Below are 57,671 nucleotides of genomic sequence, written 5' to 3'. Positions count from 1 at the left end.
GAGCACCACGGAGCCTAAATCACACTCGATACCAATGATGTTCAGGTTTTCAATGATCCCCCCTTTACCATTCTCACCTTTCTTACCAATAAGTATTTCTCTTGTTTGTCGAAATACATCTTCACTATAAGGCAGTTGGCGACGAATAGAGATATTATGTAGTTTTTTGTCAATCTCTATTTTTTGAGATAATAGCGTGTTAAAAAATGATTCTAACGGATCACTTTTTTTGGAGTTTGAAAAATTTTCGATGAAAACGGCTAAACTCAGATGGTTTAGATATACATCACCATTTTCCGGCGGGTAAATATGTAAAAACCGACCAGATTCCTCTACTTTTACATTCATATAATAGAGGGGAAAGCTGAAGCTTTTCAGCTTTCCATTTTTCTTGAATATGGCGGTGAATATTTCAAACCCTAGCAAATGCTCAGCATCTCGATCAGCAAGCACACCTTTCCTAAGTGCAGAGGCATCTTCTGAGGTTAATTCACATTTATAAACCTTTGCAGTATGAGACTTAATATTACCTGCCAGCAAAGGTAATGGACAACTTGTATTGGTTATTTTGGCAGAAGGCCCAGCTGATTTAGGTTTAACCGGGCGCTTGGCTTTTTTGCTGGATGATGACCCGAATAAAGTGTCGTAATCTATCGTGAGGTTCTGTTCCGTGTTACGCTCACCCAGCTTTCTTTTAAACTCAAGATTTTTAGCATCAGTCGTTTTTTTACTGGCGCTACCTTTAACACTTTTGTCGAATGAATCAGGATCAGTTGTAATAGCAATAACATGCTGTTGCGCATTTTTTTCCAGAGGAATGTAATCCCCCATTTCAATCAGTGTATTGCGACGAACTGATAATCCGCTGGTGATACTTTCACTGCCTTCATTAAATGTAAACTGGAATAGCTTGTGATAATCAATAATCCGGTCAAAAACCCCATTGGGGTGGTCCAACCAAGGGTCGTAAAGTAGCTCAATAACCGTATTAACCGCTTCCCGATAAATATTAAAACGACCTGCATTATTCAGGTCAACAATGGTTAAATGCTCCAGCGTATTTGTAGAATATTCAAATCGATAATATTCAGCATCCTTAAAGGCTAATTTATCATCAATTTCAATATCTTGAACGGGCATTCCTTCCATTCGTTCAAGCACTTTCACAAGAAAGGCTCGAAAACGATCCATTAAATGATGCGGAATAACTAAACGATCATTATTACTGCTATTTGTAAGCAAGTAGATAAAGAAACCAGCTTTGGTCTTATAGCGTTTTACTACAAAGCGATTTTTACGATCATACTTTGCAGAAACACCCTGCTCTATATTTTTGTTAGTTAAAAACCGCATTGATTAATACACACTTTATTTAATAAGTAATGATACCCGGCGATTATTCGCTCTAGCGGCCTCTAATGCAGTGCCACTTTTTCCAATAGTGCTATTAATCGGACGGGTGCTAGCATACCCCACTAGTCTTAACCGTTCGTCAGTAAAACCAAACTGCAATAAAAAGTGAATAACACTACTAGCACGCCTACCACTTAAAGACCAGTTAGTCTCCAACATAAATTCGTTATTCATCCGATAGTAATGATGTAAAGGCGCATCATCCGTGTGCCCTTCAACATCAATCGTGTATTTGGTTGCTAATATACTAAGGAGTATTGGCTCTAGTGACTCCAATGCTTGCGGCTTTAAATTGGCACTTCCTGTTTCAAAAAGTGCCCGCGTATCTAAAACCAACCGAATACCATCTTCAGCCATACGTACAGACACGCCCGAGACACCAGCATTATTTTCAACAATACTGGCTAACTGATTGCTCAGCTCAACCAATGTGCCTGCTGTATTTCCAGTAACACTCGTTTTTACTTTTTCAAACGAGCCAACATCTACTTTACTAATTGAAAGCAACATGACAAAAAATACCCCCAACATCACCATCAAATCACTGAAACTGATGTAGAAAGCCGTCTTGCTTTCGCTATCATCCTGTTGCTCAAGGTTAAGGTCTAATTCAGACATTCTCATTGAGTCTGACCCCTATATGCTATCTTCAGAATAGGTTTCAGCTTGCGAGTCAAACGCTGTGTTGTACTCTGCATCTTGATTAAACTCAGTTTCTGATAAAAACTGAGAGTCTATACTGTTTTCTTCCCGTTTTATTAAAATACCAATTTTATTTAAAAGCTGCTCATGTGCAGCCAAATAAATAATATTATGATGCTCTAAACGTCCGGATAACGGCGTAAATACAATAGAGCCTAAACCTGCACCATAGGCAGTAGTCATTAACGCCAACGACATTGAGGGACCTATTTCACTGGGGTCATTCAGTGACCTTAATACGCCGATAAGTCCGATCACCGTTCCAAAAAGCCCCAGTGCGGGAGCAATAATTGCCGCCCGGCGCAGTATATCAACGGAAACTTTACGCTTTAAAATTTCATCACGTATCCTTGAGGTGACAAACTCATCAATCTCCTCAAAAAATAACCCCTGCTTGTGCATGTAAATAATGTCATTTAAAAGTTCACCGTTGATATTTTCACCTTCACGCAGTTCGGTTAATTTTCCATTACCGATAATCGCCCGATCGAGTTCAATCAACGTATTGTTAACTTTCCTGCCAGGGGTGCCAAAAAATGAGCCAAGTACCAGCTTGACACTGGAAGCACAAGACCTAAAGTCAAACTGAAATAAAATACTGGCAAAAGTACCACAAATTACAATCAATAAAGACCGTAAATCCAAAAAGGTATTAATATCTTCTTTCAGGCCCAAGGCATAACCCACAGCAACAAATCCCCCAAAGCCAATGATCAACGCAAAGGGGTCAAACTTTTTATTTGTGGTATGCAAATATTTTTTTAGCTTTAGTCCTTCCATTACTCTTAGCCTTAGTTATCTTCACCCATTTGGTCTTTATCCCCACTTTGTGGTGGCATCTTTTCTGACCGTTCTATTTGAAACTTTTGTATCGATTCTTGAACGCTATCTGCGTAAGACTTAATATTTGGGCGTAATAATGATTCAAATCGTAATGGCTTACCATCCAACAAATAAATCAATAGATGATCGCCATTTTTAAGGGTTCTAAAAAAATTATATTCAACAGGATTTTTTGCCTGTATCAGCCAGGTATTTCTATTTTCATCACGAATTTTACACAAGTTATTTTTTACTAAAATAACTTTAGCCAACTGCGGCTGCAAAGGTCTTCGTTGTTTATTGAAAAAGAAACAACCTAAGGTATTTCCTTGTTCTACATGAACCAAACAACAATCACCAGGTTCAGGTAATATATCACACATAAACAAGGGTAAGTTTATTGTCGTCTTGCCAGACTTAACTATAACCATACGGTCTTCAATATTAATTTCACGCACTTCCGCCCGTAGGACATTGGAAGGCAGATAATTCTGACTTTCCAGTGTTTTGTTCGCTTTTTCAACTAACTTAACTGCATTATCTAGCTGGCTTTGCAGCAAACTCAGTTGCATTTTTAGCGATCTATTTTCCGCTTCAAGCGCCTGAATTTTTTGCCTGCTTTCATCCTCTCGTTTTGCAAAAGTTCCCTTACTTGTCTGGCTATCTTTTAAGTCAGCAATTATTGACTCATAGGACTCAATTTCTTCATAGAACTTACTAAGGGTTGGTCCTACTGATGATTTCTGCGGTAGCCGAAACTGAATACAGTGGATAAAGCTGACAGGTTCCCCTTTTTTTGAAAACTCATTATCCAGCTGCACCGATGTACCAATTTTAAAATCATCCATACATGCCAAAATGTTTTCCAAATTTAAGGAAAACCCATTGGCATGCAAAACTTTCTCTATTACTTCTACAGGGTGCTGATATAAAACTTTATCAATGGTGATATAAAACAGCTGTGTTTCATCATCTATAGAAGCAGATGATAAACTCGTTGAATAAATTGCTTTTGAAAGATCTACTTCGTGGTTTCGGGTAATAAGGAGATTAGATTTTTTTAAAGAGTGCTCTATCAAAGGATCATTTACCTTTATACCGCCTTTTTGGGATGTGTATCATGCTATACTGCAAACCTATTTGCTGTGAAGTGGCACACAGAAACACTCTTATAGAATTAACACTACCGGTTGTGTATATACTTTAGATTACTAAAGCCAGTATCACTTTAATCAACAATAAAACTAAATCTGCTTATCTAGCCTTCAATAATTAATTTATCAAATTAATTAAAGGGCACTTCTAATAACAATTTTTAATTTTTCAACAACATGCAATAATTATTGCATATTTTTCCACTTGAATGATTTAACTAGACTCTAAATGTCGCGTATGCCTAGACAAAGAATATACTTTATCTGATGAATAAGTATCAGCTTTCATTCGATTATGAATCCACACACCGTACACAAAAATAACCGTACATAAATAGCATACCAGTTAAAAGCCAAATCACACCAGCAGATAGACTAAAAGTACTTACCATTTCTGTAAAAAGGAAGGATAAGGGAATGGTGCTAACCCCTCGCAAAACACATAAAGCAGAAATACACATTAAGCCCAAATGAAGAAATGGTAGTTTTCTTATAATACCAGCACCTGATAAAGCAAAAAAACCACAAGCAATAAACAACAAAGAAACTACAATTGTACTTACTGGTGCTACCAAGGTACCATCAACTGTTGACTGTACAATTTCTGGCAGCACCATTTGAGTTCGATAACATGATGGTCCAATAAAGATACATGATAAATGAGCAACTGCAGTTGCTACAGATATGATTGCAGCAGCAACCAAAGCCCACACTCCCTTTCTATTCATCACTTGATTCTCGATTACCCATAACGACTAATGAATGAAGTCAACTGACACTGAACCTATACAACCTAAGATACCAATAGGAAGTAATAATACCCACTGTGGAAGTTTGATGAGTCCGTGATACCTAAAAAAGTACCACCCTACAAAGATAAAAACAGCAGCAAAAGTTACGTAGGTTATTGAAAGGCCTAATACTACCATTACCATATAATCAGCATTCATCCACCCAACGTAAGTAAATACGCCTGAAGAAATAACTAAAATCAAAGACACCATATGCCAACAAGCTAATAGCGTTGCTTTGGGGATATCAGCTAGTTCTGAATTAAGAAAAGGTCTTACAGGGTCGATCTGGCCAGCAAAAATATGCACCAATGAAGTCAAAATTCCCAAGATACCTGCACTTAAAATCCAAATATTCATTCAATATCTCCATGTAAATATTACCATCAAATAAATAGCACTCTAACTCCACTAACTCATTGCCAATTTAACATGAATGGGATTTAAATCCATATAAACACCAAATGAGTAGTATTTTCTAACCACCAGGCTTAGGTTTTCAATTCCCATCAATTTACGGACTCACAGCAGGGTTTGAAATGTCTAGATCAGGATTCCAGTTATAAATCTCGTGCACTATATCCGTCCAGCGGTATTCGTATTCTCCCACAGCATCAAAGAGTTTATAGGTGGCCTGCCCATTTCCACCTGTACCAATGGGCATGTTAACAAAATGACAGTCACCAAAGCTCAAAGAACAAAGTGTGCCGTACACAAGCGCCTTTCCAACCCCTGCATCACTGTTCTCAGAAATACCATCAGCATCAGAGTCATAACGCACGGTGACAGTTACATTAAGTCCTCGCCCCTTCTGTTCAAACTTGACGTTTGCCATATACATTGAGTGAGCATTTCCACCCCCAATAGTAAGGGTAACAGTAGCTATTTCACTTTGATTGACACCATCTGATGCTTGATAAGTAAAGCTATCATTGGTGGTGACGCCACCATCGTGGGTGTAGCTGAAACTACCATCTGGGTTAAAAGTAAACGTTTGGGCATTAGCTGGTCCGCCTACCAATTGCGCTGTTAGCGGATCGCCATTTGGATCACTATCATTATTAAGCACACCTGGCACATTAATCGTGAGGGTGTCGCTAGCTGAAGCAAGATTATATGTGTCATCCTGGGCAACTGGGCTCTCGTTACCAGAGCTGGTGCAGCTTTTCTTACAAACCTCAATACGCACGGTATCTGAGTCCGTGGCATTATTATCATCCTTCACCGTCAGGGTCAGATCATGCATTCCAACACCAAGGGTGATTGTTGGTGTTTTACCGTTGGCAACAATAGCGCCATTTTCTTTCCACACATACTCAACAATAGTGCCATCAGGGTCTACAGAGTAACTTCCACTCAAAGTAACTTGCTCACCGGGTTTTCCTACATCAATCACCTGTTGATCAGGGCCTGCATTTGCTGTTGGTGACTGGTTTTCGCCACTTCCATCGCCACCACAGTTTCCCGTCCCCAGGTTGATTGGTACGACAAACTGCAGTCGGCCATACCCTGTATAATTATCATAACCAGTTGGTCCTACATCCAGGGCGTTATCTCTAATTGCCTGGCGCACCTCATTAGCTGATGCATCACAATTGGCTGAAAGCAATACTCCAATGTACCCGGCTACTAACGGTGTAGAAAAAGAGGTACCGTCTGATCGAGTATAAGCATCCTCCCCCGGAAACCAGGCACTCGGGGCTGGGTTATCAGCACAGCAAAACCAATCCCAACCATTAAGAAGAAACGCTTCATAAGCGCTAATAACTGTGCTGTTCCAGATAAACTCACCTGGCGCAACAACATCCACTACATCGTCAACCCAACCATTGCCATCGTTATCAACTCCATCATCCGGAATTTCGAGGGCATGCGCATAACTGGAAAATTGTGACTTATCATCCACCCAGTTAGAGGAGCCAATGGCGATAACCTCAGCCATCACCGCAGGAAAAGCAATTCCAGCGGCTCCTGAATTACCTGTTGCTGCAACAACAATGACGCCTTTTCCCACAGCATACTCGATAGCTTGACGAACAATCTCCACATCAGCAGGGTTAAGACCATTTGTATCGACACCCCAACTGGCGTTAATAACATCCGCCCCGTTATCAGCTGCATAGTAAATAGCCGCGGCAGCATTGGACATCAGCCCTCCACCCTCGGCATCGATCATACGCACGGCCATGAGTTTGCAATTCCAACAAGCACCTGCAAAACCTTCATAGGTATTGGTCGCCGGATTTATGTTATTGGTCGCCGCAGCAGCAACACCAGCCACTAACGTTCCGTGAAAAACACCCAGGTCGATATAAAAGTCACCGTTATTATCAAGGGCATCCCCTGAAGCAGGGTCTCCATCAAAACGCCACCACCAGGGGGCATTAAAATCCTGGACCCACATTCCACCATCGGGTATGTCAGGATTAGCATCCTGAGATGAAGGGTCATCAAAAAGGCTTCCTGTACCAGCCCCTACAAAGTCCATACCATACAGGTCATCCACGAAACCATTGCCATCATCATCTATTCCGTTCAACACTTCACCAGGGTTGTGCCAGATATTATCTGCCAGGTCGTCATGATCCAAATCAATGCCACTATCAATTATGGCAATAACAATCTCATTGCCTTTCCCATCAACACCACCTGTTTCAGTGTTCCAACCATTCTCCGCGTCAACCCGAAAAAGATTCCATTGGTCAATAAGCTCCTCAGCCGTGCATGGATTGCAAGGTTTTGTACTGGGGTTGTCGTCAAATATATAGTAGGGATCATCAACATAAGGTGGAGTCGCCGGCGAAAGGTGATGGTAGGCCTCCACCATCAAGTCAGGAGTTGATCTTACAACGCCAGGTAACCCTCTAGCAGCAGCCGCTGCTCCTCTAGGTGTCATAGCGACAGGAATAGCCATTGCCAACCAACGACTACCATATACCCGCCCTATTTTACGAAGCCCTTGGCCTCTAGCTCGCTCAAGAAACTTCGATTCATCAACCCCTTTTCCTAGCTCTATCAAAATATGGTTCTGCGACATGTGGGGTGTAGTGCTGGTACGGCGGGGGGTACCAAAAGAAGGATACTTGGCTATTTTACCCTGCTGGAAATAAGGAGGGGCACTCCAAGCAATATCAATTGACAATAATAAAAATAATGTGCAGATCAGAAGAGTTAACGGTCTACAGAGAAAATAAATTCTTTTCGCGACCATATGAGTACACCTCTGAATTTACAGCTTAACTTTACAACATAACAAAGTCCCTCATCTGCAACCTGCATCTTCAGAGTTACTGATACAAGCACTTCGCTCACTTAACAATATAGAATAGCCTGTCACCTTTTTCCAAAGCTGCTGTCGTCTAATGAAAACCGATTCTTAACTAAAAAAGACCCGTCGTATGAATCAACAGTGCTGACAGTTTGCTACTGCAAAACTAGTGACAGCAACTTTAATTGCGGTGGTTTTAAAGTAATTATAATACCCTCTTCCAGAGGGGGCTGTCGCAAAACTACTGCGTTTGCAAATGCTGTGTTAAAAATCAACTCAAAGTGCTCATTTATTGAGTATAAACTCCTCTTTTTCTCCGATTTTTGCCTTGTCTTTGCTTAGCTCATAACCTTTTGCGACAGCCTCTTGGGATAAAACGATGGCACAGTGAAAACCATCTCAAAGCAGAGCCTACCTCTATAAACCACAAGAACAACTTTAAACTCAGAATACCCCCCCAGGGAAAGGTTTATTGCTATACTTTTATAAACAACTAATCTTTGTTGAATATTTAGGGAGTTGGTTATTAATACTCCGTCCTTCCATGAAAAGCGCCAGTCTGTCAGGCGTGCAGTGAAATGGCAAGTAGCGATCAAAGATGACAAACAAGGTCGAACGATTCCTGCAACCACAGTCAACGTTTCAAAACATGGTGTATTGATAGCAACAGAAGGTTACTTTAAAAAGCCTCAGGTCATTTCGCTGACGATACAAGCACTAATCCAAAATAAAAAAACAGTGATCAATACAACAGCTGAGGTGCGCCATGTGATTGCAAAAGCAGATGCTTTTCAATTAGGGCTGCTGTTTATAGAGATTCAACCTGAAGACCAAACATTCCTAACCAGGTTTGCAGAAGGTTCACTTTAAGACACCTTTAATAAAAATCCCACCTAGCCCCCTTTATCAAAGGGGGGATTAAAACTGTGGCACAAGCTAACCTCCCCCTTAGGCTGTCGCAAAAGCTAGCGGATATGGGGTGACAGCGTCCCAGAGGAAGAGGGAGCTAAAAGCGACTTTCGCGAAGGTAGAAGGTATAGTTAATTATCCTCCTCGCTTTCCTTTAGTTGCTATTTTATAGCGATTTATTTTTTCCACTAATGTTCTCCTAGGCATGTTGAGAACTTCAGCTGTGCGGGTTTGGTTCCAGTTATTAGCTTGCAGATAACGTTCAATTAAAGCAATTTCATAATCCTGAACTGCTTCTTTTAATGATTTTTTGATGGGTAAATTTTCCAGTGAAAATTGTTCTATTACAGGCTGTTCTGGTTCGGGGTTACAGACTTGTTCGGGTAAATGTTCTGGTAAAATAGCCGTGCCGGTATCAGCCAATAATACCGCTCGTTCAATAATATTCTGCAATTGCCGAACATTACCAGGGAATGAATAGTTCTTTAATATTTCTACTGTAGAAGGTGCTAAGCGAGCAGTTGGGTTAGCATAGGTTTTAGCATACAGCTTGATAAAGTGCTTCGCCAAAACTAGCACATCATCCCCTCGCTCTCTTAATGCTGGCAGAAATATAGGAAAAACACTTAACCGATAGTATAAATCCTCTCTAAAACTGCCAGCTGTTATTTTTTCTTCTAAATTACAATGGGTAGCTGCAATAATTCTTACATCCACTTTATGAGATTTGGTTGCACCTAATGGTCTCACTTCCCCTTCTTGCAAAGCCCGCAATAATTTGGCTTGCAAATTTAACGGCATATCGCCAATTTCATCAAGAAATAAGGTACCACCATTGGCTTCATCAAATAAGCCTTTTTTATCAGTATTAGCTCCGGTAAAGCTACCTTTTTTATAGCCAAACAGCTCACTTTCCAATAATTGTTCTGGCACAGCAGCACAGTTTTGGGTAATAAAAGGTTTATCACTACGTTCACTATTATTATGAATTGCACGAGCAAATACTTCTTTCCCCGTGCCAGTTTCACCACGCAATAAGACATTGACTGGAGAAGTGACTACTTTATCCATCAAGGCATACACTTGTTGCATAGCCTTACTTTCACCAATAATTTGGTAACTATTTAGACGTTTACGGTTTTGTTTTAAGTTTTTGTTCTCCTCTTCCAACTGTTGATTGGTTTCGCCTAATAAATTGATCAGTTTTTTATTGGCATCAATCAAGTAAGCATTATTTAATGCCACAGCAGCATGAGCAGCAAAAGATAAGGCTAACGCTTTCATAGCAACAAACGAAGCAGACTCCCCTTGTTGATTGCTAGCATTGGCTAATAACAACACCCCCAAGGTTTTTTCTTCATGATCACGTAATGGCACCACCATTAATGAATGGGTTTTAGTGCCATAGCGTTTATCTTGATCATAAATCGCAGAAAAATCAAAACCCGTAAACCCTGTATAAACATCATCAATTAACTGAGGCTTGCCAGTTAATGCTGCAAATACACAAATATTCTCTGTATTAAACTGACCAACAGACTGTAGAGGAATACCTTCTGTTTCATTGACTTCTTGCAGCTTATCCTGCCATTTCGCTACTTTCAGGTTTAGGTAGGTTTTCGTGACATCCAACATAAAAATGGCTGCGCCTTCAGCAGAAATCACTTCACCAGCATGGATTACGATTTTCTTTAATAATACATTGATGTTTTGCTCGGTGGCAAAAGCGGCCGTTGAAGCAAGTAAGGCTTGAAGTTGAGTTTGATGGTACTGCACGGTCTCCATACCTCATAAATAAAATATTTGATTCTATACCCTTCTCGAATGATTTTTAGGGTTTGTTGTCGTCGCAACTCACCCCAATCATTTATAAAAACATAAACTCATGAAGTTTCATCGCTGGACGGCCGCCCCTAAAAACCATTCGCTTTGGCTACAACTACCCTGCTAATGCAGGGTAATTAGACTGAAGTAGAGGTAAAATTTATTGTGGGGTTACAACAAACTCCTTATTTTCACTAATGCTGACTTGTAATTGGCTATATTGTTCGTGCTCGCCAGCTAGGTTTAGCAGACAGTCTGATATTTTTGGTAAAAGGGCACCATTAATCAGTTGGTCAATATTTCTGGCCCCTGCCTCTACTTCTGTGCAACGGGAAGCCATTTGCTCAACAAAATCATCCCCATACACTAACTCAAGCTTCTGCTTTTCCTTCAACCGTTGACCTAGCTTCTTCAGCTTCAATACAACCAACTCTTCCATGACTTTCTGATCAATAGGGAAGAACGGCACTATTTTCATTCTGGCTAATAAGGCTGGTTTAAAGTGAGCACTTAAGGTTGGTCGAATTGCTTCTACCAACCCCTCCTGGGTTGGCTTTTTACCACCCTCACACAACTTACAAATAATGTCTGAAGCCAAGTTACTGGTCATAAAAACAAGCGTGTTTTTAAAGTCGATTTCGCGGCCTTCACCATCTGATAAACTGCCCTTGTCAAACACCTGATAAAACAGGTTCATCACCTCAAGATCGGCTTTTTCAACTTCGTCAAGCAACACTAAAGAATAAGGCCGTTGTCGTACAGCTTCGGTTAATACCCCACCTTCACCATACCCCACATAACCGGGAGGAGAGCCTACTAAACGCGATACGGTGTGTTTTTCCTGAAACTCAGACATATTAATGGTGGTCATGAATCGCTCACCACCAAAATTCAGATCAGCTACATTTAATGCGGTTTCAGTTTTACCCACTCCACTAGGTCCAACCAATAAAAACACGCCTGTGGGTGTATTTGGGTTATTCAAACCAACTTTGGCTGCTTTAAGCGCTTTGTCGATTTCAATAATGGCATGGCTCTGCCCTTTTACCCGCAGCTGCATTTGCTCCACAAAATTTAACGCACCTGCTGAGGTATCAGCCAACATTTTCCCAGCAGGGATGCCTGTCCAGGCAGCAATCACCTGGGCAATCACTAATGGGCTGACTTCATAGTTGACCAGCGGATATTCTTTTTGTAACTCGGCTAGCTCATCTTCTGCCTGTTGTAGTGACCGAGTAATTTCAACCACCGTTTCCTCAGGCTCTTCTTCACCTTCTTTTGCTGCTTTTTCGGCTTCCTGGGCTTGGTAAAGTTTATCCCGCCACTCTAGAATCTCATTGACCTTATCCCGCTGTTGCTGCCAAAGGTCTTTCAACATGGCTAAATGATCAGAAATTTTCGCTACTTCATCATTTAATTCACTTATCCTGTCTTCTTTTAAGCGAACGCCCATATGCTGGTCTCGTTCAATCCCTAAACGTTCTCGGTCTAAGGTGGCTAATTTAAATTCAGCATCTTCCACTTGCGCAGGTTTAGAAGCCAGACTAACTTTTATTCGAGCACAAGCCGTGTCCAACACATCAACGGCTTTATCCGGTAACTGGCGGCCAGAAACATAGCGATCAGACAACTGTGCTGCAGCGACGACTGCATCATCTCGCACATACACCCCATGGGTTTGTTCATAAATGCCTTTTAAACCTCGTAAAATAATTGCAGCTTGATGAGCATCCGGTTCATCTAATTTTACCAGCTGGAAACGACGAGCCAATGCAGGGTCTTTTTCAAAATATTTTTTATATTCAGACCAAGTGGTTGCTGCAACTGTGCGTAAATCCCCTCTGGCCAAGGCTGGCTTTAATAAGTTAGCAGCATCACCTCCTCCTGCCTGGTTACCAGCACCAATTAGAGTATGAGCTTCATCAATAAATAAAATAATCGGTTTAACTGAAGACTGAATTTCACTAATAACGGCTTTCAGCCTTTTTTCAAACTCCCCTTTAACACTAGCACCGGCTTGTAAAAGGCCCATATCCAAGCCTAATAAAGTGACATCCTGCAATACCGAAGGCACATCACCCTGAACAATTTTTAAAGCCAAACCTTCAACCACCGCTGTTTTACCAACACCAGGTTCGCCGACACAGATTGGGTTGTTTTTACGGCGACGAGACAAAATATCAACCATTTGCCGTATTTCCTGCTCGCGGCAAAATACCGGGTCGATTTTGCCCTGATGTGCTTGCTCAGTGAAATTAATGGTGTATTTATTTAACGCTCCCCCTTCACCTGTTTGACCAGCTGCTTGTGCACCAGCAGCCGTTTTATTTGCTACTTCCCAACGTCCTTGGATCAGCTGCTTTAATTCATCAACAGGGATTGCTCTTAACACGTCATAATAGGCGTGGCGGGAAAAGCGCAGTTCATTATCTAAAATGGTACAAATCAAGATACCAGGTGTTATAGCATCCATTTTCAGGGCCACATGGGCCAATATATATGCTTCTTGTAACCAATCCTGCAAAAATCGGGAAAGTACTGGTCGCCCATGGTGACCACCCCGCATATCCTGCTCTTGCTGAACAGATTTTTCCAACTGACTCAACTCAATTTCATAATGCTTGAGAATTTTCTGAACTTCGCCATCTTCTTCAACCATTAACTCAAGCAATACATCTTCAGCTGTGATCTCGTAACCTTCACGGGCCACACAGCGACTGGCTGCATTTTCCATTGCATGGCGACTCTCTGGCGAGAGTGCAGAAATGATAATGTTGAGATCCAGCTTCATAAGTTTAATACCTTACCTATATTCATTATTTCTATTTAATTTATCCTAGCAGAATTACTGAAATCCTATAAAACTAGGTAATACCACTTCATAATGGCTGTCATCATCCAAATGCTCTCCCAACCAGGTTGACCATCCCAGTTTACAGGTTGAGCTTTCTTTCAGTTCTAGTTTGGGTGCTTCATATTTTCGCAACCCAAGTTTAATGTCGTACTCTAATTGATCCCGCTGAATAAAACGGATCAACTCATGCAAAGGTTTGTAGTAGTCACCAGAAGGCAAAAAACGCTCAAACTTTTCCAAGGTTAAATCTTTAATCACTACCCGGAATTTGCCTGATCGGTCTCTCACTGAGGCCCCTAGTACCAGGTTCATCCCAACTTCACAGTTAGCTGCACCTAAACTGTTTAGCTGATCTTCACTGATTTTCACTACTCGCAATTTGCATTGTTCTATATAGACCGCCCGATGACGAAAATAGTGTCTTATGATACCTGACATAATGCCTGCCGAGTGGCTTTTCATACTCAACAAGCCTAAATACGGCAATAAACGATGCCAATGCAAGTGGGTTTGCCGCCGTAGTTCAATGTCTCCCAAGCCGATCAGGGAAAACATTTGCTGAGAAAAAGAATCCAGCGCCCCTTTTTCATAATTCAAGTAATAGCGGTATTTTTTCCAGCACTCATACAGCTGCTCGATAAAACGATGGTTAAAGACATCCATAAAATCCCGAATAGGATGATTTTCGGGATCATTCTGGACAATTTGCTCACTATAAAAAGCAGGTAAAGGTGAAGCCGGGCCGTAAAGCCCCATCATATTCACAGTCAATAGAAAATGCTCAAATTCACCATTATTATGTTTTATTTCTGCCAAATCACTAGGAGGAAAGGCTAAGGTAGCATTTGCCCGAAAACGAAGCTCAGGGGCTATGCCCGTTTGTTTTTCGGTTTTTGGCAAATAATGGCTATTTAATAAATGAACCACTTGAAAAAAAGCATAGTGTTTGCCTTTCGCCAGTAATTCATCCATTAAAGAATGGGTTGTTGGCCTATTCTCGCTTCCCACTCGTAAATCTCCCCATTCTCAATTCCAACGACTTCTAACATATGAAATGAATTCAATGACACATACAGGGCAAAAAATTCATTTAAAACCGAGGCAAACTGATACATATCTCCTTCATTGGCAAATTTACTTTCCCGTAAATGTAGGCGGGTTTTAATTCCCCTGATGGGTAAGCCTTTATAAAGCCGATCAATATTAAAGTGTTCAATTTCTTCAATACCTTCTAAGCGGCTTTTACTGACTTTGGCATATTGTCGGTCGTAATAGCTACGGTAATCATAGGTCGACAACACACTTCGCAATGCCGCCACATTCACCAACGACACATAATTTAAAGACATATTAGAAATCACCCGCCAGTGAAACCCTTTATCCAATGGTGGGGTGAACGAGTGAGTAACTTTGGTAATATTCGTAAAAGGCGCAAATTCCGGGGTTTCTCCCATAGTTTGTTTGATATCACCAATAGACAGCTTTTGTGGTAGATCACGATTACTGCAGGTTAAATCAACCGAAATAGTTTCAGCCTGTGGAGATAAATCTTCATCATTATGGGAAACAAACGACAGATAGGTATCCACTCCCTGTTGAGTCACAGAGCTTTTTAACCGGGTTCGATAATAAATATCCTGCTGATTACCCCCTAAACTAGTGGCATGGTCAAATGATTCAAATGGTTTATAATCGCGCCGTAAACGATCACTATGACCCCACCCCACTACTTTATCAACACTGTAAATTTCATAATGTAAAGGATTTTCACCTGCTGGTAGAATACGATACTCTGTACGCCGTTGATCCATCCGTAACGGCGTTGCATCATGGCTGAATAAATTAACAACCGGAGTACAAAATAGCTGAATATTTTCCTTTTTAGGCACATTCTGCCGTTCGATGCTCTGATCAAAATAAATATTAAGAGAAAACTGCTTTGCCTGTTGCAGCAAATCACTAATACTTTCATTTTGATACAGCTTACTTAGGCCACGAATATCTATAAACGAATATTTTTCAGGTAAACTGAAATATTCCTGAATTAATCGATAGCCTAAAAAAGTGTTATCTGAATAAGGCAATAGTGCTTCATTCTCAGCAAAACCCACCGGATAAACAGATGATTTATCTAACTGGAGGGCAATGGTTTCTTCACCATTTTTTAACACAAACTCGATTTTAGTTATATGCCTGACAAACAGATGATACAAGGTCAAACTAATATTGAAGTCGCCATGTAAAAACAACCTTAAATAATCCAGATCTATTTCACTTAAAACCGCATTACCGACTAACTGAAAGTCCAATTGAATGCTACTACCAACAGCCTGCTGACGGTAATTTAAACCGGTCAAATCAAAAGGATAAAGATCGACATCATAAGCTATTTTAAAGGTACAGCGGGTGCCATCCACTGGAGAGGAAGCGACTCTAGCTCCACGTTTAATTGGGTATTTATCAGAAATACTACTATCAGGCCGAAATTGGATAATACTCATCGATGGCACTGGTTTAAGAAAATTAGGCCATAATAAACTCATAACCGAGTGAGATAATTCCGGTAGTTCATCTTCCAGTTTTTGGCGAAGCCTTCCGGTTAGAAAAGCAAACCCTTCTATTAGTCGCTCAACATCAGGATCTTGCTCACGCACCGATAAAAATGGTGCCAAACGTGGATTTTTTTCCGCAAACTCTTTTCCCAGTTCCCGAACAGCAGCCAGTTCATCTTGGAAGTACTTATTAAAAGCCACAGCAACCTCTTAGCCCGTAACCCACTTTTACACTGTTATTTTTTTCAGTCATTTTTTATTTAAAAACATTTTTCAGGAAATCCTCAAAGTGAAGGACTTTTATGGTTCTTGCCACTACTGTGAGGCTAACGATAACAACATGAATTGAGCTAAAAATTGCTAGCCAGGCCGTCAAGTGATGAAGCCACAGGAGCCTATAACTAATAGGTGACTGGGGTGAAGAATGCAGACAACACCCCCTAAAAGTCATTCCCGAAGAGGATTTAGCCTTTAACCGTTGCATACCCTGTCCCTGCCAACTCCGTTTCAAAAGTAATTCGAGTTTTCTTCTCTTCAAGCTCGACATCAGCGACTATATGAAAACGTAGCACCAACGGGTTATCCGGGTCATCATAGTGTTTCACTCGAATTGACGACAAACGCGGCTCGTATTCAGTTAAAAATTCTTCAATTGCTTTTTTAATCTCGCTTATTGCATCTGGAAACTGGGATACCAAATCGTTAAAGTCTGGCATACCGTATTCAGGTAATGCCATCACACTGCCTTCCCGCACATTTAGCATTTCCTGGACATGAGCAAGAACAGAGCGATGTAACTTACGCTCATCAAATGCCATAGTGTAATGGCTTTTTGCTTCAGCATTTTGGATTCGCTCAAATAAGCGCAATTCTGAGGCCATAATACATTCCTGCAGATTTAGCAGTTGCCAGAAAGTAAGAACGGCCCTAAGGCCGATCTTACTTTCTGACTAAATAACGCTATATTTTTAGGTTTTATCCAATTTACCAACTAACGATAGGGTAAAATCAGCGCCCATATACTTAAAGTGTGGTCTAACGGATAAACCAACTCGATACCAGCCTGGCTCCCCCTCGACATCCGAGACAGTTACTTTAGCAGCCCGCAATGGTCGACGACTTCTGACTTCAGCAGATGGATTTTCCTGATCAGCAATATATTGACGAATCCAATTATTTAGCTCACGTTCTAGGTCAGTACGCTCTTTCCAGCTACCAATATGCTCCCGCTGTAGCACTTTTAGATAATGAGCCAAACGGTTAATAATAAACATATACGGCAACTGTGTACCCAACTTATAGTTAAGCTCAGCGGCTTTACCTTCTGGACTATTACCAAAATTTTTCGGTTTTTGTACGGAGTTTGCCGAGAAAAATGCAGCATTATCACTGCCTTTACGCATAGTGAGTGGGATAAAGCCTTCATCAGACAATTCAAACTCACGTCGGTCAGATATTAAAACCTCGGTGGGAATTTTCATTTCAATATCACCCATAGATTCATATAGGTGAACTGGTAAGTCTTCTACTGCACCACCACTGCGAGGGCCAATAATATTTGGACACCAGCGATACTTAGCAAAACTATCCGTTAGCCGGGTAGCAAACGTATAAGCGGTGTTACCCCATAGATAGTCTTCATGACTGGCTGATACGTCTTCCTTATATTCAAATGCCTTTATTGGATTGTCTTCTGGATCATAAGGTTGACGAAGCAGGAAACGAGGCATAGTTAAACCTACATAACGAGAGTCTTCTGACTCTCTAAAGCTATGCCATTTTGCGAATTGTGGACCTTCAAAAATAGATTTTAAATCCTTCAGGTTTGGTAACCCTTCAAAATTATCCAAGCCAAAGAATTTAGGGCCTGCTGCAGCAATAAACGGCGCATGGGACATAGCAGAAACGCTGGCAGCATTTTGTAATAGTTTTACATCAGCGGCACTTGGCGAAAACTCGTAATTGGCAATAATAGCGCCTACTGGCTGGCCACCAAAGGTACCGTATTCTGCAGTATAAGCCAGCTTATATAACCCAGACTTAGTGATTTCTGGTGCATCTTCAAAGTCATCATATAAATCCTGCTTTGAAGCATTCAGCACTTCAATTTTTACATTTTCACGAAAATCAGTGCGATCAACTAATAATTTCAAGCCCCGCCATGATGACTCTACGGACTGAAATTTGTCATGATGTAAAACCTGATCAACCTGCTTGCTTAGCTTGGCATCAATTTCAGCAATCATTCGGTCAACCAAGTTTTTATTGACCCGCTCTTCCTTATTCTGTGGCTTTAGCAGTTCAGAAATAAAGGCACTTACACCTTTTTTTGCCACATCATAGCCTTCATCATTAGGCTTCATCTTGGTTTGCTGAACAATGGAGTCCAGCAAAGAACCACCTTCTAATTCCTGGGCAGTCTGTTCCGGTTTTGTTTCTGGTGAATCAGCCATTGTACTCTCCTAGCCAATTAGTCACTTACTCTGCGATGCCTTCAATGCCCAACTCTTTTAAGATGGTTTCCCGTGAATCGGGATCAGCCAGCGCTCCTTGAATTGCCTTACGAAACGCAGGTACATTACCTAAAGGTCCTTTGAGCGCTACCAGTGCATTTCTTAATTCCAGCAACTGATTCAGTTCAGGCACTTGTCTGACAATACTTTCTGGCTCAAAGTCACGCATGTTCTCGAAGCGTAAATTAACCCCTAACTCGTCGTCTTCAGTTGGGTTGTCAACCAGGGTATTTTGCACAGCTAGATCAATCGTTACCCGCTGGCTTTTAAGCACATCATTGAAGTTGTCTTTATCCACATTGAAAGGCTTACGCTCTTCAATTAGACGATCGTCTTCACGGTGAGTGAAGTCACCTACCACCATGACTTTTAGGGGTAATTCGATTTCTTCTTGGGCATCACCAGTTTCAGGCTTGTAGGCGACATTAATTCGCTCTTTTGGTGCTACTGAACCCTCTTTAGCCATCTTTCATTTCCCTCTATTACTTACTATTACCTATAAATCACGCATACTTTGGGCTATAAATCAAAAGCCGCAGCCATATCCAAACAACACAAACGCGCTTGCAACTGGTCAACTCGGGCTTTATCCAAGTCTTTACTTGATAGTTTTTTATAACACTTTAGCAACATCACTGTGGTTTGTATGGTTAATTCACTATCCCAGTGATATAAATTGCTTTCACCTAGCTGCTGGTCAATTGCTTCTAATAAAGGACAGGCTAGCTCATATTTTTTTAAATCAAAGCAAAACTGTGCTTGCTGCAGTTGCCAGTAAACCCGTTCTCTGCCTGAGGCTGCTTGCTGAATACCGTGCTGAAACACCCCCAAGGCAGCAGGAATTTGCTTTTGCTTGGTCAATTCTTTTGCCTCTTTATAAGCAACTAGCCAAGGCTCTTTATCCTGCTCAGCACTACTAATAGTTCCAGTATTCACCCCACCACCACTTAAAGCTACAGCAACAGTTGATTTGATCCAGTCTTGAGTATCATCATCTGCAAAAGGTGTTTCATCTTTAAACTGCAGGTTGGTTAGCTCTGGATATTTTTCCAAAAACAAACCTAGCTGCATCACCACAGCTCGGCTAGCATCAATAAATCCCAACTGTTGTAATGCTTCAGCTACCAGCCGATGGCCATCTAACCAAAACGGAGCCTTTGAAATACTGGTTTCGACTTCAGGAATTAACTCCCGATATTCACCATTAACCAACATTTGGTCGTATTGTTCGCGCTTGTCTTTTGGCACTGGCATGAGCTGAGTTAAACCATTTTGATGATGGGGTAACTGCCAGATATTCATCCAGGTTGCTTGTCGATTTAACTCATAAGCTAATGGGCTATCCAACTTAGCCTGGCGAAGGTAATCGGCTATTATACGTGTTCTATCTTGCACCTGTCGGATAGCTTTTTGGCAATCACGCTCGTTAACAATATCACCTGTTATCGGTGCCAAAGCAGCAGTTGAACTGGTAGCAGAGGAAGGAGTTGACGCAGGCTTCGCTGGGGTAGATTGTGCGATAGCTGATGATGCAGGTGCTAGCTCCTCACTGGCCTTTACTTCTTCAGCTGGTGTGGACTGAGGCTCGGGGGCAGGTTCTGGTTCTGCTGGAAGAGATTCCAGCTTGGTGACCAATAACCTTCTTAATTCGCCCATTGCTGGGGCATGATCACCCATTTTATCGGGTAAGGAAGACTCCAGTTGTTGAATAATATCAACCAATTCATTTAACTGTGGCCTATCTGATGGTGTGGGCTGCCAGAGCTCAAACCCCGGAACCAAGTTATCCACGAGCCACTCAATGGCATTACCCCTGGCACGCATCCGCTTTTTTGGCGGAAACATCACATCCCACAAAGCGTCACACATAGTAGCCACTATTTTAAAACCAGTAATGGCTCCAGCTAAATTATGCTGCTCGAATAATGCTCGAGCTAAATAGCAACCAATTAAAATATCTTTGGATTGATTGGTTAAGTGCTCACTACAGGATTCAACAACTTTGCGCCAATTGGCTGAGCCTTGATCAGTGAGTGAACCAACTTTGCTAACTTCCTCTTCTGCAGTTTCATAGCTGGTTGCATAACGTGCTTCTGATGCGGGGGGAGCGGTATCAGGTAGTGACTTAGTAGCAATCGCCAACAACTTCTCTACATCCAATGTCATGCTCTACCAGCCTCTCTAGCCTTCCTAATCGTTCTTAGCGCTGCAGTTTTATCAACTAACGTACTTAAATTGCTGAGAGAGCTTAAATGTTCGTAAATCAACTGCATATAATTAGTTGCGATTAATTCTCTAAGTTGTGATTCAGCTAATGCTTGCAGCTTTTTCTTGCTCACAACCATAAAGCCAGTAAGGGATAAGTTATCCCCTTTGTACATACTTATTTGAGCGTTCATTGGCTCAAATAAATCTAGTGCCTTCAGTTTTTGACAAAATGTTTGGGTTGAAGCACTGGCTTGTTGAAAGTGCTTCAAAAAATCAACCTTACTTTGCAAGTACTCGCTATTTTCACCCTTTTCAGAAAACAATCCTTGAGCTTTAATCGCACTGGTATTTGCTGACTTAACTAACATCGGAGCTGCATCATCAATACAGACAATTAATTCATTAGCATTTTCAGGAGTGTCAGCCAAAATAAAAGGATATCGCCGTATATAAGCAGGGATATACTTAACAGTCCACACCCCTTTATCATTAACAAACAAATTCACTTCATGTTCTAAACCAAGCAGAGCACTGGGTTGGATCTGGTCTTCGTGCTGAACAAAAACTATTGGATAAAATTTACACGCCTGATTAAATTCTATATCAGCGAGATACACCGCATTAACTGATTTAGCAAAGCCATACTGATAGTTTTCAGCAATTTTCAGCACCTGATGCTCTGCTGCTCGTAACGGCACTATATGCTGATAAAAAGCGTAGTTTTTTTGGCTCATCCTCTGTCTTCTTTGCTTAATGGAGGTAAACGAACTTAAGCCTCAGACTAATAAGTAATCAGATAATCACTGCTTTGTGTTTGCTATATGAAATTAACCACTCAATTCTGTCACACAATTGACATATAACTATCAAATATTACCCCTTATAATCAACCAATAAATACAGCATGTTATTTATTAGTCAGATACAGCCTATCAATTATTAGCCATGCCTAAGCATTCTCTCCAAAGGTTAGACTAAAGACTGAAAAATTGAGCAATGTTGATAAGAGGCGTGTACATTTAATGCCGTACAGATTTAACCACCAATAAAAACATCGGCGCTGCCCATTGCCACTGATCCACCACAACTAATCGAATCTCCCACACGGCCGGCAGGTGAACCATTAATAACAACAGAAGATGAGCCCCCAGCTAAAGAACCTGGATGTGGAGGACAATTAGAGCAACCATGGGACATATACATATCACCCATTTTTACTGCTGGTTTACCATTAATGACAACATTTGCACTGCCAGTTACTGAGGGACGAGGAGGAAAGCAACCATGCCCTGTACAAATATCACCAAGTCGAGTTGCTGCTGGCATAAAATGACTCCCAGACCTATTACTATCTACTATCGCGAAATATTAAATCCTTCATGAAGGATTTACTGCTGATATACGAATATTAACAACAATGGAATCGCATTTTTATACTACTTACGTAGTACACTAGGGTAGCTTGGAATAGTAAAGAGGATTTTACAAGGAAAATGAAGCAAAGAGTTTTTAGAAGGTTCAGCTTAAAGTAGCTTTAATATAAGCCTAAAAAAAACAAAAGGGTCATGAGACCCTTTTATAATTTATATATTAGATTGAGCGACCCTTAGGCTGTCTCAAGATTCTTCATAGTCAACTTAATCCGACCACGATTATCAATATCCATTACTTTAACAGTAACTTCCTGCCCTTCACTCAAGTGATCACTCACTTTTTCTACTCGCTGGTTAGAAATTTGCGAGATATGTACTAGGCCTTCTTTACCTGGTAATACGCTAACAAAAGCACCGAAATCAACGACACGAGTCACCTTGCCTTGATAAATCTGTCCTATTTCAGCTTCAGAGGTAATTTCTATTACCCGATCTTCTGCTCTTTTGGCTGCTTCTTTATTATCAGCAAAAATTTTTATTTCACCGCTATCATCAATATCAACTGAAGCACCCGTTTCTTCACAAATTGAGCGAATGGTGGCACCACCTTTACCAATAACATCACGGATTTTATCTGAGTCAATTTTCATTGATAGCATTGTAGGTGCATGCTCAGATAGCTCAGTGCGGCCTTTGCTAATAACCTTATTCATTTCCTCAAGAATATGTAAGCGAGCATCTTTTGCTTGGTCTAATGCCACTTCCATAATTTCTTCAGTAATCCCCTGGATTTTAATATCCATTTGTAGTGCGGTAACCCCTTCAGAAGTACCAGCTACTTTAAAATCCATGTCCCCAAGGTGATCTTCATCCCCTAAAATATCAGTTAATACAGCAAACTTGTCGTCTTCTTTAACCAACCCCATGGCAATACCTGCTACCGGCGCCTTCAATGGTACCCCAGCATCCATTAACGCAAGGCTAGCACCACAAACAGAAGCCATGGAGCTTGAGCCATTTGACTCAGTAATTTCCGATACAACACGTACGGTATAAGGAAACTCATCGCCCTTTGGCAACATTGCTTGAATTCCACGACGGGCTAAACGGCCATGACCAATTTCACGACGTCCAGTACCTCCCATTCGCCCACACTCTCCAACAGAGTAAGGAGGGAAGTTATAGTGCATTAAGAAATTTTCTTTTCTCTCACCTTCAAGAAAATCGATAATTTGTGCATCTCTTGTGGTGCCAAGAGTTGTTACCACTAATGCCTGCGTTTCTCCACGGGTAAATAAAGCAGAGCCATGTGTTTTAGGTAATACACCTACTTCAACATTCAGTGGACGTACTGTTTTAGTGTCACGTCCATCAATTCTTGGTAAACCGTTTACCACACTTTGTCTTACCGACTTTTTCTCTATCGAAGCAAAGGCTGCAGTTACTGCATTCACTGTAACACCAGCTTCCTCATTAGCATGTTTTTCTACTGCTTGATCACGTAAATTAGTTAAGCGATCATAACGCTGCATTTTTTCGGTGATTTTATAAGCTTCTGCAATTGATTGTTCAAAGTCAGCTTTAATCGCTTCAATTAAAGCAGTATTTTCTTCAGCAGGCTGCCACTCCCATGGAGTTACTTGTGCTGCTTCTACAAACTCTTTAATTGCTTGAATAGCAGTTTGATATTCTTGATGGGCAAAAAGCACTGCTCCAAGCATTTCATCTTCGGTGAGTTCTTCAGCTTCAGACTCAACCATTAATACGGCTTCTGAAGTACCAGCCACTACCATGTCTAATTCTGATTGCTCAAGATCTTGATAAGTTGGGTTTAAAATATACCCACGCTCTTCAACAAAACCCACTCTAGCAGCACCAATTGGACCATTAAATGGCACTCCAGATAATGCTAAAGCAGCGGAAGTACCAATCAATGCAGCGATATCTGGATCTTGTTTTTTATCAGTTGAAACCACTGTACAAATAACTTGTACTTCATTCATAAAGCCTTTAGGAAATAAAGGACGAATAGGACGATCAATTAGTCGAGACGTTAAGGTTTCTTTTTCACTTGGACGACCTTCACGCTTATGAAAGCCACCAGGAATTCTGCCAGCTGCATACATTTTTTCCTGGTAATGAACAGATAGCGGAAAAAAATCCTGGCCATCTTGAGCCGTTTTTGCAGCAACAACAGTGGTAAGCACAGCTAGCTGACCAATTGTGACCATCACTGCACCACTAGCCTGTCTTGCTATACGACCAGTTTCCATAGTGACTGTCTGATCACCAAATTGAAATGTTTTCTTTATCGGATTCACAGGATTATCCTTCTATCTATAAATATCTATAAATGCTAACTAATAATTGTTATTAGCTCTGTCTATACCATTTGGCTAGACCTTTCTGCAATGGTGCTCATCATTCTGGCGGGGATGAAGAGGTTTTATTATAGCCAGCAGGGTTGGCCAGCGAGTAACAGTAGTCCAGCTTTATGCCCCTGCCATTGACAGCCAGGCTTTGGGTATGTCAGATAAATCTATTTTTTAATACGAAAACACCGCTAAAGCAGTAATGCTTTAGCGGTGTAGAATAACGACTGAGCCTCATATTATGAGCAGTCGATTGGCGCATAGCTTAGTCAGCGCCTGAATTACCGGCGCAGGCCTAAGCGCTGAATTAATGTACGATAACGCTCAACGTCTTTTCTTTTTAAGTAGTCAAGTAATTTACGACGCTGGTTAACCATCCGAATCAAGCCACGACGTGAGTGGTGATCATGAATGTGTGCTTTAAAGTGAGACTGTAAGCCTTCAATGTTAGCAGTCAGTAAAGCAACCTGAACTTCAGGTGAGCCAGTATCACCTTCTTTAACTTGGTAATCTTTAATTACTTGTGCTTTTTTTTCAGCAGACAATGCCATTGCAATTTCCTCAATATGCAGTAGTCAATTTATTAATGCTTTAATTAGCATCGTTAAGTGAAGCAGCCACGCATATTTACAGCTGCCCGTAACTTCGCCCGACGTTAAATAGTTATCAGGCGAGCGTATTCTAACAAAGTATCAAAACTTATACACTAGTATTTGAGTTATTGGTTTTTACCAGTCGCCTTGGTGCTACTCGACCTTCATCATCAATTTCGCCAATTCCAATAAACTGTCGTTGCTTCCCTAGGTAAAGGCGAACCCAACCTGCAGCAGGTGCTTTGGATACAGTAACCGGCTGGCCTTGCTGCACATAAAAGCCTGTCGTTTCAGTAAGAATAATTTCAGGCCAGTGCATTACTGCTGTATCAACCGGTAACAGCAGCTCATCTAACGCTTGATGACCACCTTCATCACGAACTTGTTGCAATTGTTCAAAAGTATACAGCTGCTCTTCATCATAAGGGCCAGCACTAAAACGACGTAGTTGGCTAACATAACCACCACAACCCAACTGCTCACCAATATCTTCAACCAATGAACGAATATAAGTGCCTTTACTACAAAGCACTTCTAGCTCCAATTGAGGAGTTGAGTACTGTAATTTTTTTAACGAATAAATGCGTACTGTACGAGCCTTACGCTCTATTTCCACACCTTGACGTGCCAGTTTGTAGAGTGGCTGACCATCAACTTTGATAGCAGAATACATGGACGGCACTTGCTGAATTTCCCCCATAAACTGAGGCAACACGTTATCAATGTCTGCTTCAGTTATGTGAGCAGCAGGCTTTTCTTCAATAATGTCGCCCTCTGCATCACCCGTCGTAGTTTTAGTGCCCAAAGTTGCAGTTGTGCGATAGCCTTTGTCAGCATCCAGCAAATATTGAGAATATTTAGTAGCCTCTCCCAAACAAATAGGCAAAACCCCTGTTGCTAGTGGATCTAAACTACCCGTATGGCCTGCTTTTGCAGCTCCATATAAACGCTTTACTTGTTGTAAAACTTGATTAGAGGTTAAACCCTGGGGTTTATCAATAAGAATAATACCACTAACAGGTCTGCCCCGTTGACGATGACGCCCCACTACTTACTCCGCTTCTTGGTTACTATTATCTTGATCAGACTCAGCTGAGTGATGCTGGTTATCAGAAGCCATGGCCTTATCTATCAAGTTGGATAGATACTGCCCTCGGCTGATGCTGTCATCATAATAAAAGCTTAGCTGGGGTATTGTTCTTAGCTTAATGGACTTCGCGAGCAATGAACGCAAGAAGCCTGCCGCATGATTTAATACCTCTAATTTTTCATCGACTGGTTGTTGGTCATTGATTGCTAAAAAGGTAACAAAGACTTTGGCATAAGCTAAATCCTTTGTCACTTCAACAGCACTGACCGTGACCATACCCAAACGAGGATCTTTAATTTCCAGCTGAATCAAGCTTGCCAATTCTCGCTGAAGTTGATCTGAAACACGCTGGGTTCGGCTATATTCTCTTGCCATTCAAATAATGCTCTCTAACTATAAAATATACCCGATATGCCGGGTATTATAAGGAACGCTCTACTTCGATAGATTTATAAACCTCTATCTTGTCGCCTTCTTTGACATCAGTGTAATTCTTCACACCGATACCACATTCCATACCATTTCGAACTTCATTCACGTCATCTTTAAAGCGACGTAATGACTCAAGCTCACCTTCATAAATAACCACGTTATCACGCAGTACCCTGATGCGCTCGTTACGGAAAACAGTACCTTCCACTACCATACAACCAGCAATTAAACCAAATTTAGGTGATCTAAAGATATCTCTAACTTCTGCCACACCTACAATTTGTTCTCTAAACTGGGCTTTTAACATGCCTGTTAGCGCTTTTTTCACATCATCAATGATGTCATAAATAACGCTGTAATAACGCATATCAAGTTCTTCAGTTTCAACAATTTTTCTCGCCGTGGCATCTGCACGAACATTAAAACCAAAGATAACTGCACTGGAAGCAAGTGCCAAGTTAGCGTCTGTTTCAGTAATTCCACCAACACCGCTAGATACAACTTTTACTTCAACTTCTTCATTACCTAACTCAGTAAGTGCAGAAGTTAAAGCTTCTAGAGAACCACGCACGTCTGCTTTAAGTACAATATTAAGTGTCTTCTTCTCATCGCTTCCCATGCTGGCAAACATGCTTTCGAGCTTAGCCGCCTGCTGACGTGCTAGCTTCACTTCACGATATTTGCCCTGTCTGAATAACGCAATTTCGCGGGCTTTTTTCTCGTCTTTTACAACAAGCAGCTCATCACCCGCATCCGGTGTGCCATCAAGACCTAAAATTTCTACAGGTATAGATGGCCCAGCCTCTTTAACTTGCACACCTACTTCATTCAGCATGGCACGTACCCGCCCATACTGTTGACCAACCAGAACATTGTCGCCCTGGCGTAGGGTACCATTTTGTACTAATACCGTGGCTACTGGCCCACGCCCTTTATCCAAGCGAGACTCAACAACAACACCACGCCCTGGAGACTCAGGAGAAGCTTTCAGCTCTAACAGTTCAGACTGTAAAAGCACTGCTTCGAGCAACTCATTAATACCCTCACCAGTATGTGCAGAAACTGGAATCATCTGAGTATCACCGCCCCAATCTTCAGGAATAACATCTCTGGCAGAGAGTTCGTTCTTAACTCGATCAGGGTCTGCTTCAGGCTTATCCATCTTGTTAACTGCAACAACGATTGGTACTTCGGCAGCTTTAGCGTGCTGAATTGCTTCTTCAGTTTGAGGCATAACACCATCATCAGCAGCAACAACCAGAATTACTACATCTGTTGCTTTTGCACCACGCGCCCGCATCGCAGTAAACGCAGCGTGACCAGGTGTATCCAGGAAGGTAATGAAATTATCACCTGATTTCACATGGTAGGCACCTATATGCTGGGTAATACCACCAGCTTCACCAGATTGCACTCGGCTTTTACGGATGTAGTCCAATAAAGAAGTTTTACCGTGGTCAACGTGCCCCATTACAGTGACTACTGGTGCACGGTTAGTTTCTTCACCGACCGTTTGTGTCAATTCATCTTCAAGGGTATCTTCAATGGCATCGGCTTTAACCAGCTTCACCTTGTGACCCATTTCTTCAACCACAATTGCTGCAGTATCTTGATCAACCACCTGATTAATAGTAACCATTGAACCCATTTTGAACATAGCCTTAATCACTTCTGCCGCTTTCACTGACATTTTTTGCGCCAGTTCAGCTACTGTGATAGTTTCAGGTAGGCTTACTTCATGAATAACAGGCTGTGTAGGTTTAGCAAAACCATGAATATTTGGCTTAGTAGCAACTAACTTTATCTTTTTCGCTTTGCCTTTAGCATCACGACGGCCGCCACCTTTTCTACGACCTAATTCTTCTGAGCCATCTTCAAAGCCATCACGTTCAAAACGACCTCTACCTTTACGCTTACCAGCTGGTGCTGCAGAAGATTTATCCTGGCCTTTTTTCCCTTTACCTTTACCACGTCCTGGATCAGCCTGAGCTTCCAAGTCTGCTGGCGTTGCTGTAGGAGCAGGAGCTACAGTATCAGTGCGCTTTTCTTTCTTGGGCTTTGTTTTATTTTCTTGGCGAGCAGGCTCTTTTTTCTTACTAACTTCAGTCTCTGCCTTCGTTTTTTTCTCTTGCTGGCGCTTTTCTTCTGCCAGCTTCTCTTGCTCAGCTTCCTCAGTAAGACGCTTTTTCTCTGCTTCAATTTCAGCAACAAGATTACGCTTCACATAAGTTCGCTTTTTACGAACCTCTACATTAACTGTCTTACTTTTACCTTGGCCAGAAACTTTTAACTGACTTACTGTTTTACGCTTAATGGTGATTTTTTTGGGCTCTGCTGAAGAACCACCATGACTTTGCTTTAAGTAGGCCAGTAAGGCTTGTTTTTCTTTATCTGATACAACTTGCTCTGGACTAGTTTGTGGTAAACCAGCCTCACTCATTTGCTTTAATAAACGCTCAACTGGAGCGCCGACTACTAAGGCTAGTTGTTCTACTGTCACTTCTGCCATCAACTAATCTCCTCTCCCCGTGGTTATTACTGTTGCTGCCCGTCTTCAAACCACGGCGCTCGCGCAGTCATAATTAATTCACCAGCTTGTGCCTCATCAATGCCTTCAATTTCTAATAAATCATCAATTGACTGTTCAGCAAGATCCTCCATGGTAACAATCCCTTTACTGGCTAATTCATAAGCCAAATGTTTATCCATACCATCCATTTCTAATAAATCTTGCGCTGGCTGAGCACTTTCTAGCTGTTCTTCAGAAGCAATTGCCTGGGTGAGTAGTTTGTCTTTTGCCCGTTGACGCAGCTCGTTGACAATCTCTTCATCAAAACCATCAATTTCTAGCATTTCTTCTAGTGGCACATAAGCCACTTCTTCAAGGCTGGTAAAACCTTCTTCTACAAGTAGCTCAGCAACTTCATGATCTACATCTAGCTGCTGAACAAACTGACCAACAATATCGCCTGTTTCTTGTGCCTGCTTATTGTTAGCTTCTTCCTCTGTCATAACATTGAGGGTCCAACCGGTTAACTCACTAGCTAACCTAACATTCTGACCATTACGGCCAATTGCCTGTGCCAGGTTATCTTCCGCCACAGCAATATCCATTGCATGAGTGTCTTCATCAACAATAATTGAGGCGACTTCAGCAGGAGACATCGCATTAATAACTAGCTGAGCGGGATTATCATCCCAAAGCACTATATCAATCCGCTCATTACCTAGCTCACCCGAAACTGCCTGAACCCTAGCTCCACGCATACCGACGCAGGCACCTACAGGGTCAATCCGACCATCATTAGTTTTAACTGCAATTTTGGCTCTGGAGCCTGGATCCCTAGCAGCGCCTTTAACCTCAATCACTTCTTCTGCAATTTCTGGCACTTCAATTTTAAACAGTTCAATCAACATTTCAGAACATGCCCGGCTGAGCATTAATTGCGGGCCTCGATTTTCTTTGCGAATTTCGTGAAGCAAAGCCCTAACTCGAGTACCCACTCGAAATGATTCCCGCGGAATTAGTTGATCTCTGGGTAATAAAGCTTCTGCATTATTACCCAGGTCAATTATGATGTTATCTCGCGTCACTTTTTTAACCGTTCCACTTACCAGCTCTCCTAGCTTTTCTCGGTAAGCTTCAACAATTTGGGCACGCTCAGCTTCTCTTACTTTCTGAACAATAACCTGCTTGGCCGTTTGGGCAGCGATTCGGCCAAACTCAACAGACTCAATTTGCTCTTCCCAATAGTCTCCGGCTTGCAAAGAGCTATCTTTTTCCTGAGCTTCTTCAACAGTCAGTTGAGTGCCAAGGCTGTCAAAGTCTTCATCTTCAACAACAGACCAACGACGGAAAGTGTCATAGTCACCTGTCGCACGATTAATTGAGACTCGAACATCCATCTCAGTGTCGTAACGTTTTTTTGTAGCAGTTGCCAAAGCAACCTCAATTGCTTCAAAAATGACTTCTGGCGGTACCCCTTTTTCATTGGATACCGAGTCGACAACTAACAGAATCTCTTTGCTCATGTTACGCCTCGCATTTTGCCCAAGCTGCCCCGTAGCGCCTGATTAGAGAAAATCTTTATCAAAACTCAGGAACAATATTAGCCTTTTCAATAGAAGTTATTGGTAATAAATATTCGTGCTCATCTACTTGTAACACGACCTCATCTTCTTCTACACCATTGATCCTGCCAACAAACTTTCGTTTCCCTTCAAAAGGGATTCTTAATTTCAAACTAACTTTACTACCAATGAAGCGCTGAAAATGATCGAGTTTAAATAAACGTCTATCCAGACCTGGAGAAGAAACCTCCAAGGTATATTCGCCAGCAATAGGATCTTCAACATCCAGAATACTACTCACCTGACGGCTAACTTGCTCACAGTTTTCTAGTGATATACCTGCATCACTTTCAATAAAAACGCGCAATTTAGAGTGCTTTCCTTGGGTAAAAAATTCTATCCCCCAAAGTTCAAAGCCCAAACTATCAATAGTAGGCTCAATTAACTCAGATAATGCATCATGTTGTTTGCTCACTGTTTTAATACCTGTTTAGCAGGCCTTCATGGCAGCAATAAAAAAAGGGCATAGCGCCCAATCTCAAAATACAGCAATGTTCAGTGCTATACTTAGCTTGCTAAGCTGAACGATTACTTACTACAGCTAATAAAAAACCCCTTAAAAAAGGGGTTCTTAAAAATATGGTAGCGGGGGCTGGATTCGAACCAACGACCTTCGGGTTATGAGCCCGACGAGCTACCAGACTGCTCCACCCCGCAATAGCGACCAAAATTATATCAGTTATAAACTAATGGTCAACTGCTTGAAAATATTAGATATGAAACTTGGACTGCTTGGTGCCGAAGGCCGGACTTGAACCGGCACGGCTAGAAGCCACTACCCCCTCAAGATAGCGTGTCTACCAATTCCACCACTTCGGCATTTACTGTTCAGAGTTTACTTCAGATGAAGTGTTTGCTTCACTTGTGCTATTTACTTCACTAGCACTTTCCACTGCTCCTGTTTGGGCCTGACTAGACTCAACTGATTCAGCACCTACATCTGAAGTTTTACTCCCCTCAGAAGCGGGGGTAGATTCTGCTTCATTTACCCCCTCTGCGTCAAGCGCTGGCACATCGTTTTCTACAGTTTTTTTCTCAGCGGCGTTATCTAAAGTCGGCACATCTGTTTCAACAATAGGCTGTTCAGTTATCACAGCTTTTTCTAGTGGATCCACACCACCTTCTGCTTTGTGTTTCGCAAATAATGCTAGAGAAAAGCTGGTAATAAAAAATACTGTTGCCAAAATAGCAGTAACTCTAGTTAAAAAGTTACCAGCCCCTTGGCTACCAAATATTGTTTGCGATGCGCCACCGCCAAATGATGCACCTGCTTCAGCCCCTTTACCTTGCTGTAATAGAATTAACCCTATTAAAGCTAATGCAGCCAATACATGACCAATTAAAACTAATGTCTCCATTTAATTACCTGCAGCTCGACAAATCGCAAAAAATTCTTCAGCCTGCAAAGAGGCTCCACCAACTAACCCGCCATCAATGTCAGGCATCGCAAAAAGCTGCCTGGCATTATCCGACTTAACACTACCGCCATACAATATTGAGATACTATCAGCTCGCCCTGATATGAGAGACTGTAGCTGTGACCTAATAAAACTATGCATTTCCTGGGCTTGCTCAGGGGTTGCCGTTTCACCCGTACCTATTGCCCAGATTGGCTCATAGGCAATAATAAATGCACCACCCAACTCACCTAAGCTCAACGCTTGCAGCTGCTGCTCTATTACAGCTTGTGCATTGCCTTGCTGCCGCTCCTCCAGTGACTCACCAATACAGATAACTGGCACCAAACCTCTAGCTACAACAACCCTACACTTTTCAGCAACTTGTTGATCTGTTTCTTTAAATACCACTCGGCGCTCAGAGTGCCCAACAATGACATACTGAACGCCAAACTCCTGTAACATTTTTAACGAAACTTCTCCAGTATAGGCACCTACAGAATACTCTGAAACATTTTGCGCCCCTAACCGAATATTGCTATTTTCGATTAACTGCTCCACTTGAGATAAATATGGAGATGGTGGACAAATTACAATAGTTGCCGCTTGTTGCTTAGCCAACTTCTGTGTCAATTGACCAACTAACTCAGCATTAGCTGCTAAACCGCCATTCATCTTCCAATTGGCAATTACGATTGGTGTTCGCATGATACCTACACTGTTTTTGGGGCAGGAATGTTACCCTATGATTTAGTTACAGACAATAAACAAAACTATTATCAGTGCTTTTAGCCTAGCCAGGAGCTTTTTTATCCTATTTGCCTTAGTCAAGCACAACCGCCTCTTTAACAGCATCCGCTAGTTGGCTTACCAACATATTTACTTTTAACTCATCTTCACCTTCAACCATCACCCGAATAACTGGCTCAGTACCAGATGGCCTTAATAACACTCTCCCTTTTCCTGACAGCTCTGCTTCCGCCTCACTGACAGCAGCTTGGATTTGACTATTTTTAGCAATATCTATCTTACTAGCTAGCTGAACATTGACCATTTTTTGTGGAAATTTACACATCAGTTGTTTTACTTCAAATAACGACTGCCGTCTTGCTTTCAGTGCTTTTAAAACTTGCAACGCAGAAACAATACCATCTCCAGTTGTGGCCACATCCCGGCAAATAATATGCCCTGAAGATTCACCACCTAAAAACCAGCCTTTTGCAAGCAGCATTTCATTTACATAGCGATCACCTACTTTTGCTCGAGCAAAAGGGATATTCATTTCTGACAACGCTAACTCCATTCCCAAATTGGTCATCAATGTACCAACCACACCACCTTGCAATAACCTCTGATGAGCCTGGCTACTAGCAATAATGAACAGCAACTCATCACCATCCACAGCCTGGCCTTGATGATCAACCATCATCACCCGATCGCCATCGCCATCAAAAGCAATACCTAAATCAGCTTGCTCTTCAACCACTTTTTTCTGCAAGGCACTCAAGTGAGTAGAGCCAACCTCTTTATTAATATTGATACCATTTGGCTCTATCCCTATTGAAATAACATCAGCTCCCAACTCTCGAAACACAGCAGGGCCAACATGGTAAGTCGCTCCATTGGCTGCATCGACCACGATTTTTAAACCACTAAGATCCAGGTTGCCTGCCACTGTTCCTTTACAGTACTCAATATAGCGGCCAGCAGCATCATTGATTCGCGTCGCCTTACCTAATTTACTGGAATCAACACATTTCACTTCTTGATCCAGCATCGCTTCAATGGCTAACTCAACACTGTCATCTAATTTGGTTCCTGCTGCAGAAAAAAACTTAATTCCATTATCCTGATATGGGTTATGGGAAGCACTAATAACTATACCAGCCTGGGCATTAAACGTTCTGGTTAAGTAAGCGATAGCAGGGGTTGGCATGGGGCCAAGCAAACTGACATCAACACCAGCAGAGGAAAGTCCTGCTTCGAGTGCAGCCTCAAACATATAGCCAGAAATACGTGTATCTTTACCAATCAGAATTTTACCCTTACTCTCTTGAGCAAACACCTTACCTGCTGCCCAACCCAGCTTTAACATAAAATCTGGTGTGATAGGGTATTGCCCTACTTGACCCCGAATACCATCAGTTCCAAAGTATTTTTTCTTCATTTTTGCAGCCACAAATAACAGTTAAAATATCTATCCCTAAATTTAATTTGCCTCTTGAATAGCCTGGACTAACTTCAAACAATCTACAGTCGCAGCCACATCATGTACCCTAAAAATATTGCCACCCTGTAAATAACACCAAATGTTAACTGCCAGTGAACCAAACAATCGATCATCAACGTCCTTGTGCAAAATAGCACCAATCATGGATTTTCTTGATACACCAATCAATATTGGCAACTCAAGATTTTTCAACTCTGCCAAGTGCTTCGCCAAACTAAAGTTATGCCCAACACTTTTCCCAAAACCAAAGCCTGGGTCAATAATTAATTGGGACCGATCAATTCCAACCTCTTCACAGGCTTTGATTCTCGATAAAAGAAACTGTTTAACCTCATCAACTACTGCAGAGTACTGAGGGTTATCCTGCATACTCCCTGGCTCTCCCTGCATATGCATCAAGCAAATAGGCAAGCCTGTATTAGCAGCAGCCTGCAAGGCACCCTCTCGCTGTAAAGCACGTACATCATTAATAAGTCCAGCACCTTTACACGCCGCCTCAGTAATAACCGCTGGGGTACTGGTATCAATTGATACAATGACATTAAACTGCTGCCTAATACACTCAACAGCTGGGATTACCCGGTCTAGCTCCTCAGCAACACTAACAGGCTTTGCACCAGGGCGCGTTGACTCTCCTCCAATATCAATAATGCTAGCGCCGTCTTGAACCATTTTCTCAGCCTGCATTAAAGCCCGATCAAGATACTTATAAGAGCCACCATCATAAAACGAGTCGGGTGTTACATTAAGAATACCCATTACATGAGGGCGGGTTAAATCAAGCGACTGATCACCACAGGCTAATAGCTGAGTCATACTATTGTTCAGATAATTTTAGTCGAGGAAGGAAAAGTTAAGCTGAAAAGCAAAGGTGAGCATTAATGCTCACCTGCAGGCCCACCTATTGAAGGGTCAGGCGTTTTGGTACCTTTATCTTCTTTTTTATCAAGATCAGTTACGGTACTACCACCAGATGAGTCCCCATCATGCCACCCAGCTGGAGGGCGAGGTTTTTTACCAGCCATAATGTCATCAATTTGCTGTGAGTCTATGGTCTCATATTGCATGAGAGCTTCAGCCATTAAGTCCAATTTATCTCTGTTTTCCTTAAGAATTTTTTCAGCTGTTGTATAACATCCATCAATTAATGAGCGCACCTCTTCGTCAATCAACCGTGCTGTTTGCTGGGATACATTCAGCCTTGAGCTTCCTTGGCTACGCCCAAGGAAGACTTCACCTTCATCCTCGTCATACATCAATGGGCCTAGTTTTTCAGACAAGCCCCATTTAGCCACCATATTACGGGCAATCTGAGTGGCACGCTGAATATCATTAGAAGCACCTGTGGTCACACCATTAGCCCCCAAAGTCATTTCTTCAGCAATCCGTCCACCAAACAAGCTACATATCTGACTAGTCAATGCTTGCTTACTCTGACTATAGCGATCTTCTTCTGGTAGGAACATGGTAACCCCTAGCGCCCTACCTCTAGGAATGATAGTAACCTTATAAACTGGATCATGCTCTGGAACCAACCGCCCAACAATTGCATGCCCAGCTTCATGATAAGCTGTGTTTAGCTTTTCTTTCTCACTCATCACCATGGACTTTCGCTCAGCGCCCATCATGATCTTATCTTTGGCCAGCTCAAATTCAGCCATTGAAACAATACGATTATTCGCCCTGGCAGCAAATAAAGCAGCCTCATTGACTAGATTTGCCAAGTCAGCACCAGAGAAACCTGGTGTACCTCGAGCAATGATTGATGGATTAACATCATCTGCTAAAGGCACCTTTCTCATATGTACTTTCAGAATTTGCTCTCGGCCACGAATATCAGGTAATGGCACGACTACCTGACGGTCAAAGCGACCAGGTCTCAATAAAGCAGGGTCAAGCACATCAGGACGGTTAGTGGCAGCAATAACAATTACGCCCTCATTACCCTCAAAACCATCCATTTCAACCAACAGCTGGTTAAGGGTTTGTTCACGCTCATCATGACCGCCACCCAAGCCAGCACCACGATGACGACCCACCGCATCAATTTCATCAATGAAGATAATGCAGGGCGACTGTTTCTTGGCCTGGTCAAACATATCACGAACACGTGAAGCACCCACACCAACAAACATTTCTACAAAGTCAGAGCCTGAAATAGTAAAGAATGGGACTTTTGCCTCACCAGCAATGGCTTTAGCTAAAAGGGTTTTACCTGTACCAGGAGACCCAACCATCAAGACCCCTCGCGGGATACGACCGCCAAGGCGTTTAAATTTCCCAGGGTCACGCAGAAACTCAACTAGCTCCTGTACATCCTCTTTTGCTTCATCAACACCTGCAACATCAGTGAAATTAGTCTTGATTTGATCCTCACTAAGCAGCCGAGCTTTACTTTTACCAAAACTCATGGGGCCACCACGACCACCCGAACCACCCTGCATTTGGCGCATGAAAAACATAAAGACAGCAATAATGACCAAAATAGGGAAGCTGGCAACTAACAGCTGAGTCCAAATACTTTGTTTCTCTAACGGCTTAGCAACTACCTCAACCTGATTTGCCAACAAGTCATCCATTAGCTTGTTGTCTTGAATTGTAGGAGGGAGGTTAGTTTCAAAACGTTCGCTACCGTTTAAGATGCCCGTTACTGTAAAACCATCAATAACGACCTTACTAACCTGTTTATTTTCGACCAAATTAACAAACTGTGTATAGGTCAGCTCTTTGGTTGATGACTGCATGTTGCCGAAGTTTTTAAAAACCGTCAGCAATACCAACGCGATTATTAGCCATAAAACTAAATTCTTTGCCATATCATTCAACGGGCTACCCTCTTCGAGCGAACAAGCCTAACAGTCACTCGGTCTGTTTGTAATTATGCGGCTGAGATAAAGACTAAGGGCATTAAAAGCAACTTAACATCTCTTTAAAACGGCGCGCTATTTTACAATCTTTCCACGAGCATGCTAAACATTAGCACTAGCCAAAGTTTATGGTGCTATACCTTACTACAGATCCATTAATTGAAACAGTTTCTCATCTATAGTTTAGTGCTATTAACTCTATTACCGAAGCTGATTAACCTTTAAACCCCTTTCCAAGCAGATAAACTTCACGTGAGCGAGATCTTGATGCCAGTGGCTTTCGAGTAACCACGGAAGCAAAGGCTTCTCGCATTGCCTTAAAATATTGGTCAAAACCTTCACCTTGGAATACTTTTGTTAAAAAGTCACCCTTTGGCTTCAGTACTTGTAATGACAGATCCAGCGCTAGTTCAGCCAAATACATGGCTTTCGGCTGATCAACTGCTTTCATACCACTCATATTGGGGGCCATATCAGAAATTACAAGGTCAACTTTCTCAGCACCAATTGCCGCAAGGATATCTTCCAAAACTGTCTCTTCGGTAAAGTCACCCTGAACAAAGCTGACATCAGCAATTGGATCCATAGGCAAAATATCAGAAGCAACTACTTTGCCACTATCACCAACTAACTCTGCTGCCACCTGAGTCCAACCACCAGGGGCAGCCCCTAAATCCACCACTGCCATACCCGGTTTGAACAAGCGATCTTTCTGCTGAATTTCCAGTAACTTATAGCTCGCCCTCGAACGATAACCATCCTTTTGCGACTGTTTAACAAACTGATCAGAAAAATGTTCCTGAAGCCAACGATTACTGCTCTTTGACCGCCCCATAACCTATAAATCTCATGAAAAAACTTAATTAACAAATAGATCTTAACACTAAAGAGATAATATTGTGCTTTTAATTAAACAGGCGACGACCTCTGTACTACTAACCACTAGGCAAACACCTAGCAGTTCTTGTATTATCCGCGGTCTTCTTTAATGGTGTATCCTGTAAATAAATGACATTTAACACGCTACTAGGTCATTAAGTGAAAGACTCCCTTATTTAAAGGTTACAAGCTACATCACTAATTTATTATGAGAAATTACTTAAGTTTTACGGAGTCATTTGCATGGCATTAACCGCTGCCCAAAAAAAGCGTTTTCGCACCATTGGCCACAACCTTAAACCAGTGGTTATCATTGCTAGCAATGGCTTATCTGCTGGAGTATTGGATGAAACCACTCGAGCACTAGCTGATCATGAGCTAATCAAAGTAAAATTTGCGGTGGGCGATCGTGAAGCTAAAAAGGCATTAATTAATGAGCTTTGCAATGAGGTCAATGCTGAGCAGGTTCAAACCATTGGTAATATTGCTCTAATTTACAAGCCGGCCAAAGAACCTAACCCTGCTTTATCCAACTTATTACGCGGCTAAAAAATCAGCCATTAAAAAAGCCCCTCTGTACAGGGGCTTTTTTAATGGCTTAAGAGCTTAGAGGTGTTTTACCTCAGCAATTTCATATTCAGTGTCACCGGATGGAGTCTTAACCAAGACAACATCATTCTCTTCTTTGCCAATCAGAGCTCTTGCTATAGGCGAACTAACCGATATCTTATTATTTTTAATATCAGCTTCATCTTCACCCACTATCTGGTATTCCACTTCCTCATTAGAGTCAAGATTAATGAGAGCAACTGTTGTACCAAAAAATACTTTACCAGTCTTTGCAATCTTGGTGACATCAATCACCTGAGCACTAGAAAGCTTTGCCTCAATTTCACTGATTCGCCCTTCAGCAAAACTTTGTTGCTCCCTGGCTGCATGATACTCAGCATTTTCTTTGAGATCACCATGTTCACGAGCATCGGCAATCGCCTGAATAATCCGAGGACGCTCTACCCCTTTCAGTCGTTCTAACTCATCCCTTAAGGCACGTTCGCCCTGGACAGTCATTGGAACCCTATTCATTCATAACACCTTTGTGCAAATCCTGTAGCCGACGCACTGTTCGCTCAGGACCAAACTGAATCGCCTGAGCAACTGCCTCGGCTCCTGCTAATGTGGTCGAGTAAGGCACTTTATGCTGTAGTGCTGACCGCCTGATCATATAAGAATCAGCAATAGCTTGACGCCCTTCGGTAGTATTAATTACCAAAGAGATTTCGTCATTTTTAATCATATCAACTAAATGCGGGCGGCCTTCAGTGACTTTATTTACTCGCTGAATTGTTAAACCTGCCGACTCTAATGCCTTGGCTGTACCTACTGTTGCATAAACACTGAAGCCCTGAGCAATAAGTACTTTAGCTACATCAACAGCTCGAGGTTTGTCTTCATCTCTAACACTGATTATAACCTTGCCTTCAATTGGCAGCATTGCATGTGCAGCTAAGTGCCCCTTAGCAAATGCTTCAGCAAAGCTATCACCAACGCCCATTACTTCACCCGTTGACTTCATTTCAGGCCCCAGAATCGGATCCACCCCCGGAAACTTATTAAACGGGAAAACCGATTCTTTTACACAGAAATAAGGAGGAATTACTTCCTCAGTGAAGCCAACTTCTGCTAACGACTTACCAGCCATTACCAATGCAGCCACTTTTGCTAACGAGCGGCCGATACATTTTGAAACAAACGGTACCGTTCGTGAAGCCCTTGGATTCACCTCAATGACGTAAATTTCGTCATCCTGGATTGCCAGCTGAACATTCATTAACCCAACAACCCCAAGCTCAAGAGCCATTCGCTTCACTTGCTCACGAATCTGATCTTGAAAATCTTTACTGAGACTATAAGGAGGCAGGGAACAAGCAGAGTCACCGGAGTGCACCCCAGCCTGCTCAATGTGTTGCATAATAGCACCAATAACAACGGTTTCACCATCGCAAACCGCATCAACATCTACCTCAATTGCACGGTTCAAGAAAAAGTCTAGTAAAACTGGGCTATCATTAGAAACCTGAACTGCTTCACGCATATATTTTTGCAGCTCTTCTTCATTACTGACGATCTCCATCGCTCGCCCACCTAGCACATATGAAGGACGAACCACCAAGGGATAACCAATATCCATTGCGATGGCAATAGCTTCTTCAGCACTTCTTGCCGTGCCATTATCAGGCTGTTTAAGCCCTAAACGCTCAATCATTTGCTGGAATCGCTCACGATCTTCTGCACGATCAATTGCCTCAGGAGTGGTACCAATAATAGGCACACCAGCGGCCTCAAGCCCTCTAGCCAATTTTAAGGGAGTCTGTCCACCATAATGCACGATAACCCCTTGTGGGCGCTCTACTTCAACAATTTCTAACACATCCTCTAAAGTGACAGACTCAAAGTAAAGTCGATCAGAGGTATCATAATCAGTTGAAACTGTCTCAGGATTACAGTTGACCATGATGGTTTCATAGCCATCTTCTTTTAGTGCTAGCGCCGCATGAACACAGCAGTAATCAAATTCAATCCCTTGGCCTATTCGGTTTGGCCCTCCACCCAACACCATGATTTTAGGTTTTGCTGTTGGGGCTGCCTCACACTCTTCATCATAGGTTGAATACATATAGGCAGTAGAAGAAGCAAACTCAGCTGCACAAGTATCTACCCGTTTATAAACAGGTCTCACTCCAAACTTCTGGCGATGCTCTCGGAAGCTTTTTTCACTAATACCTAATAAATGAGCTAGACGCGCATCAGAAAAGCCTTTGCGCTTCAGCTGAAAAGTCAGTTTTTCATCAATCTCATGCAGGCCTAGCTTGGCAACATCTCCCTCAACCTTAACTAAGTCTTCAATTTGCACTAAAAACCAGCGATCAATTTTGGTCAGTGCAAACACATCATCAACTGTTAAGCCAGCGCGGAAGGCATCAGCCACATACCAGATTCTTTCTGCTTTCGGGGTAATCAATTCAGACTTCAGCGTTTGCAAAGCATCTTCAGCATCCAAATCCAGCATGGGATCAAACCCATCAACACCAATCTCCAAACCTCGCAATGCTTTTTGTACCGACTCCTGGAAGTTACGGCCAATTGCCATCACCTCTCCCACCGATTTCATTTGGGTGGTTAAGCGAGCATCAGCTTGAGGGAATTTTTCGAACGCAAACCGTGGGATTTTAGTTACCACATAATCAATAGCAGGCTCAAAAGAAGCTGGCGTAGTACCACCAGTAATGTCATTTTTCAACTCATCCAGGGTATAGCCAACCGCTAATTTAGCCGCCACTTTAGCAATAGGAAAACCTGTTGCTTTTGATGCCAGTGCGGATGAGCGAGAAACCCTTGGATTCATCTCAATGACAACCATCCGACCATTATCTGGGTTAAGGCCAAATTGGACGTTAGAACCACCGGTTTCCACCCCAATCTCACGAAGCACATCAACTGATGCATTTCTCATCAATTGATACTCTTTATCAGTCAGGGTCTGTGATGGTGCTACAGTAATGGAATCACCTGTGTGGACTCCCATTGGATCAAAGTTTTCAATCGAGCAAACAATAATGCAGTTGTCGTTTTTATCCCGAACAACTTCCATTTCGTACTCTTTCCAACCAATTAACGATTCATCAATCAACAGCTCATTGGTTGGTGATAAATCCAAACCACGCTGACAAATCTCTTCAAACTCTTCACGGTTGTAGGCAATACCCCCCCCCGTCCCACCCATTGTGAAAGACGGGCGGATAATACAAGGGAAACCAACTTCAACCTGCACTTTATAGGCTTCTTCCATACTATGAGCAATGCCAGCTTTGGGCGTTTCCAAGCCAATGGCTTTCATTGCCTCATCAAAGCGGTGACGATCTTCAGCTTTATCGATAGCATCATGATTAGCACCAATAAGCTCTACTTTGAACTGTTCCAAGATGCCATGACGGTGTAAATCCAACGCACAGTTAAGGGCTGTCTGACCTCCCATCGTTGGTAACAGTGCATCTGGCTTTTCTTTTTCAATGATTTTAGCGACTGTTTCCCAGCGGATTGGCTCAATATAGGTAGCATCCGCCATCACTGGATCAGTCATAATAGTCGCAGGGTTGGAGTTAACCAAGATAACTCGGTAGCCTTCCTCCCGTAGCGCCTTACAGGCCTGAGCCCCTGAATAGTCAAACTCACAAGCTTGACCAATAACAATCGGTCCAGCTCCTAAAATCAGAATACTTTTGATGTCAGTCCGCTTTGGCATGGTTATCTCTACACTGCAAAACTAAATGGTCAGGATTACCTGTCTACACTCACTACTTTCTCTGTTAACGCCCGGCTTTAATCAACTCTATAAAGTGATCAAATAGTGGCGCTACATCATGGGGGCCTGGGCTTGCTTCTGGGTGTCCCTGGAAACTAAATGCAGGCTTATCTGTTAGGTGGATACCCTGCAGTGAGCCATCAAATAATGACTTATGAGTTGCTTCTACATTGTCAGGAAGAGAGCTTTCTTTTACCGCAAACCCATGGTTTTGGCTGGTAATCATTACTTTTTTCGTCGTTAGATCTTGAACTGGGTGGTTTGCCCCATGATGACCAAACTTCATTTTTTCAGTTTCAGCACCAACTGCCAGTGCTAACAGTTGATGACCAAGACAAATACCAAACACCGGAATATCTGTCTGCAAAATCGACTGAATGGCTTTTATTGCATAGTCACAAGGCTCTGGATCACCTGGGCCATTGGATAAGAACACACCATCAGGACTCATCGCTAAAACATCTTCAGCAGAAGTGGTTGCCGGCACAACCGTTAGGCGGCAGCCACGATCAGCCAACATTCGCAAAATATTCCGCTTAACACCAAAGTCATAAGCCACTACGTGATAAGGCTGAGCATCGTGATTAACATGGGCATTGGTAGTTAGCTCCCAAGCTCCCTCGATCCAGTTATAGCGCTCCTTAGTGGTCACTTCTTTAGCTAAATCCATTCCTTTTAGGCCAGGAAAGTCTTTTGCCAAAGCAATTGCTTTATCTTCATCTAACTCATCACCTGCGATGATGCAGCCATTTTGTGTACCTTTTTCTCTTAATAAACGAGTTAGTCGGCGGGTATCAATTTCTGCAATTGCGACAATATTACGCTTAACCAGGTAATCTGAAAGCGACTGCTCATTTCGCCAATTACTGGCTAACAACGGTAAATCACGAATAATCAAGCCATCCGCCCAAACCTGAGTGGATTCTTCATCTTGCTGATTAGTACCAGTGTTGCCAATATGAGGATAAGTAAGAGTGACAAGCTGGCGGGCATAGGAGGGATCAGTGAGAATTTCTTGATAGCCCGTCATTGCAGTATTAAAAACAACTTCACCACTGGCATAACCTTCAGCGCCAATGGCAACCCCTCGAAAAATACTACCGTCTTCGAGAGCTAAAATTGCTGCCTTAGCCAATGAAAATCTCCCCTGCTAATAAATTAACCAAACATTTTTGTAGGCCATAAAAAAGCGAGATGTAACAAAAAAATGTTTCATCCCGCTTTTCTGTGAGTAGTTATTTTATTAGTAGATATGTAATATCGCCTTTTAAATAACTAACTCATTGATAAAGAGCTTATTTAAGGCTTGCACTATTTTGATGAGCTGCATTTTACACAATATAGTCGACAACTGACTTCATCAGCAATTACCAACTACGTACAAACCTTAACCGTTCAGTCGGCACAAATTGACGGGATTTTATATGAACCCTTCTGTTTGGTCTAGCAAAAAATCAATTTAACGCTAAAACGTCTTGCATATCATAAAAGCCGGCTGGTTGCTGCTGAAGCCATTTCGCAGCTCTCAAAGCACCTTTAGCAAATGTTTGGCGGCTACTCGCTTTATGGCTAATTTCCAGCCTTTCACCCTCAGTTGCAAACATTACTGTATGCTCACCCACGATATCACCTGCACGCACAGTAGCAAAACCAATTGTTTGCGGATCACGCTCCCCCGTAATGCCTTCACGACCATACACAGCACATTTGGATAAATCTCTACCTAAAGCATCAGCGACAGCTTTCCCCATTCTTAAAGCTGTTCCAGAGGGAGCATCGACTTTATGGCGGTGGTGGGCCTCGATAATTTCAATATCAGCTTCTTCACCCATGACCTGAGCCACCAGTTGCAGCACCTTCAAACTCAAATTTACGCCAACACTAGTATTAGGAGCCAATACCACAGGAATAGTATTACCTGCCTGCTGAATCTGCTGTTTTTCTTCTTCAGAAAAACCAGTGGTGCCTATTACAATTGGCTTATTGTGGGCTTTACAAGCCTCCAGATTAGCTAAGGTAAAATCAGGGCGAGTAAAGTCAATCACTACATCCACCTGATCAATTTGCTCAACAAGACTATCAACCACTACCAGACCAGCTTTACCAACACCAGCCAGCTCCCCCACATCAACGCCAATTAAACTACTACCCGCTCTTTGTACAGCCAGACCAAGTTCAACTTGTTGATCATTTTGGCAAGCCTCCACCAGAGCTTTGCCCATCCGGCCAGAGACACCTACTATCCCCACTCGGGTCATAATTACTCCCCCTAAACCTTCATATCACCAAAGAAGTTTTTGACATTCTCAAACCACGAAGTCTTTTTTGGCGACTGCCGGTGATGGCCTTCCGCTTCGAAGGAGTCCTGAAGCTCTTTCAGCAATTCTTTCTGTTTGACTGTGAGATTTACTGGTGTTTCTACTACCACTCGACACAGTAAATCGCCTTGAGAACCACCTCGAACGGGAGTAACCCCCTTATTTCTTAGTCTGAATAATTTTCCAGTTTGGGTTTCAGCCGGCACTTTCAGTTTGACTCGACCATCTAAAGTGGGCACCTCTAACTCACCGCCAAGCGCCGCATCAATTATGCTAATTGGTACTTCACAATAAAGATGTTTGCCATCTCGGTGAAAAATAGGGTGATCTTTGACATAAACTTGCACATAAAGGTCACCTGGAGGCCCGCCATTAAACCCCGCCTCCCCTTCACCAGCTAGGCGAATTCTATCACCGCTATCAACTCCCGCAGGAACCTTAACAGACAGTGTTTTATATTCCTCGGTTCGTCCGGAGCCATGACAGGAGTGACACGGATCTTTGATAACTTTGCCACTACCATGACAAGCAGGGCAGGTTTGCTGCACAGAGAAGAAACCCTGCTGCATTCTTACTTGGCCAACACCACCACAAGTGGTACAACTTTCAGGCTTAGAGCCTTTTTTCGCACCTGATCCATCACACGTACCACATTCTACTTGAGTAGGAATGCGAATTTTTTTGCTTACCCCTTTAACCGCTTCTTCCAGCTCTAATTCTAAGGAGTAACGTAAGTCAGCACCGCGCTGAACACTACTTTGGCTACGGCCACCACCACCGCCGCCAAAGATATCACCAAACACATCACCAAAAATATCACTGAAACTGCCAGCTCCTGCAGCACCGAAGCCACCAAACCCACCGGCGCCCTGACTGGGATCAACACCTGCATGGCCATATTGATCATATGCAGCCCGTTTTTGAGAATCAGATAAGATTTCAAAGGCTTCATTGACCTCTTTGAACTTATTTTCAGCATCCTTATCGTCAGGATTACGATCTGGATGGTACTTCATCGCCATCCGGCGATAGGCTTTTTTTAGGTCTTGCTCTGAGGCATCTTTAGCAACTCCGAGCACTTCATAATAATCACGCTTGGCCATAAACAATAACCTGCCAGTTCATTCACTGGTTAATAGTAATGCTTTGCAGTCTCCTTATCACAGAAACAACAACGCGGGAAGCTACTCCCGCGTTGTCCAGACTGCTATTGAAAACAAATATGCCAAAGGCAATTACTTGTCATCTTTAACTTCTTCAAACTCTGCATCAACAGCGTCTTCAGCTTTCTTCTGCTCTTCACCAGCTTCACCTTGTGGTTGAGCCTGTCCTTCAGCTGCTTGTTCCGCATACAGTTTTTGCGCCAAACTTGCAGAAGCATCTGTTAACGCTTTTGTTTTTGCTTCAATGGCTTCCTTATCATCACCCTTCACAACTTCTTCAAGCTCGCTAATGGCTTTTTCAATATTTTCCTTCTCATCAGCAGTAACCTTATCTTTTGCTTCGTCTAAGGTTTTACGAGTCGCATGAATCATAGAGTCTGCTGTGTTACGTACGCCGATCAGCTCTTCAAACTTGCGATCTTCTTCTGCATGGGCTTCAGCATCCTGTACCATCTTATCGATTTCATCATCTGACAAACCGCTAGATGCTTTGATTACTATAGACTGCTCTTTGTTGGTAGCCTTGTCTTTTGCAGACACATGCAAAATACCATTGGCATCAATATCAAAGCTCACCTCAACTTGTGGCACACCACGCGGCGCAGGTGGAATGTCACTTAAATCAAAACGACCAAGCGATTTATTTTCTTGCGCACGCTTCCGCTCACCCTGACAAACATGAATAGTCACTGCTGTCTGATTGTCTTCTGCTGTTGAAAACACCTGAGACTTTTTGGTCGGGATAGTTGAGTTTTTCTCAATAAGCGGGGTCATTACACCACCCATTGTCTCAATACCTAAAGTTAATGGTGTTACATCAAGTAGCAATACATCTTTAACGTCACCCGCTAGCACAGCCGCTTGGATTGCAGCACCAATAGCAACGGCTTCATCAGGGTTAACATCTTTACGCGCTTCTTTACCAAAGAATGCTTTTACTTTCTCCTGAACCAGAGGCATCCTGGTTTGACCACCGACTAAAATAACTTCATTGATATCTGAAATATCAATATCTGCGTCTTTTAGCGCAATTCGGCAAGGCTCAATTGAACGCTCAACTAGATCTTCAACTAAAGACTCTAATTTAGCACGCGTTACTTTTACATTAAGGTGCTTAGGCCCTGATGCATCAGCAGTAATGTAAGGCAAGTTAACATCTGTTTGCTGGCTGGATGAAAGCTCAATTTTTGCTTTTTCTGCTGCTTCTTTTAACCGCTGTAACGCTAATGGATCGTTGTGCAGGTCAATTCCAGACTCTTTCTTGAACTCATCAGCCAAATAATCAATTAAGCGTAAGTCAAAATCTTCACCACCTAAGAAAGTGTCACCATTAGTAGATAACACTTCAAACTGGTGCTCACCATCAACCTCAGCAATTTCGATAATCGATACGTCAAATGTACCACCACCCAAATCATAAACAGCAATTGTGGAGTCACCACGCTTCTTATCTAAACCATAAGCTAGCGCTGCTGCTGTCGGCTCGTTAATAATCCGTTTTACATCCAAACCTGCAATACGACCAGCGTCTTTTGTCGCTTGACGTTGAGAATCGTTGAAATAAGCAGGTACAGTAATAACTGCTTCAGTTACCTTTTCACCAAGGTAGTCTTCAGCCGTTTTCTTCATTTTTTTCAAAACTTCTGCAGAAATCTGCGGTGGCGCTTTTTTATCACCTTTTACTTCAACCCAAGCGTCACCATTTTCTGCCTCAACAATTGTATAAGGCACCATCTTGATGTCTTTTTGTACCACATCATCTTTAAAGCGGCGGCCAATCAAACGCTTAATTGCAAAAAGGGTATTTTTAGGATTAGTAACTGCCTGACGCTTTGCAGGCTGACCAACTAACGTTTCCCCTTCATCAGTAAATGCAATAACAGAAGGTGTCGTACGCGCCCCTTCTGAGTTTTCAATTACTTTTGGGTCACCATCCATGATGGCAACACAAGAGTTTGTAGTTCCTAAATCAATACCAATAATTTTGCCCATTTCAACTCTCTCCCCTCTCTGCTACTCAACCAACAGAGAAAATAAAATACTCTAACTTTAATTCAGTTATCGCTGTTTGCAGGTATCGTTACTTTGCCAGTGATAACCTATAAATCTTGCTTTTGAATATGTGTGCTATTTAGTTAATTTCAAGCTTTTTCATCAATTTTTGTTTCGCTGGCTTTAGCCACAACTACCATCGCAGGGCGAACCAAACGACCATTTAGTAAATAGCCTTTTTGAATAGCCGCCAACACAGTACCAGGCTCAGCATCTTGGCTTTCTTGCATTGCCATTGCTTCATGATATTGAGGGTCAAATGGCTCACCCACAGGATCAAGCTGCTCAATATTAAATTTCTTAAGCACGTCTAAGAACATTTTAAGGGTTAACTCAATCCCCTCATGCATCGCTTTAACAGCTTCTTCATCTGCCGCAGGAGCAGCTGTTTCTAACGCTCGTTCTAAACTATCAACAACTGGCAGAAGTTCATTTGAAAACTTATCTAAAGCAAACTTATGTGCTTTTTCTACATCCTGCTTTGCTCGACGCTGAATATTCTGCATCTCAGCTTGAGCACGAATAACCTGATCTTTTGCTTGCGCGGTTTCAGTTAATGCAGCCTCTAACTGCTGTTGCAATACTTCCACAGAAGCACCTTCTTGCGCTTGCTCACCTACCTCGCCAGAGCTTGCTTCCAGCTCTTCAGTTAACAGGGGATCAACTTGCTCATTGCTAGTGTTGTTTTCTGGCTCATTTGATGCTGACTTCTCTTCACTCATCCCCGGTCCTCCTCAAAATAATCATTTGTATGAGTTTTTAGCGGCTTAAAGTCTCTTACTGGTGCTATATGGGGTTAAAGGTGAAGCTTTCAACCAGACAAGACTGTCTTTTTTAGACTAAAAAATAAGTCCACTCTCTTGACATATACACCTGCATAAACGTATATACTGTACAAATAAACAGTTAACAATTTTTGATTTGATAAAAGGTTTTTAGCTGCTCAAGCCATTTCCAGGTGAGCCATTTTTATCATTTGAGGGGGCTATATGCTGACACAGCTTGTTATAAAGAACTTTACTATTGTCGATCAGCTTGAACTTGATATCCCTGCTGGCATGACTGCAATTACGGGTGAAACCGGTGCTGGCAAGTCCATTATGCTGGATGCCTTAAGCCTTGCTTTAGGAGAACGTGCAGAGTCATCAATAGTACGAAGTGGTGCAGATAAAACTGAAATTCTTGCCACTTTTGAACTGAGTAACTGCCTTGAAGCTCAAGCCTGGCTTAAAACCAAGCAATTAGAAAGTGAGTGTGGTAATGAGTGTATTTTACGTCGTGTCATCAGCCGAGAAGGACGCTCACGCAGCTATATCAATGGCAGCCCCTCTCCATTACAAGACTTACGAGAGATTGGTGGTTTATTACTGGAAATTCATGGTCAACATGCACACCACTCTTTATTGAAAAAAGACTGTCATCGTCAACTACTGGATGACTATGGCCAGCTTACCCCCCTTTATCAACAGTTAGTGACTATCTATAGAAAATGGCTACGAAAAACCCAGCAACTTGACATTATTACCCGCCAATCTGAAGAGCAACAAGCTAAACAACAACTACTTGAATATCAGCTCAGTGAATTGAACGCCCTTGAATTGCACGACGGAGAAGTAGAAGCCTTAGAAAAAGAGCAAAAGCTGTTAAGCAATATTGATTCTTTACAGCAAAATTGCCAACAAGTGATAGATATTTGTAGTGAAAGCGAATCAGCCAATTTACTGCAATTACTTAATCATTCACTACAAGTGCTTTCCAGTTTAAATACTGACAATCCCCAGTTGCTAGAAGCACAACAACTATTGATCAATGCCCAGATTCAAGTTGAAGAGGCCGAGTCTTCATTACAGCACGTCATTCAGCAATCTCAGGCTGATCCACAACACTTACAGGAAATAGAGCATCGACTGAGCTGCATTTATGATATTGCTCGAAAACACCGTATTCATCCCACAGAACTTGTCGCCTTTCAGCAACAACTGGAAGACGAATTAAGCCATTTAGCCGCTTCAGATGAGTTAATTGCTGAACTAAAAGCAATTACTAAAAAGCTGGCAGCTGAATATTTTCAGCTGGCACTAAAGCTATCTAAAAAAAGACAACTGGCTGCTGCTAAACTTAGCAAAGCGGTTACCTCAGAAATAAACCGACTAGGTATGCCTCAAGGTCAGTTTCAAGTAAAAATTGACGCAATCTCAAGCAGCAAACCCTTAGCTTCAGGATTAGACAATATTGAATTTCTAGTAACAGCTAACCCTGGCCAACCTTTAAGACCCATTCAAAAAGTAGCATCTGGCGGTGAGCTATCACGCATTAGCTTGGCAATACAGGTGACCACTGCGCAAACTAGCACAACGCCAACATTAATTTTTGATGAAGTTGATGTGGGTATTAGTGGCGGCACAGCTGAAGTGGTTGGCGCATTATTACGGCAAATTGGAGACCAAGGCCAAGTGCTGTGCGTAACTCATTTGCCGCAGGTAGCATCCCAAGGTCATCATCACTTTAATGTGAAAAAAGCCGTAAAAAATAATGCAACGTATACTCAAATCGAAACCTTAAACGCTGCAGGAAAAGTATCTGAAATTGCCCGGTTATTGGGTGGCGTTAAACTTACTGATCAAACGCTCGCTTATGCAGAAGAAATGTTAATAAATGCTCAAACGAGTTAATTTACTTTACTGAGACAACATCAATAAATGAAAAAACCGACATCAGTCGGCTTTTTCATAACAATTCGTTTAAATTATTTTTTTGGCCTTACATAAAGAACCAAACTGTGATCTATCAGCTCAAAACCGTATTTTTCGGCAATTTCATGTTGCAACCGTTCGATATCCTTGTCACAAAACTCAACAATTTCTCCAGTTTCCATACACACCATATGATCATGATGGTCTCCCTGAGCCAGCTCAAATACCGAGTGGCCCCCATCAAAATTATGCCGAACCACTAGCCCTGCGCTTTCAAACTGGGTTAAAACCCGATAAACGGTCGCCAAACCTACATCTTCATCAGCATCCATAAGTGCTTTATATACATCTTCTGCACTCATATGACGCTGCTCATTGCTTTCGAGAATTTGCAAAATTTTTACCCGAGGCAAGGTAACTTTGAGGCCTGCCTTTCGTAACTCTTGATTTTCCACAACCCTATCCTATATAAACAGTGCACTTAGCAGATGCCAAGAAGTAAGGTATTATCACATTTTGACCCAAGATAGTGGAAGTCTATCCAAGATGCAAAAGACCATAATGCGACTCATTATTTTATTAAGCTTAACATCTTTATCCGCCTGCTCTTTTTTTAGTGAAAATGAGCGGCAAACAATCAGTTTTCCTGGTGTACATAAAATTGATGTTCAGCAAGGCAACGTTGTTACTCAAGAAATGATTAATCAACTTAGGCCAGGTATGACTAAACGGCAGGTTCGTTACGTTATGGGTACGCCACTACTCGTTGATACCTTTCAGCAAGAGCGTTGGGACTATATTTATAGCTTTCAGCCAGGCGGGAAAACGCGTGTTCAAGAAACAGTGAGCTTGTTTTTTAACGATGGCAAACTCAGCCACTTTACTGGCGACTTCCGCCCAGAGCCAACACCAGCCATCACTCAACCACAACAAGCAGTATCAACTGATGACTCTAGCGAGACTAAAGCAGCTCCCATTGAAGAAGGAGTAATTGAGAATATTATTGAGTAGCTCTCACTAGTAGTTAGACTTGAGGATATCTATTAACTAAAGCAAATCAGTTAATGCATCCCCTCCACTGTCAGTAAATTCTTTAAATATTACGGCTGCTCAGCTTCCCGCTTTTGTTTGGCTTGAGCAGCTCGTTTTTTTCTAACCTCTTTAGGGTCTGCAATAAGTGGCCGGTAAATTTCAACCCGCTCACCCTGCTCTAAAACTCTTTCTTTCGGTTTAGCTACCGCCTTACCTAACACACCATATTTACAGTTTTCCCAGTCTATTTCAGGAAACACCTGATCAATTCCAGACTGTCGTGCTGCTTCATATACAGTAATTCCTTTGGGAACAGTCATAGTGATAATTTTTTGTTTATGAGGCAAAGCATAGGCCACCTCTACTTGAATTTCTTCAGCCATAATATTCTTTTGCTCGTTTACAAAATGCATCCACCATGGTGTTAGCAGCACCATTAAACAAACTACCTATGGTGGCTTCCATCACTTTACTTGAAAACTCAAAGTGTAACTCTAAAGAAACTTTACAGGCATTTTCTTCTAATGGCAGAAATTCCCACTCACCAGTCAAATTTTTAAAAGGTCCTTCGACCAGCTCCATGGTAATGGTATTACCGTAATCAAGTTGGTTTCGAGTAGTAAAGCTATGCTTCAACCCTCCTTTTGCTAAGAAAAGAGTTGCTTCTACTAACTTATCTGTTTGCTCGTGTATGGTGGTATCAACACACCAAGGCAGGAAATGGGGATAAGATTTAATATCATTGACAAGATTAAACATTGCCCTGGCCGAGTAGAGGACCAGGGCTGAACGACTGATTTGTGTCATAGGGTTTATGACAATCCAAACAATAACTGGCTAATTGAATACGTGGTTAACTAATCGCTTTATACAACGTCACCACAAATATCACAAGCACAGCTAACGGCGAAAACACCCGAGCAGCAGCACGCCATGTATTAAAACGCACCAGGTTTTGCATCGCCAATTCATTTAACACAATTGAGCGTTTTAATATCCAACCTGCAAATATTGATATCAGCAAACCACCTAGTGGCAGCATAATATTGGCTGTTAGAAAATCCAGTAGGTCAAAGAATGTCTTACCAAACAGTTTTGCCTCTGCCCATTCATTAAATGAGAATACTGTACCCAACCCAAGTAGCCATACAATCACACTAAAACTAATAGTAGCAGTAACTCGAGAAACATTATGGCGCTGAACTATATAAGCAACCGCAGGCTCAATTAGGGAAATGGCCGAACTTAAAGCAGCAATAGAAACCAGCAAGAAGAAAATAGTGCCAAAAATCTGTCCACCACCCATGCTACCAAAAGCTTGAGGTAACGAGACAAACAGCAAACCTGGGCCTGCGCTAGGTTCTAAACCATTGGCAAATACAATTGGGAATATAGCCATACCCGCGACTAATGCTACAACTGTATCCAGCACAGCAATTGTCACAACAGTACCCCCAATAGAAGCCTGTTTTGGCATATAGGCACCATAAGTCATGATTGCACCCATACCCAGACTTAAAGTAAAGAATGCATGCCCCATAGCAGCTAATACAGCCTCACCCGTTAGCTTACTGAAGTCAAAGGCAAATAAAAATTTTACCCCCTCTCCGAACTTATCTGTGCTAGTAATACTGTAACCCACCATAACTAACAGCAAGATAAATAATGCAGGCATCATAATTCGCACACTGGCTTCCAGGCCTCTGTGAATACCTCTGGCAATGATGATTGCTGTCAAAATCATAAACAAGGTATGCCAAAAAATGAGTCTTCTAGGGTCTCCCGTTAACTCACCAAACATTTTTCCAGTTTGTTCTGCACTAACCCCATTAAACAAACCCATACCAATATCGGCTGTATAATTAAGGGCCCAACCTGCTATAACACTGTAAAACGACAAAATAAAGAAGCCAGCTAGCACCCCCATCCAGCCAACTAAACTCCATGCCCTTGTCGAGCCGGACTCTACAGCAAGATCACCCATTGCATCAATGGGATTGCGACGAGCATGACGCCCAATCAACACTTCTGACATCATGATGGGAATCCCCACCACTGCAATACAGGCTAAATAAACTAAAACAAACGCACCTCCCCCATACTCCCCAGTAATATATGGAAATTTCCAAATGTTCCCCAAACCGACTGCCGACCCAGTAGCAGCCAAAATAAAAGTCCACCGCGTGGCCCAAGTCCCACTTACAGCCTTATGCGCTTCAGCCATGTGTAACCTCTTGTAGTTTTAATTGGCGTATACAAACCCAGAAAGCATAACGAGCTTAGCGCTAGTAACACTTAACAGGTTAAGATGTGGCATTTTAGTCATTTACCCCTGTCAAACAAGAACATATACCACAGAGTAATAGCACATTTTGTTATATAACCGTATAATATGCCACTATGGTAAAGAAACAGAAAAAGTCTGGTCAGTCCAGCAGTACAATTGTTCTCAATAAAAAAGCACGCCACGACTACCATATCGATGAACGGTTTGAGGCGGGAATAGCCTTATCTGGCTGGGAACTCAAAAGCCTCCGCGCAGGCAAAGTGCAACTAGTAGATAGCTATGTATTACTAAAGGATGGTGAAGCCTGGCTGGTAGGTGCCAACATTACTCCTTTAAGCACTGTATCCACCCATGTTGTAGCAGACCCTCAACGAGATAGAAAATTACTACTTCACCGCAAAGAATTAGCCAAATTATTTTCCATTACCCAACAAAAGGGGCAAACCTGTATCTGTACTGCCCTTTACTGGAAAAAACATCTGGTTAAGTGCGAAATTGCTATCGCTAGAGGCAAAAAAGATTACGATAAGCGAGCAGCTGAAAAAGAAAAAGACTGGCAAAAACAAAAGCAACGGCTTATGCGCCACTAGTTTTATTTTAGGGTTGAAACTTAATCCCAAAACCCTTATCTTAACTAATATCCATTAAGGTTTCGGGGGCGATTTGGATTCGACGACGGTTACGAAACCTTCAGGTGCATGTCGAGATGGCAGCCAATCTCGTAAATCAAAAGCTGCAAAATAGTAATCGCAAACGACGATAACTTCGGCGCCCAAGGCGCTCTAGCTGCTTAATACCCAGCTAGCGGTTGTAATTGGCTTACTTGTTGGCTGGTTTCAACTGTCAATTTAAACAAGATCGCTGTGAAGCATGCCTGAGGCGGATCAGTTAAACTAATTTTCAGGCTCGCTTATTACATCCTGATCGTCGGGTTGTTTTGAGCTAACTAAATAGACGAATCTAAACATGTAGAGCCGAAGGCAGAGAGCTGGCGGACGCGGGTTCAATTCCCGCCGCCTCCACCACTTCCACACATTTTAAAATTACATATCTCTTTTAATATCAAACACTTAGCTAACATACTTAAATCAAACTTTAGTGCAGGTACTGCCTAAATTCCCCCTTTTTTAGCGCCGAATTCCCCACGCAGTACCCACGATTTCCCCATACTTCCCCAAATAGTTCACTATAAATCAACAGGTTAGCAGCATGGGTACTTCAATCGTTCCCCACAATCATTGATGAGGCTTCACCCATACTTAGGCTATCAATCTACTTGTTGCCTCTATACCTTTCCTCAAACCACAGCCAGTCAATAGTCGTTAACAAACTCTCAACGGTTTCTGGTTTAGTTTGGTAAAGCTCAATGAACTTGGTGACAATTCCTTCCAAGTTTGGAATTTCTTCATATCCCATTGCTAGCCAGGCCAAATCGATATCAAGCAGCTGACTAAGTACGACAGCTTCTTGTAGCTTTAGATTGCCATACTTCATACGATCATAAAGTTGTGATGAGCTAAGCCCTATCTTTTGTCCAACTTGTTCAACAGACAATGAATGATTATCAATTGCTCCTCTAAGCCTATCCCCGACTGCCTTTACTTCTGGACTCACTTTGGTACTTCTCTTCATAATGCTTTCATTATGGGTCTATAACGAATATTTCGTATGAATTTCACTCCCAGTTTTTGAAAAATCCCAAAAAGCTGATGCTAAAATCCAACACGATTTGGGAAATTTACAAATGCTCAATTATCACTCAATGGAATATGATTTACTTCACATATGATTAATTGTAATTTCTTTTTTAGCTGCTTGAACGCAAGTTCTTAGAAGCTAGCACCTGAGATAGTCAAAAATTAGGAGGAAAGTTTGCGAACGGAACACCCAGCCAACATTATTAATTTAATTAATCAAAATATTTAGTGAAATCGCTGTTCTAGATACAAGGTCATCTCTATAAAAGGATTATTTATATGTCCAAAAACAACCCCTGGAAATCCAATCCTCTAGCAACAATCAACCTTATTAAAATACTCAAAGTTACTAAACCTCTTATAGAGATCTATCAGGAAGAAAATCAGCAAAAAAGTGATTCAGACAATCAAGTTCAATTATCAGAAAAAGATTTATGTGAAATTATTTCTACTATTGAATACTGCTGCCAAGTGCTTGGTACACTCCTTGGAAAAATCAATTTAAACAACCACTGCTAATGTCTTATAGTCCCTCTCCAGCGGAGAGGGTTTAACTTAAACATTTTATCGTTTTCTTTCTTTTGTCGCGGCTCGAACTTACCCCTGGTTTATCATGTTCATTTTTTTTATGTAGATTTTTCCTAGTCAGGGGAAAGCGACCCCATGGAGGCGCTCCAGACATTCTAATAATCCTTTAACTAGATATTTAAATATTAAATTGATTCTATACTGCGTTATTTATCAGAAAACCAAAACTCAATTGCCTCAGTGTCTTCTAAAAACCTTGCAGAATGCACTTGATTTGTACTGACTTGGTACCAGTCACCAGGGCTATATTCGCTCTCTTGCCCATCAACGGTCAGATATAGTTTGCCGCGAGTAACGACCCCGCAGTTACCAGTATTGTGGCTATGAGGCTCTATTACTGATCCACCTGGATACATGGCAAATAATACTTTGCAGTTTTCGGCGTTAAGCTTAAAAGCCTCGAATCGATTACTAAATGTTTCCAGCTGCTGAATTTTCAAGGGGAAATTCGTGTGATTCATCTTTACAACACCTCAATAGTACAACTGGCTACTAGCATATAACACTTAAAATGTATTATAAATAGACAAATATGAAAGACCATCTTGCATTTTTGTAGGTATAGATTATGAACTGGGATCATTTGCGCTATTTTCATGCTGTTGCAAGGCACGGTACCATGGTGGCGGCAGCTACTGAGTTCGGGGTATCAGAGGCAACTGTCTCACGAAATATAAAAAGCTTTCAAAAGGCTGTACAAACCCATCTTCTTGATGCAGACCCATCAGGTTGTACCCTTACCCCCACAGGGTTAGCGCTTTTGCCCTTCATAGAAAAAATGGTATTAGCTGCTGCTGAAGTAAAATCTATTTTGCAAGAAGAAGTTGGGTTGACGGGTACCGTTCGACTGTTTGCACCAGAGATAATATCCGGGTTGTTGACGTCTAAAATTATTATCCCATTAAGTGAATTGCATCCTGAGCTAATGGTGCAATGTTTTACGGCCAGCCCATTAGCTCGGTTTTCAGAGACAGATATTGCCTTGTTATGGAATAAAACGGCACCAAGTAATTATGCTTGCCTTGGCGCGTATTCAGTACCTTTTGCTCTTTACGGCACTCCCGAGTATTTGAAAAAACACTCAAAAAATAAAAAGAAAATAAAGCT

The 57,671-nt window shown here is 42.0% G+C and carries 50 protein-coding genes, 2 tRNA genes and 1 other RNA gene (2 of these 53 running past the window's edge); 8 read left to right on the top strand and 45 right to left on the bottom strand.

Features of this window, described 5'->3' with window-relative positions:
• The 7 genes from G4Y78_RS07095 to G4Y78_RS07065 form a co-directional block, all read right to left on the bottom strand.
• Positions 1-1,353, bottom strand: the 5' portion of a protein-coding gene (locus tag G4Y78_RS07095; protein WP_163832371.1) for an AAA domain-containing protein. The gene continues 2,934 nt to the left of window position 1, outside the view; 1,353 of the gene's 4,287 nt are visible here — the first part of the coding sequence; it begins with the start codon at positions 1,351-1,353; the stop codon falls past the left edge of the window.
• Between the two features lie 15 nt (positions 1,354-1,368).
• Positions 1,369-2,037, bottom strand: coding sequence for an OmpA/MotB family protein (locus G4Y78_RS07090; protein WP_163832370.1), 669 nt, complete (start codon positions 2,035-2,037; stop codon positions 1,369-1,371).
• 12 nt (positions 2,038-2,049) lie between these two features.
• Entirely contained in the window at positions 2,050-2,895 is an 846-nt protein-coding gene (locus G4Y78_RS07085; protein ID WP_163832369.1) for a MotA/TolQ/ExbB proton channel family protein, read from the bottom strand.
• 11 nt (positions 2,896-2,906) lie between these two features.
• The gene (locus G4Y78_RS07080; protein WP_163832368.1) at positions 2,907-4,016 is read right to left on the bottom strand and encodes a hypothetical protein; all 1,110 of its coding nucleotides are present in this window, start codon (positions 4,014-4,016) and stop codon (positions 2,907-2,909) included.
• Positions 4,017-4,384: 368 nt separating this feature from the next.
• Positions 4,385-4,795: a hypothetical protein gene (locus tag G4Y78_RS07075; RefSeq protein ID WP_222937657.1), complete on the bottom strand. Its 411-nt coding sequence runs from the start codon at positions 4,793-4,795 to the stop codon at positions 4,385-4,387.
• Positions 4,796-4,846: 51 nt separating this feature from the next.
• The gene (locus G4Y78_RS07070) at positions 4,847-5,242 is read right to left on the bottom strand and encodes a hypothetical protein (protein ID WP_163832366.1); all 396 of its coding nucleotides are present in this window, start codon (positions 5,240-5,242) and stop codon (positions 4,847-4,849) included.
• 154 nt (positions 5,243-5,396) lie between these two features.
• The gene (locus tag G4Y78_RS07065) at positions 5,397-8,093 is read right to left on the bottom strand and encodes a S8 family serine peptidase (protein WP_163832365.1); all 2,697 of its coding nucleotides are present in this window, start codon (positions 8,091-8,093) and stop codon (positions 5,397-5,399) included.
• A gap of 576 nt (positions 8,094-8,669) precedes the next feature.
• Between G4Y78_RS07065 and G4Y78_RS07060 the strand changes: the two genes are divergently transcribed.
• Entirely contained in the window at positions 8,670-9,020 is a 351-nt protein-coding gene (locus tag G4Y78_RS07060) for a PilZ domain-containing protein (RefSeq protein ID WP_268935058.1), read from the top strand.
• A 174-nt stretch (positions 9,021-9,194) separates the two neighbouring features.
• Here the strand turns inward: G4Y78_RS07060 and G4Y78_RS07055 are convergent, their stop codons facing one another.
• The 25 genes from G4Y78_RS07055 to rlmE all read right to left on the bottom strand — a co-directional run bounded on the left by G4Y78_RS07055 (position 9,195) and on the right by rlmE (position 38,330).
• On the bottom strand, positions 9,195-10,835 hold the full coding sequence (locus tag G4Y78_RS07055) for a sigma-54-dependent Fis family transcriptional regulator (protein WP_163832363.1): 1,641 nt from the start codon (positions 10,833-10,835) through the stop codon (positions 9,195-9,197).
• A 208-nt stretch (positions 10,836-11,043) separates the two neighbouring features.
• Positions 11,044-13,674 (bottom strand): type VI secretion system ATPase TssH, encoded by a 2,631-nt coding sequence (gene tssH, locus G4Y78_RS07050; RefSeq protein WP_163832362.1) that lies wholly within the window; start codon positions 13,672-13,674, stop codon positions 11,044-11,046.
• A 54-nt stretch (positions 13,675-13,728) separates the two neighbouring features.
• A complete protein-coding gene (gene tssG / locus G4Y78_RS07045; RefSeq protein WP_163832361.1) occupies positions 13,729-14,745 on the bottom strand; it encodes a type VI secretion system baseplate subunit TssG in 1,017 nt (338 codons plus the stop codon).
• Positions 14,709-16,490, bottom strand: a complete 1,782-nt coding sequence (gene tssF, locus G4Y78_RS07040) for a type VI secretion system baseplate subunit TssF (protein WP_163832360.1) — start codon at positions 16,488-16,490, stop codon at positions 14,709-14,711. The genes tssG and tssF overlap by 37 nt, the downstream gene beginning before the upstream one ends.
• Before the next feature lie 263 nt (positions 16,491-16,753).
• Positions 16,754-17,170, bottom strand: coding sequence for a type VI secretion system baseplate subunit TssE (gene tssE / locus G4Y78_RS07035; protein ID WP_163832359.1), 417 nt, complete (start codon positions 17,168-17,170; stop codon positions 16,754-16,756).
• Positions 17,171-17,257: 87 nt separating this feature from the next.
• Entirely contained in the window at positions 17,258-18,742 is a 1,485-nt protein-coding gene (tssC, locus tag G4Y78_RS07030; RefSeq protein ID WP_163832358.1) for a type VI secretion system contractile sheath large subunit, read from the bottom strand.
• 25 nt (positions 18,743-18,767) lie between these two features.
• The gene (gene tssB / locus G4Y78_RS07025; protein ID WP_163832357.1) at positions 18,768-19,268 is read right to left on the bottom strand and encodes a type VI secretion system contractile sheath small subunit; all 501 of its coding nucleotides are present in this window, start codon (positions 19,266-19,268) and stop codon (positions 18,768-18,770) included.
• 53 nt (positions 19,269-19,321) lie between these two features.
• Positions 19,322-20,968: a type VI secretion system protein TssA gene (gene tssA, locus G4Y78_RS07020; RefSeq protein ID WP_163832356.1), complete on the bottom strand. Its 1,647-nt coding sequence runs from the start codon at positions 20,966-20,968 to the stop codon at positions 19,322-19,324.
• A complete protein-coding gene (locus G4Y78_RS07015; RefSeq protein WP_163832355.1) occupies positions 20,965-21,744 on the bottom strand; it encodes a SapC family protein in 780 nt (259 codons plus the stop codon). Before G4Y78_RS07015 ends, tssA begins: the two co-directional genes overlap by 4 nt.
• A gap of 301 nt (positions 21,745-22,045) precedes the next feature.
• Positions 22,046-22,336 carry a PAAR domain-containing protein gene (locus G4Y78_RS07010; RefSeq protein WP_163832354.1) on the bottom strand — a complete coding sequence of 97 codons (291 nt, stop codon included), beginning with the start codon at positions 22,334-22,336 and terminating at the stop codon, positions 22,046-22,048.
• 280 nt (positions 22,337-22,616) lie between these two features.
• Positions 22,617-24,704, bottom strand: coding sequence for a polyribonucleotide nucleotidyltransferase (gene pnp, locus G4Y78_RS07005; RefSeq protein WP_163832353.1), 2,088 nt, complete (start codon positions 24,702-24,704; stop codon positions 22,617-22,619).
• Positions 24,705-25,036: 332 nt separating this feature from the next.
• Complete coding sequence (gene rpsO, locus G4Y78_RS07000; RefSeq protein ID WP_163832352.1) at positions 25,037-25,306, bottom strand: 30S ribosomal protein S15; 270 nt, start codon at positions 25,304-25,306, stop codon at positions 25,037-25,039.
• Between the two features lie 148 nt (positions 25,307-25,454).
• Positions 25,455-26,396: a tRNA pseudouridine(55) synthase TruB gene (gene truB, locus G4Y78_RS06995; protein WP_163832351.1), complete on the bottom strand. Its 942-nt coding sequence runs from the start codon at positions 26,394-26,396 to the stop codon at positions 25,455-25,457.
• Between the two features lie 3 nt (positions 26,397-26,399).
• Positions 26,400-26,813, bottom strand: a complete 414-nt coding sequence (gene rbfA, locus G4Y78_RS06990; protein WP_163832350.1) for a 30S ribosome-binding factor RbfA — start codon at positions 26,811-26,813, stop codon at positions 26,400-26,402.
• Between the two features lie 46 nt (positions 26,814-26,859).
• Complete coding sequence (gene infB, locus G4Y78_RS06985; RefSeq protein ID WP_163832349.1) at positions 26,860-29,379, bottom strand: translation initiation factor IF-2; 2,520 nt, start codon at positions 29,377-29,379, stop codon at positions 26,860-26,862.
• Positions 29,380-29,405: 26 nt separating this feature from the next.
• Complete coding sequence (gene nusA, locus G4Y78_RS06980; RefSeq protein ID WP_163832348.1) at positions 29,406-30,902, bottom strand: transcription termination factor NusA; 1,497 nt, start codon at positions 30,900-30,902, stop codon at positions 29,406-29,408.
• A 58-nt stretch (positions 30,903-30,960) separates the two neighbouring features.
• The gene (gene rimP / locus G4Y78_RS06975; RefSeq protein ID WP_163832347.1) at positions 30,961-31,416 is read right to left on the bottom strand and encodes a ribosome maturation factor RimP; all 456 of its coding nucleotides are present in this window, start codon (positions 31,414-31,416) and stop codon (positions 30,961-30,963) included.
• A gap of 165 nt (positions 31,417-31,581) precedes the next feature.
• A tRNA-Met gene (locus G4Y78_RS06970) sits at positions 31,582-31,658 on the bottom strand.
• Between the two features lie 76 nt (positions 31,659-31,734).
• Positions 31,735-31,820: transfer RNA gene (locus G4Y78_RS06965), tRNA-Leu, on the bottom strand.
• Between the two features lie 2 nt (positions 31,821-31,822).
• Positions 31,823-32,359 carry a preprotein translocase subunit SecG gene (secG, locus tag G4Y78_RS31510; RefSeq protein WP_163832346.1) on the bottom strand — a complete coding sequence of 179 codons (537 nt, stop codon included), beginning with the start codon at positions 32,357-32,359 and terminating at the stop codon, positions 31,823-31,825.
• Entirely contained in the window at positions 32,360-33,106 is a 747-nt protein-coding gene (gene tpiA, locus G4Y78_RS06955; protein ID WP_163832345.1) for a triose-phosphate isomerase, read from the bottom strand. It lies immediately after the preceding gene.
• Positions 33,107-33,221: 115 nt separating this feature from the next.
• A complete protein-coding gene (gene glmM / locus G4Y78_RS06950) occupies positions 33,222-34,565 on the bottom strand; it encodes a phosphoglucosamine mutase (protein ID WP_163832344.1) in 1,344 nt (447 codons plus the stop codon).
• Between the two features lie 42 nt (positions 34,566-34,607).
• Positions 34,608-35,444 (bottom strand): dihydropteroate synthase, encoded by an 837-nt coding sequence (gene folP / locus G4Y78_RS06945; RefSeq protein WP_163832343.1) that lies wholly within the window; start codon positions 35,442-35,444, stop codon positions 34,608-34,610.
• Positions 35,445-35,506: 62 nt separating this feature from the next.
• Positions 35,507-37,453, bottom strand: a complete 1,947-nt coding sequence (gene ftsH / locus G4Y78_RS06940; RefSeq protein ID WP_456242952.1) for an ATP-dependent zinc metalloprotease FtsH — start codon at positions 37,451-37,453, stop codon at positions 35,507-35,509.
• Positions 37,454-37,709: 256 nt separating this feature from the next.
• Positions 37,710-38,330, bottom strand: a complete 621-nt coding sequence (rlmE, locus tag G4Y78_RS06935) for a 23S rRNA (uridine(2552)-2'-O)-methyltransferase RlmE (RefSeq protein WP_163832341.1) — start codon at positions 38,328-38,330, stop codon at positions 37,710-37,712.
• Between the two features lie 287 nt (positions 38,331-38,617).
• On the opposite strand from rlmE, the gene yhbY reads away from it, so the two are divergent.
• Positions 38,618-38,923 carry a ribosome assembly RNA-binding protein YhbY gene (gene yhbY, locus G4Y78_RS06930; protein ID WP_163832340.1) on the top strand — a complete coding sequence of 102 codons (306 nt, stop codon included), beginning with the start codon at positions 38,618-38,620 and terminating at the stop codon, positions 38,921-38,923.
• A gap of 57 nt (positions 38,924-38,980) precedes the next feature.
• Here the strand turns inward: yhbY and greA are convergent, their stop codons facing one another.
• The 7 genes from greA to grpE all read right to left on the bottom strand — a co-directional run bounded on the left by greA (position 38,981) and on the right by grpE (position 48,989).
• Entirely contained in the window at positions 38,981-39,457 is a 477-nt protein-coding gene (gene greA, locus G4Y78_RS06925; RefSeq protein ID WP_163832339.1) for a transcription elongation factor GreA, read from the bottom strand.
• Complete coding sequence (gene carB, locus G4Y78_RS06920) at positions 39,450-42,674, bottom strand: carbamoyl-phosphate synthase large subunit (RefSeq protein ID WP_163832338.1); 3,225 nt, start codon at positions 42,672-42,674, stop codon at positions 39,450-39,452. The genes greA and carB overlap by 8 nt, the downstream gene beginning before the upstream one ends.
• 64 nt (positions 42,675-42,738) lie before the next feature.
• Positions 42,739-43,869 (bottom strand): glutamine-hydrolyzing carbamoyl-phosphate synthase small subunit, encoded by a 1,131-nt coding sequence (gene carA / locus G4Y78_RS06915; RefSeq protein ID WP_163832337.1) that lies wholly within the window; start codon positions 43,867-43,869, stop codon positions 42,739-42,741.
• 319 nt (positions 43,870-44,188) lie between these two features.
• Positions 44,189-44,992, bottom strand: coding sequence for a 4-hydroxy-tetrahydrodipicolinate reductase (gene dapB / locus G4Y78_RS06910; RefSeq protein ID WP_163832336.1), 804 nt, complete (start codon positions 44,990-44,992; stop codon positions 44,189-44,191).
• A gap of 11 nt (positions 44,993-45,003) precedes the next feature.
• The gene (gene dnaJ / locus G4Y78_RS06905; protein WP_163832335.1) at positions 45,004-46,155 is read right to left on the bottom strand and encodes a molecular chaperone DnaJ; all 1,152 of its coding nucleotides are present in this window, start codon (positions 46,153-46,155) and stop codon (positions 45,004-45,006) included.
• 132 nt (positions 46,156-46,287) lie between these two features.
• A complete protein-coding gene (gene dnaK, locus G4Y78_RS06900; RefSeq protein ID WP_163832334.1) occupies positions 46,288-48,207 on the bottom strand; it encodes a molecular chaperone DnaK in 1,920 nt (639 codons plus the stop codon).
• 149 nt (positions 48,208-48,356) lie between these two features.
• Positions 48,357-48,989 carry a nucleotide exchange factor GrpE gene (grpE, locus tag G4Y78_RS06895; protein ID WP_163832333.1) on the bottom strand — a complete coding sequence of 211 codons (633 nt, stop codon included), beginning with the start codon at positions 48,987-48,989 and terminating at the stop codon, positions 48,357-48,359.
• 267 nt (positions 48,990-49,256) lie between these two features.
• Between grpE and recN the strand changes: the two genes are divergently transcribed.
• Positions 49,257-50,939, top strand: a complete 1,683-nt coding sequence (gene recN, locus G4Y78_RS06890; RefSeq protein WP_163832332.1) for a DNA repair protein RecN — start codon at positions 49,257-49,259, stop codon at positions 50,937-50,939.
• Between the two features lie 74 nt (positions 50,940-51,013).
• On the opposite strand, the gene fur is transcribed toward recN, so the two are convergent.
• The gene (gene fur / locus G4Y78_RS06885) at positions 51,014-51,415 is read right to left on the bottom strand and encodes a ferric iron uptake transcriptional regulator (RefSeq protein ID WP_163832331.1); all 402 of its coding nucleotides are present in this window, start codon (positions 51,413-51,415) and stop codon (positions 51,014-51,016) included.
• A 91-nt stretch (positions 51,416-51,506) separates the two neighbouring features.
• Between fur and G4Y78_RS06880 the strand changes: the two genes are divergently transcribed.
• Positions 51,507-51,971: an outer membrane protein assembly factor BamE gene (locus tag G4Y78_RS06880; protein WP_163832330.1), complete on the top strand. Its 465-nt coding sequence runs from the start codon at positions 51,507-51,509 to the stop codon at positions 51,969-51,971.
• 89 nt (positions 51,972-52,060) lie between these two features.
• Here G4Y78_RS06880 and G4Y78_RS06875 read toward each other — a convergent pair whose 3' ends face one another.
• Genes G4Y78_RS06875 through G4Y78_RS06865 form a run of 3 tightly spaced genes read right to left on the bottom strand, consistent with a single transcriptional unit; the run spans position 52,061 to position 54,216 of the window.
• Positions 52,061-52,375 carry an RnfH family protein gene (locus G4Y78_RS06875; protein ID WP_163832329.1) on the bottom strand — a complete coding sequence of 105 codons (315 nt, stop codon included), beginning with the start codon at positions 52,373-52,375 and terminating at the stop codon, positions 52,061-52,063.
• The gene (locus G4Y78_RS06870) at positions 52,368-52,799 is read right to left on the bottom strand and encodes a type II toxin-antitoxin system RatA family toxin (protein WP_163832328.1); all 432 of its coding nucleotides are present in this window, start codon (positions 52,797-52,799) and stop codon (positions 52,368-52,370) included. Before G4Y78_RS06870 ends, G4Y78_RS06875 begins: the two co-directional genes overlap by 8 nt.
• A gap of 46 nt (positions 52,800-52,845) precedes the next feature.
• Positions 52,846-54,216, bottom strand: coding sequence for a sodium-dependent transporter (locus G4Y78_RS06865; RefSeq protein ID WP_163832327.1), 1,371 nt, complete (start codon positions 54,214-54,216; stop codon positions 52,846-52,848).
• Positions 54,217-54,392: 176 nt separating this feature from the next.
• Here G4Y78_RS06865 and smpB point away from each other — a divergent pair, with 176 nt between their 5' ends.
• Both smpB and ssrA read left to right on the top strand, forming a co-directional pair.
• Positions 54,393-54,869 carry an SsrA-binding protein SmpB gene (gene smpB / locus G4Y78_RS06860; protein ID WP_163832326.1) on the top strand — a complete coding sequence of 159 codons (477 nt, stop codon included), beginning with the start codon at positions 54,393-54,395 and terminating at the stop codon, positions 54,867-54,869.
• A gap of 64 nt (positions 54,870-54,933) precedes the next feature.
• Positions 54,934-55,304: a transfer-messenger RNA gene (ssrA, locus tag G4Y78_RS06855) on the top strand.
• Between the two features lie 247 nt (positions 55,305-55,551).
• On the opposite strand, the gene G4Y78_RS06850 is transcribed toward ssrA, so the two are convergent.
• Positions 55,552-55,911, bottom strand: coding sequence for a helix-turn-helix transcriptional regulator (locus tag G4Y78_RS06850; protein WP_163832325.1), 360 nt, complete (start codon positions 55,909-55,911; stop codon positions 55,552-55,554).
• A 344-nt stretch (positions 55,912-56,255) separates the two neighbouring features.
• Here G4Y78_RS06850 and G4Y78_RS06845 point away from each other — a divergent pair, with 344 nt between their 5' ends.
• Positions 56,256-56,495, top strand: coding sequence for a hypothetical protein (locus G4Y78_RS06845; protein ID WP_163832324.1), 240 nt, complete (start codon positions 56,256-56,258; stop codon positions 56,493-56,495).
• 215 nt (positions 56,496-56,710) lie between these two features.
• On the opposite strand, the gene G4Y78_RS06840 is transcribed toward G4Y78_RS06845, so the two are convergent.
• Positions 56,711-57,025 (bottom strand): cupin domain-containing protein, encoded by a 315-nt coding sequence (locus G4Y78_RS06840; protein ID WP_163832323.1) that lies wholly within the window; start codon positions 57,023-57,025, stop codon positions 56,711-56,713.
• Between the two features lie 107 nt (positions 57,026-57,132).
• Here G4Y78_RS06840 and G4Y78_RS06835 point away from each other — a divergent pair, with 107 nt between their 5' ends.
• A protein-coding gene (locus tag G4Y78_RS06835; protein ID WP_163832322.1) for a LysR family transcriptional regulator crosses the window boundary here: on the top strand, positions 57,133-57,671 show its 5' portion. It continues 340 nt past the right edge of the window; 539 of the gene's 879 nt are visible here — the first part of the coding sequence; it begins with the start codon at positions 57,133-57,135; its stop codon lies off the right edge, out of view.

Source organism: Spartinivicinus ruber (assembly GCF_011009015.1).
In the GTDB taxonomy this organism is placed as follows: domain Bacteria; phylum Pseudomonadota; class Gammaproteobacteria; order Pseudomonadales; family Zooshikellaceae; genus Spartinivicinus; species Spartinivicinus ruber.
Note: the sequence above shows the minus strand (reverse complement) of the source record. Positions and strands in the feature narration are given on the sequence as shown.

Bases quoted from the DNA above. Each gene is read 5' to 3' on its own strand.
- G4Y78_RS07090 (WP_163832370.1), bottom strand. From the start codon at position 2,037: ATGAGAATGTCTGAATTAGACCTTAACCTTGAGCAACAGGATGATAGC.
- G4Y78_RS07085 (WP_163832369.1), bottom strand. From the start codon at position 2,895: ATGGAAGGACTAAAGCTAAAAAAATATTTGCATACCACAAATAAAAAG.
- G4Y78_RS07070 (WP_163832366.1), bottom strand. From the start codon at position 5,242: ATGAATATTTGGATTTTAAGTGCAGGTATCTTGGGAATTTTGACTTCA.
- G4Y78_RS07065 (WP_163832365.1), bottom strand. From the start codon at position 8,093: ATGGTCGCGAAAAGAATTTATTTTCTCTGTAGACCGTTAACTCTTCTG.
- tssH (WP_163832362.1), bottom strand. From the start codon at position 13,674: ATGAAGCTGGATCTCAACATTATCATTTCTGCACTCTCGCCAGAGAGT.
- tssE (WP_163832359.1), bottom strand. From the start codon at position 17,170: ATGGCCTCAGAATTGCGCTTATTTGAGCGAATCCAAAATGCTGAAGCA.
- tssC (WP_163832358.1), bottom strand. From the start codon at position 18,742: ATGGCTGATTCACCAGAAACAAAACCGGAACAGACTGCCCAGGAATTA.
- tssB (WP_163832357.1), bottom strand. From the start codon at position 19,268: ATGGCTAAAGAGGGTTCAGTAGCACCAAAAGAGCGAATTAATGTCGCC.
- tssA (WP_163832356.1), bottom strand. From the start codon at position 20,968: ATGACATTGGATGTAGAGAAGTTGTTGGCGATTGCTACTAAGTCACTA.
- G4Y78_RS07015 (WP_163832355.1), bottom strand. From the start codon at position 21,744: ATGAGCCAAAAAAACTACGCTTTTTATCAGCATATAGTGCCGTTACGA.
- G4Y78_RS07010 (WP_163832354.1), bottom strand. From the start codon at position 22,336: ATGCCAGCAGCAACTCGACTTGGTGATATTTGTACAGGGCATGGTTGC.
- rpsO (WP_163832352.1), bottom strand. From the start codon at position 25,306: ATGGCATTGTCTGCTGAAAAAAAAGCACAAGTAATTAAAGATTACCAA.
- rbfA (WP_163832350.1), bottom strand. From the start codon at position 26,813: ATGGCAAGAGAATATAGCCGAACCCAGCGTGTTTCAGATCAACTTCAG.
- infB (WP_163832349.1), bottom strand. From the start codon at position 29,379: ATGGCAGAAGTGACAGTAGAACAACTAGCCTTAGTAGTCGGCGCTCCA.
- nusA (WP_163832348.1), bottom strand. From the start codon at position 30,902: ATGAGCAAAGAGATTCTGTTAGTTGTCGACTCGGTATCCAATGAAAAA.
- secG (WP_163832346.1), bottom strand. From the start codon at position 32,359: ATGGAGACATTAGTTTTAATTGGTCATGTATTGGCTGCATTAGCTTTA.
- tpiA (WP_163832345.1), bottom strand. From the start codon at position 33,106: ATGCGAACACCAATCGTAATTGCCAATTGGAAGATGAATGGCGGTTTA.
- glmM (WP_163832344.1), bottom strand. From the start codon at position 34,565: ATGAAGAAAAAATACTTTGGAACTGATGGTATTCGGGGTCAAGTAGGG.
- folP (WP_163832343.1), bottom strand. From the start codon at position 35,444: ATGACTCAGCTATTAGCCTGTGGTGATCAGTCGCTTGATTTAACCCGC.
- rlmE (WP_163832341.1), bottom strand. From the start codon at position 38,330: ATGGGGCGGTCAAAGAGCAGTAATCGTTGGCTTCAGGAACATTTTTCT.
- yhbY (WP_163832340.1), top strand. From the start codon at position 38,618: ATGGCATTAACCGCTGCCCAAAAAAAGCGTTTTCGCACCATTGGCCAC.
- greA (WP_163832339.1), bottom strand. From the start codon at position 39,457: ATGAATAGGGTTCCAATGACTGTCCAGGGCGAACGTGCCTTAAGGGAT.
- carB (WP_163832338.1), bottom strand. From the start codon at position 42,674: ATGCCAAAGCGGACTGACATCAAAAGTATTCTGATTTTAGGAGCTGGA.
- dapB (WP_163832336.1), bottom strand. From the start codon at position 44,992: ATGACCCGAGTGGGGATAGTAGGTGTCTCTGGCCGGATGGGCAAAGCT.
- dnaJ (WP_163832335.1), bottom strand. From the start codon at position 46,155: ATGGCCAAGCGTGATTATTATGAAGTGCTCGGAGTTGCTAAAGATGCC.
- dnaK (WP_163832334.1), bottom strand. From the start codon at position 48,207: ATGGGCAAAATTATTGGTATTGATTTAGGAACTACAAACTCTTGTGTT.
- grpE (WP_163832333.1), bottom strand. From the start codon at position 48,989: ATGAGTGAAGAGAAGTCAGCATCAAATGAGCCAGAAAACAACACTAGC.
- recN (WP_163832332.1), top strand. From the start codon at position 49,257: ATGCTGACACAGCTTGTTATAAAGAACTTTACTATTGTCGATCAGCTT.
- G4Y78_RS06880 (WP_163832330.1), top strand. From the start codon at position 51,507: ATGCAAAAGACCATAATGCGACTCATTATTTTATTAAGCTTAACATCT.
- G4Y78_RS06875 (WP_163832329.1), bottom strand. From the start codon at position 52,375: ATGGCTGAAGAAATTCAAGTAGAGGTGGCCTATGCTTTGCCTCATAAA.
- G4Y78_RS06870 (WP_163832328.1), bottom strand. From the start codon at position 52,799: ATGACACAAATCAGTCGTTCAGCCCTGGTCCTCTACTCGGCCAGGGCA.
- G4Y78_RS06865 (WP_163832327.1), bottom strand. From the start codon at position 54,216: ATGGCTGAAGCGCATAAGGCTGTAAGTGGGACTTGGGCCACGCGGTGG.
- smpB (WP_163832326.1), top strand. From the start codon at position 54,393: ATGGTAAAGAAACAGAAAAAGTCTGGTCAGTCCAGCAGTACAATTGTT.
- G4Y78_RS06850 (WP_163832325.1), bottom strand. From the start codon at position 55,911: ATGAAGAGAAGTACCAAAGTGAGTCCAGAAGTAAAGGCAGTCGGGGAT.
- G4Y78_RS06845 (WP_163832324.1), top strand. From the start codon at position 56,256: ATGTCCAAAAACAACCCCTGGAAATCCAATCCTCTAGCAACAATCAAC.
- G4Y78_RS06840 (WP_163832323.1), bottom strand. From the start codon at position 57,025: ATGAATCACACGAATTTCCCCTTGAAAATTCAGCAGCTGGAAACATTT.